This window comes from Hassallia byssoidea VB512170 (assembly GCF_000817785.2).
GTDB classification, from domain to species: domain Bacteria; phylum Cyanobacteriota; class Cyanobacteriia; order Cyanobacteriales; family Nostocaceae; genus Hassallia; species Hassallia carrinoi.
On the sequence record NZ_JTCM02000003.1, the window covers coordinates 1 to 57340 of the forward strand.

At 43.0% G+C, this 57340-nt stretch carries 60 protein-coding genes, 2 other RNA genes and 2 pseudogenes (1 of these 64 cut by a window edge); 32 read left to right on the forward strand and 32 right to left on the reverse strand.

All coding sequences use genetic code 11. The features are described from left to right. Positions 1-136: 136 nt before the first annotated feature. The 4 genes from PI95_RS02110 to PI95_RS02125 form a co-directional block, all read right to left on the reverse strand. Positions 137-844 carry a peptidoglycan-binding domain-containing protein gene (locus PI95_RS02110; RefSeq protein ID WP_052324731.1) on the reverse strand — a complete coding sequence of 236 codons (708 nt, stop codon included), beginning with the start codon at positions 842-844 and terminating at the stop codon, positions 137-139. Between the two features lie 222 nt (positions 845-1066). Continuing rightward, positions 1067-3076, reverse strand: a complete 2010-nt coding sequence (locus PI95_RS02115; protein ID WP_039738757.1) for a S8 family serine peptidase — start codon at positions 3074-3076, stop codon at positions 1067-1069. A gap of 209 nt (positions 3077-3285) precedes the next feature. Further along, complete coding sequence (locus PI95_RS02120) at positions 3286-3684, reverse strand: lysozyme inhibitor LprI family protein (RefSeq protein ID WP_039738759.1); 399 nt, start codon at positions 3682-3684, stop codon at positions 3286-3288. A gap of 135 nt (positions 3685-3819) precedes the next feature. Further along, positions 3820-4362, reverse strand: coding sequence for a 2'-5' RNA ligase family protein (locus PI95_RS02125; RefSeq protein WP_039738760.1), 543 nt, complete (start codon positions 4360-4362; stop codon positions 3820-3822). 272 nt (positions 4363-4634) lie between these two features. On the opposite strand from PI95_RS02125, the pseudogene PI95_RS02130 reads away from it, so the two are divergent. The 5 genes and pseudogenes from PI95_RS02130 (at position 4635) to queF (ending at position 6529) form a co-directional block, all read left to right on the forward strand. Further along, a pseudogene (locus tag PI95_RS02130) lies at positions 4635-4903 on the forward strand (YciI family protein). Positions 4904-4940: 37 nt separating this feature from the next. After that, an RNA gene (ffs, locus tag PI95_RS02135) (signal recognition particle sRNA small type) lies at positions 4941-5037 on the forward strand. Positions 5038-5062: 25 nt separating this feature from the next. Then, the gene (locus tag PI95_RS02140; protein ID WP_039738761.1) at positions 5063-5443 is read left to right on the forward strand and encodes a phasin family protein; all 381 of its coding nucleotides are present in this window, start codon (positions 5063-5065) and stop codon (positions 5441-5443) included. A gap of 115 nt (positions 5444-5558) precedes the next feature. Next, positions 5559-5981: a hypothetical protein gene (locus PI95_RS02145; RefSeq protein WP_039738764.1), complete on the forward strand. Its 423-nt coding sequence runs from the start codon at positions 5559-5561 to the stop codon at positions 5979-5981. 137 nt (positions 5982-6118) lie between these two features. Next, positions 6119-6529, forward strand: coding sequence for a preQ(1) synthase (gene queF / locus PI95_RS02150; RefSeq protein ID WP_039738766.1), 411 nt, complete (start codon positions 6119-6121; stop codon positions 6527-6529). A gap of 54 nt (positions 6530-6583) precedes the next feature. Here the strand turns inward: queF and PI95_RS02155 are convergent, their stop codons facing one another. Continuing rightward, positions 6584-6817: a Nif11-like leader peptide family natural product precursor gene (locus tag PI95_RS02155; RefSeq protein ID WP_039738769.1), complete on the reverse strand. Its 234-nt coding sequence runs from the start codon at positions 6815-6817 to the stop codon at positions 6584-6586. Positions 6818-7062: 245 nt separating this feature from the next. On the opposite strand from PI95_RS02155, the gene PI95_RS02160 reads away from it, so the two are divergent. After that, complete coding sequence (locus tag PI95_RS02160; RefSeq protein WP_039738771.1) at positions 7063-7887, forward strand: Uma2 family endonuclease; 825 nt, start codon at positions 7063-7065, stop codon at positions 7885-7887. A 27-nt stretch (positions 7888-7914) separates the two neighbouring features. Here the strand turns inward: PI95_RS02160 and PI95_RS02165 are convergent, their stop codons facing one another. The 9 genes from PI95_RS02165 to PI95_RS02200 all read right to left on the reverse strand — a co-directional run bounded on the left by PI95_RS02165 (position 7915) and on the right by PI95_RS02200 (position 17685). Then, positions 7915-9315 (reverse strand): cytochrome c biogenesis protein, encoded by a 1401-nt coding sequence (locus PI95_RS02165; protein WP_039738773.1) that lies wholly within the window; start codon positions 9313-9315, stop codon positions 7915-7917. Positions 9316-9318: 3 nt separating this feature from the next. After that, complete coding sequence (locus tag PI95_RS02170) at positions 9319-10059, reverse strand: cytochrome c biogenesis protein CcdA (protein ID WP_039738775.1); 741 nt, start codon at positions 10057-10059, stop codon at positions 9319-9321. A gap of 80 nt (positions 10060-10139) precedes the next feature. Then, complete coding sequence (locus tag PI95_RS02175; RefSeq protein ID WP_039738776.1) at positions 10140-10700, reverse strand: Uma2 family endonuclease; 561 nt, start codon at positions 10698-10700, stop codon at positions 10140-10142. A gap of 77 nt (positions 10701-10777) precedes the next feature. Then, positions 10778-11980: an FtsW/RodA/SpoVE family cell cycle protein gene (locus tag PI95_RS02180; RefSeq protein WP_039738777.1), complete on the reverse strand. Its 1203-nt coding sequence runs from the start codon at positions 11978-11980 to the stop codon at positions 10778-10780. A gap of 276 nt (positions 11981-12256) precedes the next feature. After that, a complete protein-coding gene (locus PI95_RS36620) occupies positions 12257-12358 on the reverse strand; it encodes a glycosyltransferase (RefSeq protein WP_268896632.1) in 102 nt (33 codons plus the stop codon). 47 nt (positions 12359-12405) lie between these two features. Beyond that, positions 12406-12597 (reverse strand): hypothetical protein, encoded by a 192-nt coding sequence (locus PI95_RS35510; protein WP_052324732.1) that lies wholly within the window; start codon positions 12595-12597, stop codon positions 12406-12408. Positions 12598-12666: 69 nt separating this feature from the next. After that, positions 12667-14076, reverse strand: coding sequence for an ATP-binding protein (locus PI95_RS02190; RefSeq protein WP_039738778.1), 1410 nt, complete (start codon positions 14074-14076; stop codon positions 12667-12669). 11 nt (positions 14077-14087) lie between these two features. After that, a complete protein-coding gene (locus tag PI95_RS02195; protein WP_039738779.1) occupies positions 14088-14639 on the reverse strand; it encodes a heme NO-binding domain-containing protein in 552 nt (183 codons plus the stop codon). A 418-nt stretch (positions 14640-15057) separates the two neighbouring features. Continuing rightward, positions 15058-17685 (reverse strand): sialidase family protein, encoded by a 2628-nt coding sequence (locus PI95_RS02200; RefSeq protein WP_052324733.1) that lies wholly within the window; start codon positions 17683-17685, stop codon positions 15058-15060. Positions 17686-17836: 151 nt separating this feature from the next. Here PI95_RS02200 and PI95_RS02205 point away from each other — a divergent pair, with 151 nt between their 5' ends. Continuing rightward, positions 17837-19087 (forward strand): nucleotide disphospho-sugar-binding domain-containing protein, encoded by a 1251-nt coding sequence (locus tag PI95_RS02205; RefSeq protein WP_039738780.1) that lies wholly within the window; start codon positions 17837-17839, stop codon positions 19085-19087. Between the two features lie 129 nt (positions 19088-19216). Here PI95_RS02205 and PI95_RS02210 read toward each other — a convergent pair whose 3' ends face one another. The 8 genes from PI95_RS02210 to PI95_RS02245 form a co-directional block, all read right to left on the reverse strand. Beyond that, complete coding sequence (locus PI95_RS02210; RefSeq protein ID WP_039738781.1) at positions 19217-19420, reverse strand: phycobilisome linker polypeptide; 204 nt, start codon at positions 19418-19420, stop codon at positions 19217-19219. A 246-nt stretch (positions 19421-19666) separates the two neighbouring features. Next, positions 19667-20152, reverse strand: a complete 486-nt coding sequence (apcB, locus tag PI95_RS02215; RefSeq protein WP_039738782.1) for an allophycocyanin subunit beta — start codon at positions 20150-20152, stop codon at positions 19667-19669. Positions 20153-20217: 65 nt separating this feature from the next. Further along, positions 20218-20703, reverse strand: coding sequence for an allophycocyanin subunit alpha (gene apcA, locus PI95_RS02220; protein WP_039738783.1), 486 nt, complete (start codon positions 20701-20703; stop codon positions 20218-20220). A 227-nt stretch (positions 20704-20930) separates the two neighbouring features. Continuing rightward, the gene (locus PI95_RS02225; protein ID WP_163518522.1) at positions 20931-21209 is read right to left on the reverse strand and encodes a hypothetical protein; all 279 of its coding nucleotides are present in this window, start codon (positions 21207-21209) and stop codon (positions 20931-20933) included. 25 nt (positions 21210-21234) lie between these two features. Beyond that, the gene (locus PI95_RS02230) at positions 21235-24633 is read right to left on the reverse strand and encodes a phycobilisome rod-core linker polypeptide (RefSeq protein WP_039738787.1); all 3399 of its coding nucleotides are present in this window, start codon (positions 24631-24633) and stop codon (positions 21235-21237) included. A 422-nt stretch (positions 24634-25055) separates the two neighbouring features. Further along, on the reverse strand, positions 25056-25505 hold the full coding sequence (locus PI95_RS02235) for an SUKH-3 domain-containing protein (RefSeq protein ID WP_039738789.1): 450 nt from the start codon (positions 25503-25505) through the stop codon (positions 25056-25058). A gap of 14 nt (positions 25506-25519) precedes the next feature. Continuing rightward, positions 25520-26215: a hypothetical protein gene (locus tag PI95_RS02240; protein ID WP_052324734.1), complete on the reverse strand. Its 696-nt coding sequence runs from the start codon at positions 26213-26215 to the stop codon at positions 25520-25522. A gap of 21 nt (positions 26216-26236) precedes the next feature. Then, positions 26237-27703: a papain fold toxin domain-containing protein gene (locus tag PI95_RS02245; protein WP_052324735.1), complete on the reverse strand. Its 1467-nt coding sequence runs from the start codon at positions 27701-27703 to the stop codon at positions 26237-26239. Between the two features lie 638 nt (positions 27704-28341). Between PI95_RS02245 and PI95_RS02250 the strand changes: the two genes are divergently transcribed. From PI95_RS02250 to ssrA, 16 genes are all read left to right on the forward strand, one after another. After that, on the forward strand, positions 28342-28653 hold the full coding sequence (locus tag PI95_RS02250) for a BrnT family toxin (RefSeq protein ID WP_039738790.1): 312 nt from the start codon (positions 28342-28344) through the stop codon (positions 28651-28653). Continuing rightward, a complete protein-coding gene (locus tag PI95_RS02255; protein ID WP_201280268.1) occupies positions 28643-28870 on the forward strand; it encodes a CopG family antitoxin in 228 nt (75 codons plus the stop codon). The genes PI95_RS02250 and PI95_RS02255 overlap by 11 nt, the downstream gene beginning before the upstream one ends. A gap of 779 nt (positions 28871-29649) precedes the next feature. Continuing rightward, a complete protein-coding gene (locus tag PI95_RS02260) occupies positions 29650-29910 on the forward strand; it encodes a DUF4160 domain-containing protein (protein WP_039738792.1) in 261 nt (86 codons plus the stop codon). A 6-nt stretch (positions 29911-29916) separates the two neighbouring features. Then, complete coding sequence (locus PI95_RS02265; protein ID WP_039738794.1) at positions 29917-30195, forward strand: DUF2442 domain-containing protein; 279 nt, start codon at positions 29917-29919, stop codon at positions 30193-30195. A 159-nt stretch (positions 30196-30354) separates the two neighbouring features. Then, entirely contained in the window at positions 30355-30885 is a 531-nt protein-coding gene (locus tag PI95_RS02270; protein ID WP_039738797.1) for a hypothetical protein, read from the forward strand. Between the two features lie 126 nt (positions 30886-31011). Further along, a complete protein-coding gene (locus PI95_RS02275) occupies positions 31012-32190 on the forward strand; it encodes a class I SAM-dependent methyltransferase (RefSeq protein ID WP_039738798.1) in 1179 nt (392 codons plus the stop codon). A 189-nt stretch (positions 32191-32379) separates the two neighbouring features. Continuing rightward, the gene (locus tag PI95_RS02280) at positions 32380-32823 is read left to right on the forward strand and encodes an ATP synthase subunit I (protein WP_039738800.1); all 444 of its coding nucleotides are present in this window, start codon (positions 32380-32382) and stop codon (positions 32821-32823) included. 60 nt (positions 32824-32883) lie between these two features. Then, positions 32884-33645: a F0F1 ATP synthase subunit A gene (atpB, locus tag PI95_RS02285; RefSeq protein WP_200819242.1), complete on the forward strand. Its 762-nt coding sequence runs from the start codon at positions 32884-32886 to the stop codon at positions 33643-33645. Between the two features lie 84 nt (positions 33646-33729). After that, positions 33730-33975 carry an ATP synthase F0 subunit C gene (atpE, locus tag PI95_RS02290; RefSeq protein WP_015112744.1) on the forward strand — a complete coding sequence of 82 codons (246 nt, stop codon included), beginning with the start codon at positions 33730-33732 and terminating at the stop codon, positions 33973-33975. A gap of 206 nt (positions 33976-34181) precedes the next feature. After that, on the forward strand, positions 34182-34616 hold the full coding sequence (locus tag PI95_RS02295; protein WP_039738803.1) for a F0F1 ATP synthase subunit B': 435 nt from the start codon (positions 34182-34184) through the stop codon (positions 34614-34616). A gap of 150 nt (positions 34617-34766) precedes the next feature. Next, the gene (locus tag PI95_RS02300) at positions 34767-35327 is read left to right on the forward strand and encodes a F0F1 ATP synthase subunit B (protein ID WP_039738804.1); all 561 of its coding nucleotides are present in this window, start codon (positions 34767-34769) and stop codon (positions 35325-35327) included. Positions 35328-35329: 2 nt separating this feature from the next. Further along, positions 35330-35881 carry an ATP synthase F1 subunit delta gene (gene atpH / locus PI95_RS02305; protein WP_039738805.1) on the forward strand — a complete coding sequence of 184 codons (552 nt, stop codon included), beginning with the start codon at positions 35330-35332 and terminating at the stop codon, positions 35879-35881. A gap of 227 nt (positions 35882-36108) precedes the next feature. After that, entirely contained in the window at positions 36109-37629 is a 1521-nt protein-coding gene (atpA, locus tag PI95_RS02310; protein WP_039738807.1) for a F0F1 ATP synthase subunit alpha, read from the forward strand. A 163-nt stretch (positions 37630-37792) separates the two neighbouring features. Further along, positions 37793-38740 carry a F0F1 ATP synthase subunit gamma gene (locus PI95_RS02315; RefSeq protein WP_039738809.1) on the forward strand — a complete coding sequence of 316 codons (948 nt, stop codon included), beginning with the start codon at positions 37793-37795 and terminating at the stop codon, positions 38738-38740. 10 nt (positions 38741-38750) lie between these two features. Beyond that, entirely contained in the window at positions 38751-38996 is a 246-nt protein-coding gene (locus PI95_RS02320; protein ID WP_163518523.1) for a hypothetical protein, read from the forward strand. A 9-nt stretch (positions 38997-39005) separates the two neighbouring features. Continuing rightward, positions 39006-39396: a transfer-messenger RNA gene (gene ssrA, locus PI95_RS02325) on the forward strand. Between the two features lie 61 nt (positions 39397-39457). On the opposite strand, the gene PI95_RS02330 is transcribed toward ssrA, so the two are convergent. Then, positions 39458-39730: a DUF1830 domain-containing protein gene (locus PI95_RS02330; RefSeq protein ID WP_039738811.1), complete on the reverse strand. Its 273-nt coding sequence runs from the start codon at positions 39728-39730 to the stop codon at positions 39458-39460. Positions 39731-40081: 351 nt separating this feature from the next. On the opposite strand from PI95_RS02330, the gene PI95_RS02335 reads away from it, so the two are divergent. Continuing rightward, the gene (locus PI95_RS02335; protein ID WP_039738812.1) at positions 40082-41470 is read left to right on the forward strand and encodes a hypothetical protein; all 1389 of its coding nucleotides are present in this window, start codon (positions 40082-40084) and stop codon (positions 41468-41470) included. A 238-nt stretch (positions 41471-41708) separates the two neighbouring features. Here PI95_RS02335 and ppsA read toward each other — a convergent pair whose 3' ends face one another. Then, positions 41709-44327: a phosphoenolpyruvate synthase gene (gene ppsA, locus PI95_RS02340; RefSeq protein WP_039738813.1), complete on the reverse strand. Its 2619-nt coding sequence runs from the start codon at positions 44325-44327 to the stop codon at positions 41709-41711. A 364-nt stretch (positions 44328-44691) separates the two neighbouring features. On the opposite strand from ppsA, the gene trpD reads away from it, so the two are divergent. Then, on the forward strand, positions 44692-45846 hold the full coding sequence (trpD, locus tag PI95_RS02345; protein WP_039738814.1) for an anthranilate phosphoribosyltransferase: 1155 nt from the start codon (positions 44692-44694) through the stop codon (positions 45844-45846). On the opposite strand, the gene PI95_RS02350 is transcribed toward trpD, so the two are convergent. Then, complete coding sequence (locus PI95_RS02350; RefSeq protein WP_039738816.1) at positions 45776-46849, reverse strand: retropepsin-like aspartic protease family protein; 1074 nt, start codon at positions 46847-46849, stop codon at positions 45776-45778. The genes trpD and PI95_RS02350 overlap by 71 nt on opposite strands. Positions 46850-47168: 319 nt before the next feature. Here PI95_RS02350 and carA point away from each other — a divergent pair, with 319 nt between their 5' ends. The 5 genes and pseudogenes from carA to PI95_RS02375 all read left to right on the forward strand — a co-directional run bounded on the left by carA (position 47169) and on the right by PI95_RS02375 (position 51630). Further along, positions 47169-48332: a glutamine-hydrolyzing carbamoyl-phosphate synthase small subunit gene (carA, locus tag PI95_RS02355; RefSeq protein WP_039738817.1), complete on the forward strand. Its 1164-nt coding sequence runs from the start codon at positions 47169-47171 to the stop codon at positions 48330-48332. Between the two features lie 195 nt (positions 48333-48527). Next, entirely contained in the window at positions 48528-48965 is a 438-nt protein-coding gene (locus tag PI95_RS02360; RefSeq protein WP_236116895.1) for an STAS domain-containing protein, read from the forward strand. A gap of 389 nt (positions 48966-49354) precedes the next feature. Further along, entirely contained in the window at positions 49355-49837 is a 483-nt protein-coding gene (locus tag PI95_RS02365) for a ribonuclease III domain-containing protein (RefSeq protein WP_039738819.1), read from the forward strand. A 576-nt stretch (positions 49838-50413) separates the two neighbouring features. Next, a pseudogene (gene rlmB, locus PI95_RS37395) lies at positions 50414-51253 on the forward strand (23S rRNA (guanosine(2251)-2'-O)-methyltransferase RlmB); the annotation flags it as partial. A gap of 74 nt (positions 51254-51327) precedes the next feature. Beyond that, positions 51328-51630 carry a DUF1816 domain-containing protein gene (locus PI95_RS02375; protein WP_039738824.1) on the forward strand — a complete coding sequence of 101 codons (303 nt, stop codon included), beginning with the start codon at positions 51328-51330 and terminating at the stop codon, positions 51628-51630. A gap of 29 nt (positions 51631-51659) precedes the next feature. Here PI95_RS02375 and PI95_RS02380 read toward each other — a convergent pair whose 3' ends face one another. From PI95_RS02380 to PI95_RS02410, 7 genes are all read right to left on the reverse strand, one after another. After that, complete coding sequence (locus tag PI95_RS02380) at positions 51660-52508, reverse strand: alpha/beta fold hydrolase (RefSeq protein WP_052324736.1); 849 nt, start codon at positions 52506-52508, stop codon at positions 51660-51662. Then, on the reverse strand, positions 52508-53203 hold the full coding sequence (locus tag PI95_RS02385; protein ID WP_039738829.1) for a CAP domain-containing protein: 696 nt from the start codon (positions 53201-53203) through the stop codon (positions 52508-52510). Before PI95_RS02385 ends, PI95_RS02380 begins: the two co-directional genes overlap by 1 nt. Before the next feature lie 111 nt (positions 53204-53314). After that, positions 53315-54028 (reverse strand): CAP domain-containing protein, encoded by a 714-nt coding sequence (locus tag PI95_RS02390; protein WP_236116896.1) that lies wholly within the window; start codon positions 54026-54028, stop codon positions 53315-53317. Positions 54029-54114: 86 nt separating this feature from the next. Then, entirely contained in the window at positions 54115-54828 is a 714-nt protein-coding gene (locus PI95_RS02395) for a CAP domain-containing protein (protein WP_039738832.1), read from the reverse strand. A gap of 181 nt (positions 54829-55009) precedes the next feature. After that, a complete protein-coding gene (locus PI95_RS02400) occupies positions 55010-55309 on the reverse strand; it encodes a type II toxin-antitoxin system PemK/MazF family toxin (RefSeq protein ID WP_336507018.1) in 300 nt (99 codons plus the stop codon). Positions 55310-55355: 46 nt separating this feature from the next. After that, positions 55356-55598, reverse strand: coding sequence for a toxin-antitoxin system protein (locus PI95_RS02405; RefSeq protein WP_039738834.1), 243 nt, complete (start codon positions 55596-55598; stop codon positions 55356-55358). A 73-nt stretch (positions 55599-55671) separates the two neighbouring features. After that, complete coding sequence (locus tag PI95_RS02410; protein WP_039738835.1) at positions 55672-56442, reverse strand: DsbA family protein; 771 nt, start codon at positions 56440-56442, stop codon at positions 55672-55674. Here PI95_RS02410 and PI95_RS36630 point away from each other — a divergent pair. Together PI95_RS36630 and PI95_RS02415 are read left to right on the forward strand one after the other, a co-directional pair. Continuing rightward, complete coding sequence (locus PI95_RS36630; protein ID WP_268896633.1) at positions 56433-56555, forward strand: hypothetical protein; 123 nt, start codon at positions 56433-56435, stop codon at positions 56553-56555. The genes PI95_RS02410 and PI95_RS36630 overlap by 10 nt on opposite strands. A 296-nt stretch (positions 56556-56851) precedes the next feature. After that, positions 56852-57340, forward strand: partial view of a COG1470 family protein gene (locus tag PI95_RS02415; RefSeq protein ID WP_163518525.1) — the 5' portion only. Its footprint extends 519 nt past the window's final position; 489 of the gene's 1008 nt are visible here — the first part of the coding sequence; it begins with the start codon at positions 56852-56854; its stop codon lies beyond the right edge, outside the window.

The following is a 57340-nucleotide window of genomic DNA, read 5'->3' on the forward strand; positions in this document are numbered from 1 at the left end:
TAAAGATCCGCGATGCCCAACGATACCCTCGGATGTTCGCGCTTCGCGTCTGGTGAAGGAGAAGCCTGTCCATTTTTGTCCAGGTTCATTCCAAGGGAGAGGTTTTTTATTACGGGTGATTTCAAAGAACCTGATATTACGCCTTCTTCCAAAGTTCAGTAAATCTCTTGTATACATCTGGAGAAATCTGACTTTGTAAGTAATTGAGCGCTCTGTCTTGATGCGTTTTGGCTACATAAGAATTGCACACATCCGTCAGCTTGACTATTGAAGGATTGACATCATTCGTTTGTCGCCACTGGTTGGTAAACTCAATTAAAATGTCTGAGCTTAACTGAGCTTGTAAATAATTTAGTGCTTCCAGATAATTAGGCTTTTTGGGATTCTGTTTGAATTGGATGCAAACATCTATCAGCCTAATATTATTCGCTGGTAAACTTGGTTGACTTAGAAGTGTACGCGCTTGCTTGTCAGCAATACCATTCACCGTCAAACCCTGCTTTTGCTCAAATCTCTTCACCGCTTCATAAGTGTTTGGTCCATAATACGGTTGAGTTGAGGGTATTTGAGCATCAGTGGCGAAACCGAGGCGCTTCAAGTTATTCTGAAGAGCGACGATTGTATCATGCAACACCTTCTTGGTTTGATCGCCAGCAAAGCCATCAGCTTTGAGGGGTGGGTAATCTTGCTGAAACTTTTTGATTGCGGTGACGGTGCGTTCATCTGTCAAAGGATTGTTATTCGTCTTCCAGGGAGGATTGCTACCAGGATTACTCTCAGGAGCGAGGTATCCGAATCCGATTAAGATGTTACGGATGGCTTCATTGCTGTAATTAGTTGCCATGCTTTTTGGTTCCTTGATTACTAAATTACTGATGCTGAAAGCTGGGAAGACCGTTTTAAAGTTTACACCTTCGTAGGCTTTGGCGATCGCACTGATTTCAACTTATGTACATAGATAAAGGTTGATATCACTTTTATTTATGTAGCGATCGCAAACAGAAAAATTGTTGTAAATCCTCTGAGCAAAAAGATTATTCCCAGGATTTACAACAATTCTTTTAACTCAAGAGATTCTCACAACTAATGCATAAGATTGTGGCTGAAGAATTCGGTTAGCACGCACCACAATTTCCAGCTTTCCTGGAGCAACATTAGTCCAAACAATTTGTTCAACATTATTTCGTCGGTCGAAATCTGTTGAGGATGGCGGCATATTCCCGTGTCGCTCCTCACCGTTTGCACGCACAATTAAATCCAAGTCATTTTGAAGAGCTTCACCGGGAAAATCAGTCCATACTAATGTCACCTTCAAAACAGAATTTGAATTGCTGATTTCTACTTCAGTTTTTTCCTCTTCTCCCGTATCAAGTTTTGTGGATTCGTCCTTGAAAGTAACCTGCTCATTATCGTTTCTCGGTCCTACCGTTGCGGCTAAATCAACTCGACCAAATCCTTCTGAGAGGTTGGGAATTTCTCCCGCTTCTGAGGGAACATATTGACCGGCGATGTCTTTAGCTCCATTGATTAACATTGCCTTAACTAGAGCCGCACTTGGTTGGTGATTCTGTTGCAAAAAATACTCTCTCACCACAGCAGCGCAGCCTGCAACTAGCGGTGTAGCCATGCTAGTACCAGCTAGAAAAGCATAAAGGGGGTCTGTGGAGTTACCAAAGAATGAATCAATTCTTGCGTCTCGCGAAAGAGTCGAGAGAATCGCAGTTCCGGGAGCAACAACATCTGGCTTGATTCGCTCATTTTGAGTAGGTCCTCGACTGCTAAAAGCCGCCATCCCATCTGGGTTGTTAGACCAGCCATCCGAGGCGATCGGCTCGGCGGTATAGCGACCCAAAACACTATATGGTTTTGATTGGTCTGGTCTGTTATTTTCAGAGGCTCCAACTGTAATACAATTCTTTGCTGTTCCGGGTGCGGCGATCGTTTTATTATCAATCACGCCGTTGCGATCTGTGTCAGAGCCTTCGTTACCCGCAGCAAAGCAGATAACCATGTCTCGATGTTCCCAAACAAATTGGTCTACTTGTTGAGAATCCACCGTATATTGTCCGCGTGTTGCCGCTCCCCAAGAGTTTGTATGAACGCGGGCTGCATCATTATCGTAAGGTTGTTTGAATAAGTTGTTCAGATCGTCCGGAAGTCCTCCCAAACCTCCTCTGGAATCGAGAACTGATTGCAGCACCAGCTTGGCTTTAGGAGCGGTTCCCTGAATCGGACCCCCCATTGTGTCAGATTTCCCATCGCCCAAAACCGAGCCAGCTACGTGCGTACCGTGTCCTTGAGGGTCATTAGCGGTTGACCGTCCTAAGGGGTAAAGCTTAACTACTCTGTCTGTAAAGGCAGGATGAACGTCTGTGGTTGAACCTTTGTCAAAGCCAGTGTCGGCTATAGCGACAACTTGACCTTCTCCTTGCAAATTGACTGTGCTGTGTGTCTGGTCTGCTTTGAGCACTTTGAGAGCTACATTATTGAAAAGTTGCCGTGGCACGTTTTCTTCAATGTGTCGCACCTCGTCTATTTTTGCCAACTCTTCGAGATATTGAGGTTGAACCGAGAGTTTTATTGAGTTGCTACTAAATTCTAGATCGCTCTTGTTTAATCTTGCAGCTGTAGCGATGCGATCGCGCAACTTCTCATCGATGGCAACATTATTATGAAACACCACTGTCACTTGTTTTGGCTGCCGCAACAGTGATATGTCAGCAGTTTTTATCGCTAACAGATTCGCTGTATCATTTTTGCCTCCTATTACCAACTGAGGCGCAATTTTGAAGCCTTCTAAATAAACATTCGCCCACTCAACAAAAGGCAAATCCCGAATTGCATCCAAATTAGAAGGATTGTAACGACAAATGTAAGTATTTTCTGGTACAAATTCCAGAATTTCTGCACCTAACTCTGATAGCTGACTTTTTTGCTCGCGGTTTAACGGTTGAGTCGATTGGATGAGAATATAATTTGATTTGGAACTGTCAGCACTAATTAGATTAGCAGAGATTATTGCATTTCTCTGAGCATCTGGATCGATTGATATACCGTTGATAGTTATCTTAGCCATAGTTTTCTTTGCCTCTTCATCTGAGATGGTTTATCCAAGCATTCTTATCTCTGCTTAGATTATCAGAATTAAATACTTCTTCAAGCCTCTCGATTCCTGAAACAGATTTGTGCAAACATGCGAAACACTCTTCTTCGTAGTGAGCGGTGAACCGCTCATATCTTCGCTTTTAAGGGCTGAAGCCCTTACTACAATTACTCTCAAATTAATTACCGAGAAGACAGATAATCTTGTAAATCTTTTGTACGTTGTTTTGTCAGCCTCTCCAAACATCCGTTACGAAAGATTTCATAACCTGTCCCACCACGAGAGCTATATACTTCAAAATTGCAGTTGTTATCGCGAAACTTAATCCATGACTGCTGTCCAGTAGTTAATAACTGCTTTGCCTCACTGCTTAAGTTGGAAACGACTTGCTGATAAACTTGATTGAGTTTTTTATCTGCGGCTTGGTAAGATTGTTGAGAACAAAATTTCAATTCTGGTGTTGATGTCGCCTTAGAGCAATTAATTGTTCGTGTTTGAGCAATACTCGGCAAAGAAATTACTAAAGTTGATAACGGTGCGATCGCCACCAAGACAAATGTGCTAATTAATCGTTTATACATAGAGCAGATTCCCATATAAAAGCTCGCTTTTACGGAAATTATGTTTATTACCAGCGATAATTATTTTCGTTCTCAGTATAAAGCCCTACATCTTTGTTAGAGAAAATTTCCAAAAGTCTTAAGATTTGCAGTTAGCTAAGACACAAAAGAAAACTCAGTTTTGACATTCCACCGCTTGCCATCGTGAAGCAGTAACGTCAAGCGATCGCACTTGAACTCAAAATGTAACTCTCGTTTCTCAAATTCTGTCCAAGCGATTTTAAAGTTTTGCTTTGTTAAGTCGCGAAAAGCTACCGTCATGTGGGGAGTAAATGAGCGGCTTTGAGAATTTTTATCAACAATTCCTAAGTTACTTTCTACATACGCCATTAAATCAGCTTGCAAATCCATCAATTCTGGAGTTTGCACAACATCAATATAAATGACGCGGGGAGCAAATGCCGCAAAGTTATGAAGTGTGACGGGTACTGACTCTCGCCTACTGGCAAATTTCTTAAGAGAATCTTCTAACAATGATACGTTGCTATCTGCCCATTCAAAAGGCGGTTGTAAGGTGATATGCGGTGGAGATTTTTGTGCCCCACTACTAGCATAGCGATCGGCGAAGTGCTGTTTAATTTCGTTGGCGCAGTCTTGAATGTGCTGCGGCGGTAACAAAGCCACAAAAAAACGACTCATACGATTTTAGGCGTTGCTGAATTGAAAAAGGTATCTTAAATTCTTACTCTTTGCGCCTTTGCGACGGCAGTTGCTTCAAGCCGGGAGACCCGTCCAACGCACTGCCTCGCCTTTGCGTGAGATAAATTCATATCTGGATTCAGCAACGCCTGATTTTAGATTATAGACTATAGCCGCCAATGATGATACTATCTACGCTTTTGGGATTTGAGATGATGAAAGTACTGCAACGCCTAAATATTAGAAACGAAAATTCCAGAGTAAGCAAGTAAATGCCTTGGTTTGTGAAGATTGAAGAAGGCAAAGTCGATAAAAACATCTTTGACCAATACGTACCCGCGATACATTGCTTATGTTCAAGATTTGATAGCCAAAGGACACAAAGCGCGATCGCTCATACTGGGCTTCTATGGGAGGCGGTATGCTGCTATTTGAAGCTGCTTCAATGGATGAGGCAAAAGCGATTGTCGCTCTCGAACCCTTGGTAGAAAACGGCTGCGTCAATTACCAGCTTTACGAATGGCGAATTGTAGTTGAATAACACACATCTACGAGATAAGTGTGTTATGATTGTTTGTGACCTGGATCTATGCGACTGCAACGCCCAAATCTTGTCAGAACCGGAAGGTAGCAGCAATACGGGATGCTTGTAGTAGGCGTAGTCTCCGGGTCGCCCCATTTTTAGGAGCGCGGCTCTGCAATGCCTGGTTTTGGAGATATTGTTCAAAAAGCTTTTTACCTCGGTGTCGGGTTAGCTTCTTACGCGGGTGAGAAAGCAGGGGGAAAATTAGCCGAACTGCGATCGCAAGTCCAAAAACTGGCTGATGAAATGGTTGCAAAAGGCGAAATGAATACAGAAGAAGCCCGCCGCTTTGTCGAAGACATGATGAAGCAAGCTCAACAGCAACCGGCATCTGATGCTACCGCCCCAGAAAAACCCGCCTCGGAACCGCGCCGCATCGAGATTCTAGAAGACGATGAGCCTACCGTCAAACAAGCATCAACTGACAATGTTGATGGCTTGCGCGATCAAGTGCTAGAACTGCAAGAAGAGTTAAGACGACTGCAACGCGATAAGTAGTTATCCGGAAACGTTGTAAATCATAAATTAATATATATTTCTCAGGGTGTATTATAGTGCTGATAGCCATTTAGCACGAAGCGTCCTGTAAAAAGCTAGTAAGGGCGTCAATTTTATGGAAAACTGGCAAAAAGATATCGCGGAAATGATGGAAACGGTTGCAGATGAAGTAGATCGCTTCTTCCTGGGGATGGGTGAAATGGTTGATGCTTTTTTTGAGCTAACCGAAGAAATTACCGACCAATTACAAAATACCATTGGCGTTGAGGTTGACCAGTATTTACAAGATTTGGCTGAACCAATTTTAGAAGTATATTGGGAACTCGAAGAAGTTGTTAGCGATGTAGATCCAGCTTTTCCTTATTCAGTTGAAGCCTCACCACAACAAAATCCCGCTTGTATTGGTTGTCGTAACTACCACGGTCAAGTTTATGGTGGTAACTTGCTGGTTTGTGCGATGCATCCTCAAGGATATGAAGATGAGACTTGCCCAGACTGGGAACAGCAAGATTTAGGATTTAGAGACGAGGATTTTTGAATCAGGGACGCTTGGATTAGTCCGTAGGGTGCGTTACACTACGTTAACGCACCACATAAAATTATGCGCCTAACGCAGCCGACATCAATTTAATGTTTACTTTATAAATGATTTTTTAAAGTTAAGCTATTTATTTTATGAGTAACTTTTTACCAGAAACTGCATCTGAGTCAAGCCAAGAAATGAAGTATGGGGAACGCGAGATTGCGTCAGGACAATTAATTACATTTCCTAATCCGCGTGTGGGCAGGCGATACAATATTAATATTTCTTTACCGGAATTTACTTGTAAATGTCCATTTTCCGGCTATCCTGATTTTGCGACGATTTATATTAGCTATGTGCCGGATGAGCGAGTGGTGGAATTAAAGGCGTTAAAGCTTTACATTAATAGTTACCGCGATCGCTATATTTCCCACGAAGAATCTGCAAATCAAATTTTAGATGACTTTGTTGCTGCTTGTGACCCGTTAGAAGTTAATGTCAAAGCAGATTTTACACCACGCGGTAACGTGCATACCGTCGTTGAAGTGCATCATCAGAAATAATAAAGGGCGGGGTAAAGAGCGCCCGCCCGTAGTAAGATAAATATTTTCTCTTCATTACCTAGGATTAATGTGATATCTAGGTGCTATACCTGGATTGACAATGGCAGCTAACTCTTCTTCAGACAATTTACTAATTTCAGTCTCCAGTTCTTCAACTGTAAAATTATAGCCATGCTCTTTAGCAATCTTAATGAAAGCTTCTGGGTTAGATGCTGCCTTGATTTTTTGCTTTAATGCTTGATCGAGTTTTACGGCTTTGAAAAGTTCCGCTGCGTTTTTCTGTGCCATAACAGTCTTTCCTGCTTAAAATCTGAGATTAAAATGTAGTTATTTAACTCTTACGGCGATCGCGCTCATCCGGCTAATAGAGTTATTAACTTAGGGTTACATATTTTTATCTTGAAGCAAACAAGAGAATGTATGATTGATTTTGACAAAAGTTTACCTATTTCAGTAAGAAGGCTCACACTGTCTGTCGTTGAAGTGCATCATCAAAAGTCGTAAGATAAACGCAGTCGCTTATAAATGCCGTTATGGTTTTACTAACCACACCCCAACAGCAAACTCCTCTAGTGACTTGGGAAAAACTCCCAGACGACTTTATTCTCCCCGACGATGCAGTGGAAAATATTCCACAGCCTCCCTTAGCAGCAGCGCTGACAGATGCTTTAGGTGCTGCAAATCGCATTCAAACGGAGATGCTGATAGCAGCGAATTTTGGTATTGTTGCCAATATTAATAAAAAAACAGTCGTCAAAGCACCAGATTGGTTATATGTACCGCGTGTATTATCCGTTGGTGCGGGGGTAATTCGTCGCAGCTACACACCGAATATTGAAGGTGAAGCTGTGGGTGTGGTGATGGAGTTTCTTTCAGACACCGATAACGGAGAATATTCGGTTCGTCCCACTTTTCCTTATGGGAAACTATACTTTTACGAGCGGATATTGCAAGTTCCCACTTATGTGATTTTTGATCCTTATGAAGCTACGCTTGAAGTGCGTCGTTTGGAAAATAATCAATATATTTTACAGGAACCTTCATCAGGAGGCTTTTGGATTCCTGAGTTGAAATTATTTTTGGGAATTTGGCGGGGAACTCGTTTAGGCTTAAATATTAATTGGCTGCGATGGTGGGATGAAGCGGGTAATTTGCTGTTGTGGAGTTCCGAACAAGCAGAAGCAGAACGTCAACGTGCTGAAGCAGAACGTCAACGTGCTGACGAAGAACGTCAACGTGCTGAAGAAGAACGTCAACGTGCAGATAATGCGATCGCTCAATTTGAAGCTGAACGTCAGCGTAAAGAAGTCCTCGCGGCAAAGTTGCGGGAATTAGGTATAGATCCAGATGCAGAGTAAGGTGAGCGATCGCTTCCTTGAGCTATTTTAGCTAATCTTTTCTGTGAGAATGCTAGGTTCCTCACTTGAAGTCGGTGAATTTAATTGATCTAAAATATCCAAAACCTCTTGTTCAAAAGCAACTTGAGCGCGATTAGTTTTACCACCCACATATAAGCGATCGTCTTTTTGCAAAGCCCAAATTTGTGAATGAGAAAAGTAACTCATCACCACACCCAGCATCAACAAAGCAAATCCAGCATAAACAATCGGAATACCTGGATCTGATTTAATTTGCAAGCCAGTGCTACCAATGACATCAAGAACTTTTAACGTCACGCCATTAACTTCCGCTGACATGCCGGCACGCATAGTATTAATTAGTTTACCAGTTGAATCGTAAATTAACAACGTTTTTTGCAAGTCTCTTGCTAGCAGCGAGACACCTGCACTTAAATCGGGTTTTGTGGGAATCCAAGTGCCCCAAATGCGTCCGCTATTCTTAGTGTTAAGTTGCGTCATTGGTAGCTCAAAAATCGGACTTTTGTTAATTCGGACGCGCACAGCAGCGATACCCCAATCAGTTTGGTAGAAAGTTATGCCACGATAACGCAGAGGTTGATTAACAAAAATCGTCTTGCGGTCAATTTCCTTTCCTTGACTGTCTAAAACAGACAAATCTGAGTAAAATTGGTCAATTCCACCTTTAGGAGTGTAATCAATCCAAAAACGATTGACTTTGACAGACCAATCTTTGGAAATTGACGCGGCTAAAGGTCCGGCATCTATAATATTTTGCACCTGAAATGTATCGCCACTAGCAACCATTTCTTGTGCCATCAAACCAGTCATTGTGCCCCAAATTGCACCCAAAAGAATAGTCACCATGCCAATATGAACTATAATCGGTCCGATGCGTCCGACTATGCCTTTACGGGCATAAAGAATATTATCTTTTTCTGGTTCGGAAAAAATCTTGTAGCGACGTTTCTGTAAAAGTGGAGTGAGGGAAGATAGGGAACCAGTTTCTAATTCAGCACTTAAAGCGAGTTTTTGAAATTGTCGCGGTTCTTCGTAAAATTTCCAACGACGGGCTGCTTTTAACGCTGGTAACTGACGGGTAAAAGTACAGGCAGTTAAGCTGGTACCAAATAAAATAAGTAATGAGAGAAACCACCAAGTACGATATACGTGGTCTAAACCGACTACCTGAATTACTTTCCAAGTTAGGAAACCAAATAAAGCCGGGTGTTCGGGGTAGTTTGCTTGGTAAAATGCGTGTGATTGACCTTGTTCTATGACTGTGCCGGTGATGCTAAAGAGTGCGATCGCTAGAAACATCACAATTGCCAATCGTAAATTTGTCAGCACAGGTAAAAATTCTTGCCGGAAAAACCGCCCAAATGCTGACCACGAATTTAATTGTTTAGAAGTATCATTTAAAGTCATTGATTAAAAGTTTCCTAGAGGAATTCGAGACATTAAAGAAAAGACACCAAATCCTACCAACAGCACTCCACTAACTGGATTAATCCAACCAGACCAGCGACGCACTTCTAGCAACTTCTTAATTGAAGCTGTAAAAGTACCCGCCAAAATCAAGGGTGCTACATAACCTGCTGTATATGCAAGCAGCAAAACCGCGCCTAAAACTAAGTCTTGCGTACTTGCAACCCAACCCAGCAAGCTACCTAAAACAGGTGTACTGCAAGGAGAAGCAACCACACCAAAAGTCAAGCCAATTAAATAAGAACGCAATCCTTGGGGTAATTCTTGAGAAATCCACTCTGTACCGCCAAAAGAGGGGAATTGCAGAGGTAATGCTTCGAGTAGGTTCAGCCCCATGAGAATTGCGATAATACTAACTATAATTGGTAAACCAATTCCCACTTGACCGTAGACTTTTCCTACCATAGCTGCTATAATACCCAGCCCAGCAAGTGTGGTTGCTAATCCGAGAGAAAACCAGGTAGACTGGGCAGCAGCTTGCAGACGGCTTTTTGCCTCATAACCGCCAATATAGCCGATAGTTATAGGCAGCATCGAAAGCATACAAGGTGTCAGGCTAGTCAGCAAGCCAGCAAGAAAAATTACACCGACGCTGAGTAAACTGAGGTGCGTTAGTTGGTTAGAAACGAGGGTGTTAGCGAATTGTTCTAGTTGGTAAAGTCGGGTTTGTAGGTTTTCAAGCATAAGGTAGATAGAGCGAAAAATGCTTACTCTGCTTGAATTTTAGCGTAATTATCCTATTTCAAACAGTGCCGCAGCAACCGTCAAGCTAATAGTTCATCAATAATTAGACTAAAGCCTGAAAGAACTTGGCTGCTAACAGTTTCTCCAAGAGTTAATAATAAATGTTTTTCCGAAGTGATAATGATAATCCATAACGTTTCCGGATAGATAAGCCAAACTTCTTGACAACCTGATTCTAAATATTCTTTTGCCTTCGCAAATAATTCTTCACCGCTATCATCAGGTGAAGCAATTTCGGCAATTAACGGAAAGCTTTGGGGTAGAGAAGTTGCATTAGCATATTGCGTCAAGAGTTCTGGAGTCAAGTAAGAAACATCAGGACGACGACCTTGTTTATTAGTTCGACAAAGCGCTTCGGTGTAGACTTCTCCACCTTGACCGCTGGAGAGTATATGATTTCTCCAGTAATAACTTAATCTAGCTTGAGTTTGACTGTGCCGTAATGTCATACCTGTTTTCTCAATAAGTTGACCATCAACCCATTCCATGTTTTCTAAAGGATGATTGAGAAAATCTTCTAAAGAAAAAACTTTCGGTTGTGGTGATGTCGTTTCTTGAATTTGTTCAGTAGAAGTTAGCATTGCTGTTTTCTCGCTTCAGATATTATTAATTATAAAAATTGTAGTAAGCGCTTTAGCGCTAAAACGCTTACTACGATTTAAACTTTTGTTTTCGTAAATAAACGACGCTTGCGCCGATTTTCAGATTGTTCTCCTCGCAGTGGTACAACTTCAGCTTCGTTACTTTCGCGTGCTACTCTAATTAATAATCCAGTTGCTAATAAACTAGCAATCATGGAATTACCACCATAACTAAACATCGGCAAGGGTAAACCGGTTGTAGGCAATGCACCAGTGGTTACACCAATATGCAGAAATGATTGTCCAACCATCAAAATTGTTACACCGATCGCTACTAATCGATGTACTGGATTTGTCGCTTTCAGGGCAATAATTAATCCCAGCGTGGCGAATATACCTAAAATTACTAGCAAAGTTATACCGCCAGCAAAGCCGAATTCTTCTGAGAATACTGCAAAAATAAAATCGGTGTCCTGAATTGGTAAATAAAACAGCTTTTGTTGTGAAAGCCCAAATCCAGTACCCCAAGTTCCTCCAGAACCCACTGCCAGCAAGCTTTGCACTAGTTGGTAGCCATCCCCGGTTGCATCCGCCCAAGGATTGAGAAAGGACATTACTCGCTTGCGCTGATACTCTTTGATGCTAATACTGAGAACTGCCAAAAGTATCCCACCAACTGCTGTTCCGCCCAAATATTTATAAGGTAAACCACCCGCTAAAGCAATTAACCAAATTGTCATACCGCAAAGTGCGGTTGTACTTAAGTTAGGCTGCGCTAAAATTCCGAGAATTACTAAACCAAAAATACCCAACCAGGTAAAGCGAACTCGCCAAGTTATTCGTTCCCACTGACCAAAAAGCCGCGCACTTTGCAGCACTAAAAAGGGTTTAATTAATTCAGAAGGTTGAATGGGAATTGGACCTAAAGCTAACCAGCGAGATGCGTCAAAAGCTTTTCTTCCTAATCCTGGTATCAGGGTGACGAAAATTAATACCAAAAACAAAAAGACAAACCAATGGGATATTCCTAATATCTTCCGCAAAGGTAAATTAACAATGATGTTTAATATTATTAATGCCACGAACACCCACATTAGCTGACGCTTAAAGTAGTACAGTCCATCATTATGACGAGCGTCGGCTACGGGATAGGATGCTGAGAACAGCATTATCAACCCGACAAACAGCCAAATCAATGTTAACCAGCGCAACAACCGCGCTTCTAAAGCCCAAGTGGAGACGGAGTTATCAAAAATTGGTATCAGACGGCGTAATTTCACGTTCGGTACAGGTATAAAGTTAGGAAAAACGGTAGAGACGTTTTGGTGCAACGTCTGTACAAAAGTTAGGAGTGAGAAATATAACTTTGCTCCTCAAAACTTATAACTCATAATGTGGTGTACTGCTTGCACAGCACCGTTGATATAAGATGGCAATGGCTTTTTTTCAGGTTCTATTCGGTCTAGAAGCATTTTAACGGTGTCTATAGCACTCTGAATATCTTGCACCCAGTAACATTTGCGCTTCTGTTTTGTCTTGGCGATCGCACAATCGCTCTAAGCGATCGCTACTAACGGTACACCCAAAGCTGCACACTCGTAAACGGTATTGTAACCTGCGCCGCCTACTACTACATCAGCTACGGCGATCGCATTCAATTCCCGGATGGTGAGATATCCACAAATCCTGACAATTAAGCGGACAATCAGCGGCTAAAATTCTGACTGCACCCCACCGGAAATTCTTGATGTAGTTTTAGGGCTATTTCTGCAAATAAAGGCAATTCTTCAGCTTGACCGGCACAACAAACGACGATAGTTTTTATAGTTTCGTTCACTTTCACTCCTATGCGATCGCCTGCTGCTTGATAAATGCGATTTTTTTGCTCTGGTGTCATCCTTCAAACATTCCTTCGCAAATAAAAAGAAGACGTTTCATTTAACATTAAAGCAGGTTATCAAGCATTCTAATTTATTGCGGAAGTTTTCAGTGCTTGGTCGATTGATAAGGGAATCTCTATACAAAATTCCGCTCCCTGTCCGGGTTGTGAGATGCATTTAAGTTTTCCCTTGTGTTTTTCAACTACAATTTGATAACTAATTGATAAACCTAAACCTGTACCTTTACCTACAGGCTTAGTTGTGAAAAATGGATCGAACAGTCGTTCTTTAACTGCCTCTGTTATTCCCAAACCATTATCAGCAATTCGGATAACCACATTTTTTTCTATAACTTCTGTAGTAATTGTAATTTTGAGTAAATTTACTTTAAGTTTTGAGAAATAGCGTTTATTATAATCTTCTAAGGCATCAATTGCATTACTGATAATATTCATAAATACTTGATTTAGTTGACCAGCATAGCAATCTACTAAAGGCACATTTCCGTAATTTTTAACGACCTCAATACCAGGAAAATCAACTTTTTGCTTAAACTGATTCTGTAAAATCAGCAAAGTACTATCAAGTCCTTCGTGAATATCAACTTTTTTCATCTCTGCCTCATCCAGACGAGAAAAGTTGCGTAAAGACAAGACAATTTCCGAGATTCGTTCGGCTCCTACTTTCATGGAATTTATAACTTTGGGCAAATCATCTATTAAAAAATCTAACTCAATTTTTTCAATATAATTTTCAATTGCTGGCACGGGATGGAAATAAAATTTTTGGTAAAGCTGCACAAGCTGCATTAGGTCATTAGTATAATCGTCAATATACTTTAAGTTCCCGTAAATAAAGTTGACTGGGTTATTAATTTCATGAGCCACTCCCGCAACTAATTGTCCTAAACTAGACATTTTCTCTGCTTGGATTAATTGAGCCTGGGTTTGCTGTAATTCCTTGAGAGATTGTTTCAATTTTTCAGCTTGTGCTTGAGCAATTTGAGTGAGTTCATTTTTTATTTGCAGCGCTTTTCGTAGTTCTGTTGTTAACTTTTCCGCATCAGCTAAAGCAGTATTTTTAGCTTGCAAAAGAAAGAGAAAATCAGCTATTGGATCGTGTATCGCAAAGTCTTTAAGTTTGATACCAAGAGGAGCGAGGCTAGCTGTATCAGTAATCCAGGGAGAACCTAGGAAAAATATTACCTCTTGCTCTTGTTCATACATCATTTGACCTTTGAGATGCATTTCGTTGTGGAGGAACTCTAATATGAAAAGCGAGCGAGAATGCTTTTGAATAGCATCAAAATCAAAGGTAATTTTGGGACGATTGATTTCAAAATGCTGCTCAATCAAATTACCAATTAATAATTTGGGACTTAAGCGTTGTAAAATATCACCAGCTTGGATGATTTCTCGATTGCGGTTAAATACAAAGTGGAAAGGAAAAGCTTTTGCAAACAACTCTGGTGAAAGACTTAGGTGAGGAGAAACCATGCACAAATCGCTCATTTTGGTTTATACTTGACTAAAAATTTGTCATCGTCATTCCCCTCATCCCGACTGTGGGTTTGAGTAACATCAACTTCTGTATCAAACCTGGTTCCTAATCCCTTGACTAAACCAATAATCATTGGAGTTAGCCCTTCTCTGGTCGAGCGATAGTGTAAGCTTAAAGAATCTTCCTCCATCTCACTACACTCAAAAGATGGAGGTGTAAGCTTGGGAAAGCTAATTCCTACACGAGCATGAAGATTATCAAGATTTTCTAAAAATTCTGGCAGTGTATCTCCACTCATATCCATCATTTCGCCATAGCCTTCTTCAGCGGTATACTGAACCCAGAATTCTCCAAAGGCTTGCATAATTTCTGAGGAAGATAAACCCAAAACAAGACTAGCAGCTTTTACCAATTTATGAGTGAGGTCATCAGGATAGCCTTCCATACTGATGAAAACTTCTTCTGCAACCTCAGCTTTTTGCTTAATTTCTTTCCAAGTCTCTTCCCCAAAGCGATCGCACACCATATCTTGAATCGCTTTGTTTACTAATCCATACATGAAAAACTCCTGTTGCTGTAGTCAATCTTCAACAATTTAATGCTTTACAGCATTTATTTAAATTGCAAAGTTTTATCTTGCAGGTTTGTCAAAGAAAAACAAACATACAAACTTGCTGCTATTCTAATGCTTTAAGTTAGGATGGATGCATCCGTATTTTCAACATTTCGCTTCATTTACAGCTAGCGATAGTTATTGGTTAATTATTTCTAGCAAATTTAATTATTAAGTTATATAATGTTCGCGCTGATTAAGAATAATAAAAACACCACAATTTTCGTAGAGACGTTCCACTGGAACGTCTCTACAATATACACCGAAGTCTGTACAATATGTGTGATTTGCCAGAAATAATAGAAGTAAAGACCGATGGTTTGTACTGGGTATAAAAGATGAAATTATTCATCCTTTAGATATATCACGTCGAATTACGCCTTGGTCTGACATTGGAGTTAAAACCCTCACCATACATAATGCCACGACCTAGCAAACCGGCATAAACGAGGTTAGGCGATCGCATATCACCTTCCAAATAAGTCAGTCCGGTAAATTGCTGCAAATTCGGGTTACTAATCGCAATCCAGCTTTTACCCATGTTTTCTGATTTGTACATTGTATCTTTGGTTGCGCCCTTTACCCGCCCAAATATGTAAATATACGGCTTCGCATCCGAGGAACCCTTACCAAAAGTCATGAACTCGCAGCTATCCACCGATGAAACAGCACTAAAAGTCTTACCGCCGTCTAAAGAGCGGTACAATTTGTTACCGTTGACATCTTCCTGATTGCGAGAAAAGCTCATCCAGACATCACCTTTCTTCGTGGGATTGGGAACGATCGCCGGACGAACTAGCCATGTAGGAAAGTTGTTAGATGCGCCTTTTCTCCAGTTTGCACCGCCGTCGTTACTGTAGTAAAATGTCCAGCCGTTGAAGTAATAAAATGTTTTACCTTGTGGATCTTGGCGATCGGCTGCCAAAATATACGCACTCAGCCAGGGAGAAATACTATTAGCCCAAGCCTTCGGTAACGCTTGATAGTGAATATGGTCGTTGTTATGCGGATCGTAAGGTTCTGGCTTGGGGTCATGGTCTAAAGAACGCGCTAACTGCCACGTTTTCCCGCCATCTATGGTATAATGCACCCAAGGTCCCCAAGTCGGTGCCCAAACCATGTTTTGCGGGTTTGTCGGCGACATGGCAATCTGACCACCCATTGCGGCGACTTCTTCGGTAGCAGATTTGTCAGCTTTCCATAAATTCTCTTTGGGTATAGACTCGAACGCCTTCCACGTCTTACCGTTATCGCTAGTCATACCGTGAATTGACCAGAAAGCCTGCCACTGATGAAAGCCAACAAAAGCAGCGTAATCGGGTTTTTTGTAAGCATAATCCATGCCTGTTGCCCCCGCTACGTGGGGAAAGGGCTGCGGGTAAACTTTCCAATCAGGGTTTGCCCATTTGTACCACGGGCTGACTTTAACGCCCTCTGGGTCAATTTTCGCAGTTGGTACTAAGTTGCGGTTTTCATGGCGAAAGCCGATCATATCTTGCACCGCACTCAATAAATCGGCACCTCCTTGTGCTTTCGGCTTCGGGGGAACGCGCAAAATATTTACGTCGAGTTCTTCCAAATTGTTCATCAGCCATTTATAAGCTGGGTTGGCAGCGGTAACATCATCTGTACGCGCTACACCCCAACCGTTTGTCCACCAGACTTGTTTGGGATTGCTGGGGTCGATGACTGCTACTGAAGCGCCGGTTCCAGCGTAGGACAGGTAGTAACCGGGTGCAGAAGAGTTAACTGGATCTTTGGGATTATTGGCATCATATGCACCCATGTACATAGTTTGCTTTTTCCAGTTTTTCCCACTGTCGGTAGACCGATATACGAACTTGTCGGAAATTGCCATCACCGTATTTGCTTGATTTGCTTGGACGGTGACGGCTGAATAAACTTTGTCTGTACCGTCAGGAGTGATGTCTGTCCAAGTTCCGTTTTTGTACTGACGAACGCCGCCGTTGGCTTTATTTCCGTTGTTAGCGGTGGTGCCGAAGCTAACATAAAGTGTACCATCAAAGGCGATCGCACTCCGCAATGGATCGTTACCGCCTGCTATGTTACTCCAAGATACACCGCCATTTGTACTGCGCCATACACCACTACCATGAACCCCAACATATATAATTTGGCTGGGATTGTTCAAACTACCGCTGTTTTTGTCAAAAGCGACAAATGTAAAACCGGGTATATCTTCATTGTCAGCTCCATCAGGGTTTTTATATGCTGGTAAGCTGCTAGGATCTGGCAGTCCACCCAACACGCGAGTCCACGCTTCTGTTTCTTTTTTCCACAAACCATCTCTGCGAGAAGCGTACAGAAGCAATCCAGATTTATTCGGATCGACTGCTAACCGTTCACCTGTATCGGAACGGTAAGCTTTGGCTGGACCGACGAAGATATTGTTTTTCCCTAAATTTGTGGATTTCCAACTTCCTCCCTGATTGTCGGAAACCATCACCTCGCCAGCATATTTGTATTGCATCCTACCATCACCAGCTTTAAAGCTAGAATTTCTATGGTTTACTACTATATAAATGCGCTTAGGTAGTGTAGGATCTATGGCGATGCTTTCTACTCCGATTCCCCCTTTAGCAAAGTTGGTGTCAAACATATCCAAGAGGGGAAGCCATTGATTTGTTTGCCGGATGAAGCGGTAAGCACCACCGATATCTGTGCGGATGTAGACATTATAAGGTGATTGGGGAGCGATCGCTAAACCGGTAACGTAGCCCATACCCTGAATATTGACACTCTTCCAGTTAAAGAACTGTCCGTTATTTGATTTTGCAGGCGATCGTGATTTCGTTTGCGTGATTTGATTTTGCAGTTGTGATTTAGCTTTCAGTTCTGATTGGGTCTGTACTATAGACTCTTGTCCGCAAGCATGTAAGGCTAACAGTAGCAGTGCCGTGCATACGACCAGCAGCAGAAAACTCAGTCTGCGTATTTGATGCGCTGAACGTAGTTGACGGAAAGCGTTCATAACTCAAATCCAAAATCTTAAGCTAACGTGCATTTTTATATTTATCTTTTCAAAGAGAGTAAAATCCGTCAATCATGTCTCAACCCCTCACCCCAAAAGTTAGTTTCTTATTTCAAGCACGCGCATTGCTTACTACGTAAGAGGTAAAATAGTGAGTCGAATAGTTGTAACCACAATCGGTTCTCTTGGCGATCTTCATCCGAAAATAGCGATCGCGCTCGAATTGCGGCAACGCGGTCATGATGTTGTGTTTGCAACCCACAAAGAATATCAAGCTAAAATTGAAGCTTTGGGATTTGAGTTTCACCGGATGCGTCCTGACAACACCGCGCTCAACGATCCTCAAGAAATGGCACGGGCAATGGATTTGCAAACAGGCTCAGAATATATCATCCGAAAATGGATTTGTCCGAGTTTGCGTGAAATGTATTCCGACTTGATGGACAGTGCAAAGAATGCAGATTTTATCTTTGCTGGTGAAGGAGTCATTGCAGCTCCATTAGTAGCAGAAAAATTAGGAATGCGATGGGCATCAAGTGCTATGGCACCGATCTCGTTTTTCTCCGTTTATGACCCGCCGGTGTTAGCTCCATTTCCATTTTTAGCTAAACTGCGTCGGTTTGGTGCGATCGCTAATCGGGGAGTCATCAATTTTGCCAAGCTTGTCAGCAATTCTTGGGCTGAACCGGTTCATCAACTTCGCCGTGAACTCGGATTATCGGCACTTAAGGGCAATCCCTTTATTGATGACAAGTTTTCACCCTATCTTGTTCTTGCTTTGTTTTCTCCTGTCTTGGCAAAACCCCAACTCGATTGGGTTGCAAACACAGTTACGTGCGGCTTCACATTCTATGATGGCAGCACAGAACTAACACCGGAACTGAAGCAATTTTTAGATGCAGGTGAACCACCGATTGTTTTCACCCTCGGTTCAGCCGCAGTGATGGACCCAGGTAACTTTTATCAAGAAAGTATTCAAGCCGCAAAACAGTTAAACCGTCGCGCTGTCCTGTTGATTGGTAAAAATACGCCGCCAGAGAATCTTTCAGAAGATATTCTAGCTGTTAGCTATGCTCCATACTCGCAAATTTTTCCTCACGCTTGTGCGATCGCCCATCAAGGAGGTATTGGTACGACAGCTCAAGCGTTACGGGCAGGTCGTCCCACCCTCGTAATGCCCTACAGCCACGACCAACCGGACAACGCAGCACGAGTCGAACGCTTGGGAACTTCCCGCACCATTTCCCGCAAGCAGTATTCAGCTTCACCGACTGCAAAAGAATTGCGTGAATTGTTAGATAATCCCAGCTATGCAGCAAAAGCAACGCAAATCAAACGCATTATCCAATTAGAGAATGGTGTTTGTGTAGCGTGCGATCAAATTGAAAAACAGCTTAAATAAGCCCCTGTCTCCAACGTAGTAAGCACTTTAGTGCTTAAAATAAGCACTAAAGTGCTTACTACATAAACAAAAAAGAGGTCATCATTGACCTCTTTGCAACTCCCTACAATAATTTTTGTTATATAGGAATTACAGTAACCCAGTATTGACGCCTTGCTTGCCAGTTGCTAGCTCCACCTTGACGATTTTGCCGCCCATTTTCATAATGCGCTGCTGTTCGCGAAACCAGTTGTCATAAGGAACCAACTTGGTGAAGTAGGTATTTTGCAGTTCGCGTTGAGTGCGAATGCGAGTTTGACTGGGAACGCAAGCGGTAATTTTAAACATCCGCATCGGGTTAAATCTCCTGTATCTTTGGTGAAAACTTTTTTATGTCTAAAAAATGGGAGTGTATTTTTTACGCAAATCTTTAAATTAATCACTCCAAGGCTGGAAATCAATCATCAATACTAGACAGTTAACACTCATCACTCCAAATATTTAAATTTAAAAAGACAAGCGAAATAACTTTCTAGCACTCACGATTGATTTCCAGACCTTAATCAAGCCGCACCTAAATCATTAAGTGCTGACTAGCTCTTAGCTCAAGCCAGAGGAGATATAGTCGAAGTAAACGCCCATTTCCTTACCGGCGTCAGGACCTACCAAGCTAGCAGTTACTTCCTTCATTGCTTGGATAGATTGCACGGTTGCACCAACGGGTACACCCAAGGAATTGTAGGTTTCTTTCAAGCCATTCAACACACGCTCATCGAGGATGGAAGGATCTCCAGCCAACATAGCGTAGGTGGAATAACGCAAGTAGTAGTCCAAATCGCGGATGCAAGCAGCATAGCGACGGGTGGTGTACATGTTGCCACCGGGACGGGTGATGTCAGAGTACAACAAGGACTTTGCTACAGCTTCCTTAACGATCGCCGAAGCATTAGCGCTGATGCTGGTAGCAGCACGAACGCGCAGTTCACCAGTTGAGAAGTAGCCTTTTAGTTTCTCTAAAGCAGAGGTATCGAGGTACTTACCTTGAACGTCTGAAGAGTTAATGACAGCGGTAATTGCGTCTTGCATGTTGTTAATTCCTTATTTCCAACCGTATTGCAATTGTTTTGTTTCCACAGAGAAACAAGTTCAACCTATTGCATTGCACCAACTAAGTAGTCGAAGTAAGCGCCAGCTTCACCAGCATCTTCACTTGACAACAAAGAGGCAGCTGCATTCTTCATTGCGGTTACGCCTGAAGCAACAGCGTCAATGGGAGTTCCCAAAGACTTGTACATTTCGCGAACACCGACAACACCGATTTCTTCGATGGGGGTTACATCACCAGAAACAACTCCGTAGGTGATCAGGCGGAGGTAGTAATCCAGGTCACGCAGGCAAGTAGCGGTCATTTCTTGACCGTAAGCGTTGCCACCGGGAGATACAACATCAGGACGCTTTTGGAACAGTTGGTCACCAGCTTGCTTAACAATCCGCTCGCGGTTGTCAGTCAAAACTTGAGCGATGCGAAGACGACGCTCACCACCTGTAACAAAGCTCTTGATCCGATCCAGTTCGCCAGGGCTAAGGTAGCGGGCTTCTGCATCAGCATTCACGATAGCTTTCGTGACGATACTCATGATTTGGATTCCTCCAGTACTAATGAAACCAGAATTTGATTAAACTGGTGCGACTTTTTGGATTGACTGAGTTTTTCTCGTTTTCTTAGACAAAACACTTGCAAAATTGTTTGTCTTGTGCTAGGAATTTCGAGTTGACTTGGGTAAATAGAACTACACAAGCCGTAAAACTCAGATACCTTCCGCAAAATATTTTCGGGCATTATGTTGAGCAATTATGACTGCTCTTAACACTTTGTAATATTTATTTTCAGATTTGCAGTCGCACAAACAATCTGAAAGCTTTGTTGCGAAAGGTTGGGAGGGGAGTGGAGAGGGGGGGATGGGGGGATGGGGGGAGGGGGGAGACAAGGAAGAGGGGGAGCCAGCGCGTTGCGGAGGTTCCCTCCGTTGTAGCGACTGGCGTGGAGACAAGGGAGAAATTTCTCCTTGTCCTCCTTGTCCTCCTTGTCCTCCTTGTCCTCCTTGTCCCCCTTGTCCCCCTTGTCCCCTTGTCCCCTTGTCAAGAAAGTCCCCCAGTCCCTCTAAGCGCTACCTAGCACGTCCGCCGGTTATAACAGACGGTGACAAGCTAGACCAGGATTGTTTCACCAAGTCAGCAGCCGCTTGCACGCTACCGAGGTAGTTACCCGCAGGTAAAGACGGGAAGCGTGGGTAAGGCACCACGTCTTCACCAAAGTAACGAGCGTACTCTGGACTTTCCACCATCGCCACTACAGCGGCTTTTAAACCGCCATCAGCCAGCAGCTTGTTATAAGTGCGTATTTCCGCCTGAGTAGCTGGTGCGCGTCCCAATAGGTGACGGAATAGGAATTCAATCACTTTGGTGTTGGGATAAGGCGTATAGAAGCGCTTACGATAGATTTCTGAACTAGCTAGATCGCGCACAAACTCGCGCACGGAGATTTCCCCGTTTCGCAGTTTGCTTTCCAAGTCAGAACGGCGGAAGTAACCAGGAACCTGACCGCTAAAGACATCCAATACCTGACAGTAAATGGAGTCCATCACCTGCTGCATTTCTGCTTGACCCGTTCCTACAGTCATGCGGTAAATACGGGATGGTTTGCGACGGGTTGTACCGACACCAACTTCCACCGACTGTCCGCGACCGTCGTTGAAGGAACGACCGAGTTCGATAAACAGCGGTTTGGTTTTGTCGATATCGCGAGTTCTCGCCGCCAAATCTGCGATCGCCTTGCCCAAAAGCGGCATTTTCGCCACATCCATACGCGGCTGCACTGTATCAAAGCTGGGCACAACCACATCATCGTTTTGCTTGGTGAGTTGGTTGTACAATTTCTGAGAGTTCGGATAATTCGCCGCCGGCAATGTTAAGAAGCGGTTGTAAGGCACTGTATCTTCACCAAAGGCTTGGAGATACTCAACACTGTTCACCATCGCTCCAATAAAGGCACGCAGCCCTTGACTTGCCAGTATCTGGTTATACTTGCGGATTTCCGCCTGGTCTAATGGCGCACGACCTAAGAAGTGCTTGGTTCCCAGTTCAATTACCTTGGTGTTCGGATAAGGCGCGTAGAATTCTTTTTGGTATAGACTGGAACAACCTAAACCTTCGATGAATTCCTTAACGTTAATTTCCCCGTTACCCAGTTTGCTTTCTAACGCCGTAAATTCGTTTTTCACGATGTATGGAGCAATATCGCGCTCGAAAATCTGACGGTAGGCAGCACCAATCGCTGTTTTCACAGCAACTTTATCGTTAAGACCTGCTACCAACTTGAAGACTTTCGTTTGTTCGCGCTTCTTGCTAACACCTTGGTTAATGCGGGACTGAATTTCTGGTTCTGAGCGAGTTTCGACAGCACCGAGTTCGACAAAGCGCGGCGCTTCTTCCTTGTCAACTCTGCTACCGACGTCTTCGCGAATGCTACCAACGCGCAGTTGTCGCAGGGAAACACCTTGAGGAGTCAGATAACGTTCGTAAGGAACTGTATCTTCACCAAACGCCTCGCTGTACTCCGGACTGTCAATAATCGCATCTACAAGCGCGTAGAAGCCCTTCTTAGAACAGATATCGAAGTACTTGTTGTTTTCTTGACGACCGTAGGTAGGACGACCCAACAAGCGACGGTGGATGTATTCGATCGCCTTACACACATAAAGCGAAGTCCAGTACATTTTCCGGAACAGATCCGACTTCGCCAAAGCACGGATAAATTCTCTTACAGAAATTTCACCGTTTTCTAGCTTAATTTCTGCTACTTTCAGCCGCTGACCTTCGTAAACATCGCGACCGAAAACTTGCAGGTAAGCACCTTTAATTAGTGCTTGGGTAGAGCTTTCCGAGTATTTTACACTGACACCGCTTGGTGACTTTTTGCCTCTTGTGCCGGGTAGCTGATCTAACCTAAACACTTTCGGACCCAGCGTACCGGGGAATTCACCACGCGCTTTCGGATTGCCATTTTGGTTAGAAATACCGGGACCATTGTGAATCAAAATCCGCTTGGTATCTTTACCAAAAGGCGCCGGACGAGTGCTTGGGTTGCGAGTTTCTTTCGGGAAAATCGCTCCAAATTGAATTTCCAGCGGATCGTTACCAGAACCGTAGGGATGTTGATCTGGTAGTGGCTGTTCGTAGTCAGCGAATGTCGTGATAAACTGAGGTACTTTGCGGAAAGGCGCACTGTAATTTAACAGGTCTTGCTGCGGTCCCCAGTTGCGACATTCTTGAGCTTCTTGACCCAGACCGCGCAGGTATGGTACTGTTTCTTCCCCAAAGTAGTCAGAATATTCCTGAGAATCTACCAAAGCATCGACTAAAGCAGATAGACCGCCATTGGAAATAATCGAGAAGTAATCTTGTACTTCTTCGCGACTACTCGGTCCGCGTCCGAGGAAGTGACGGAATGCCAATTCTAAAGCGCGGCTGTTGATAAAAGGCTGATAAAACTGTTTTTGGTAAAGCGGAGATTTGCCAAGGCGTCGGACAAACTCTTTCATCGAGATTGTACCGTTCTTCACCTGAGATTCCAGGTAAGATATCGACTGACTGTAAGCACGGGTAATATCGCGCTCAAAAATTTGCCGATAAGCCGCTTTGACTACTTCATTTTTTTCGCCTGCGCTTAATCCCGGCTTCATGACAAACTTGGGTCTACGCTCTGCCGCATTAAAGTAAATTTGGGGCAGTTCTAACCCTTGTTGGTCGCTAGAGGGACGTTGGCGCAGTTTATTTGATGGGGTGGGTGCTTTGAATTCGCCTAGCAAAACATCCATGTACTGAGTCACAATATCTGTTGCCTCAGCATCCCTACGGAAAAAGGAAAGCGATGCTAGTTTGATTTCTTGCAAAGCAACAATGGTCGCTTCACCGGAACAAGCGTTTTCAATTATTTCCCGCAGCCCCCGTGTATTCACGGATATGATGTTCGGGTCGCCTGCAACGATCGCATAAGTCGCGTAGCGCAGAAACCACGATAAGTCCCGCAAGCTCTTAGCCATATTGCTAGGACCATAACGGGAAATGTTGATTGGTCTAAAACCTGGAGGTGTCGCACCACCACCGCTAGGCGAAGAGTTAAAAATGGAACGTAAATTTTCCAGGAATCCGCCACGAGTTTCCACGTAGGTGACGGTTCCTAATTTCATTCCCTCTCTAACATCCATTCCCCCAGCAGCAACAGTCTCTAGTTCTGGTTCTTTGAGCTTTTCTAAGAAAGCCATTGGCGAACCACCGACAAAAATACGGTTGGCGGCTCGTGAGACAATAATCTCAGAATTGTCCGTGAGCGTCTGGGCAATTTCTAAACGCTTTGCACCAGATGCAAAATAGCTTTCGAGTTCCTTCAGTTCGCCGGTTCCCAAAAAGCGGTCTTGCTGTTCCGCTTGGGTAATTGTTGACAAAGCTAAAGTTTGATATAGTTGCGGACGCGCAACTGAGCTTCCACCACTTGCCTTAACACTCATCGGATTTCTAAAACTCCCATCATAATTATTTATGTGTTAAGTCTGGGTTCGTTTGCAGCTTGACACATCGGTGTGGTCATGCACTTCCGTGCCACCTTCAAAACTGCCAAAAAAATTTAACCCATTCAGCTTTTAGATTAGAACGTTTTGCGGCGTCTGAGCGTATTTATTAAGAAGTGTGTACAATCTGTAATCTTCAAGCGTCTGGTTCGCAAAGTGGATGGCAGGCGTCTGTGAGAGAAAGTCTAAGTTTTGTGTCGGGTTGGGGACTGGGTACTGAGTTATTCGTTTAGGGGCTTCAGCCAGTGGCTGAGATATTAGATGCTCCTCAGCTTAACCACTATTTTCGTCAACAAAATGCTGGCTACTTAACCAATATTTTCGTGTTTTTATCGATGCTTTTTCACGTCAAAGTTTTGGTATCAGGGTACTTCTGGCATATCCCGTCCGCTGCAAAGAGCTTCAATGGCATCAGTTCCAGAGTCGCCAACATGAATCAGCGTGTCGTCATAGCCTGCGTATACTTTACCATCTGGAGCCATTACGACAGTCATGTGATAGCTGAAAGCCTCACCGATTACGCAGAGCGGGGCACTTACCCGTTCACTATACTCTTCAACCCTTTCTGGATAGATGTGTGCAGCAGCAACAGTCGGATTGATGTAGAATTCGTCTTTTTCGTTTTTGACGCGGTAGTGTGGATATACTACTCGCAAACCCCCAAAACGTTTCAAAAAATCCAATACAACCTCATCAAGGGGATAACCTTCTAACTTCAAGCTTTTCTCATATTCGCTTGTATCCACACAGCGGTTTTCGCTCCATCCAGCCTGCTGTAGCCATGTTCTTGTTTCTGCTGAAAATGCTGTCATAAAATGCTTTTTGCTTAACCACTTTTTTCGTCAACTTCTGAATGATTGTTTCTATTTAGGTATTCTTCATACAGTTCAAAAAATCTTTGTAGGGCTTCATGCTCATCTATAGAGTAAAAGAGAATTATCTTAGACCATGACTGACCTGTCTTAATGCCATATTTTTCTTCAATCCATGATTGAAAACCTGAAAATTCGCTTTCTGGCTTAGTTGGGGGTACACCAACTTCTCTTCGACCCAGACTGTATCCTCGCAAAAGCATATCAAGCTTAGTAATTGAGCTAGTTCCTAAGAACATACCTGGTCTCTTCTTTATGCCCTTTAAAATCTCGTCATAAATATCAAAATCAGAAAACCTTGAATTGTTTTCAGTAGCACTATATTTTTCTTTACATTCTTGAATTTTGGAAATATCTTTCAGTTTTATAAATTCCTCAAATAGTTCAAAAAATCTATAGAAGGCGCTCCTCTCACTTCCACAGCCAAATATAATTATCCCAGACCATGATTGACATACTTGAGTTTTTGCTCTTTCTTGTATCCAATCTTGAAATCCTTCAAATCCAGAAATTTCTCGATCCAATCCCAGATATATTGGAGCATCTAAATACCCATTTAAGAATGAATGAAGACAAGTAATTGATGGCTTGTCTATGTACATGACTGGGTTATCTTTTATCTCTTGGAGAAGTCTAGATAGATTATTCATATTGATTACCTCCACTTGAATTTAAAACAAGTATCCTGATTTGTGAAAATCGTCCCCTCGATATAGCTTACCTATATATGTCAGATTATTCATCCACTGCTCTCTTGGCACTCCATCAGGATGGAGATTGTCAAAAACTTTTTCTTCTCCATTTATCCTAATCGCAATTCCTTCATGATGACCATTAGTTGAAATAATATAGTCTGGTGCAGCTTTTGGTGGGTTGCTATCATCATATATCAAGCTATCCTGGTCTACTTGTTTGACAGTATCAAGTTTAATCCGCTCTCCATGAATACCTTGCTCTTTCAAGTAAGCTTCAATTTCACCAGCGCATGGAACACACTGAAAATTCTCATGAGGACTTACGATATCACGAATATCTTGAAGAACTTCAGGAGTAACTTTTCCTGACTCATCGGGTAAACTACTTGCGAATGGAACATTAGGATTGTACGGCTGTGGGTCAGAAGAATCTGGTGTTCCGTCATTGTCATCATCTAGGTCAGATGCGTCAGGTATGCCGTCTTTATCAAAGTCAGGATTTCCAGGAAAAGTAAAGAATCCGTGTTCCTTCCTCAACAAACGCTCATCTGCTGGTGTATTAGGGTCGTCAGTCTCTTCCCCTGGAATTACAATTGTCGGAGCATTAATCTTATCTCCAGGATTTAATATCCCGGCTGATGGCATTGAATTAATCAAACCTTGCCAGTCAGAATCATTTAGTAATCTAACTGCTTCATCACGCTTTTCTTGCGACCAATCTTTCCACAGGTTTGGAGGTGTTTCGGGTTGTTCATCCTGTCTGGTAATCGAAGTAATAGTAATTCCTGTTATTTGTGCCCACTCATTAACAGGATATCCTCCTGTTCCTGTGTAATTCCATCCAAGACTCCCTGTTCTGATTCCATCATTGTTATATATTCCAATCAGGGGTGGAGACCAACCAGTTATCCAGTGATCAGCATCAGCTTCTGCATAGTTAATTGAACCTAGTGCCGTACCGCTATAAAAATAGTCATAGCTATAAGTACCATCAGTGCTATGAAGAGTTGCTTCAATGTTGTAAACTACATTTGCCTGGGCATCACAAACTAAATCAGTAGGATAGGCAGCACAATACTTTTCCTTAGCCTTTTCCTGAGCCTTTTCATTTTGAGACTGATTCCAATAGTATAAAATTCCTAAAGTACCAAGCCTCGCAGCAACAGAAATTTCCGCAACACCTTGCACAGAAGAAGTAGTAGCTCCAGCAGCAGTGGTAGTGCTAAGAGTTGAAGCACCAAACCCAGCACCTGTAGGAGCGGAAACAGCAGGAGCTAATTCAGAACTTACAGCAGCAGCGCATTCAGGGTTAGCAGCACAAGCGTCTAGGGATGACAAGAATGCATAAGCAGGTTTAGGAAAAATTCCTTTAAATATAAAAAGTAAAAGAAACGTCCAAATTCCTACTAATCTAGATACAGATTTCTTTGTTTTTGAGCGCATGAGTCTAACTTATAAAAATAGTGTTGTAACTATCTCTAATTTTTTCCTAGCAAAATTTTGGATTTAAAACTTATGCATCCATCACAAGGTCTAGGTAATTTTCAATAGTTATTGACTAAAATCATACTCAAGTTTTTATAAAGTTAATCTAAACAAAAGTGCTGTAAAATTTAAATTTTATAAGAAGAAATATACATATAAGCCTAAGTAGTAATTTGAAAAATTAAATCTCTTAACAATTCCGGGTTTTTTGTATTGTTATGATAAAGTTTCACAAAGCAAGTTTTCAGTCAAGGATAATGGTGTTTCTCCAAACCTGTGGAAAGAATACATATATATATAAAAGTTTTAGAACTTACCCACTGCCAACCCTCAACAGCCCTTAGTCACGCAACTGAGACTTTATTTAATTGAAAACTCCTGAAACGCTACCTAAGCGTCCTAACTTAATTACCTGATACTTTTTAGTCTCCCTTTATCGCGTCGTGTAGCGGGGGATTTTGCCGCGTGGACTGATACAGCATTTCTGATACTCGCTAAAAAATGATTGATATTTTGCCGCTTTGTTGAGGCAACGCAAAGAGCGATCGCCCCTGAAATGTATTGACATTTGTATATACAAATGTTATTTCTAATTTATGATAGAAGATATATCAGGGTATGACTGGGATGATGGAAATTATCAAAAGTGTCAAAAACATGGGGTTTCAATAGAAGAAATTGAGACTTTATTTTCTAGCAAAGTTTGGATTGGACCAGATATAAACCATTCTGAGCTTGAGCAAAGATTTCTTGCAATAGGTAAATCAACTAAAGGCAAATATATTTTTTTAGCCTTTACCATACGTGAGAAAAAAGAGGAAATATTTATTAGACCAATTAGCGCCCGGTATATGCACGAAAAAGAGGTTCAGAAATATGAAAAAAATCTTGCCAAAAATGACAACTGATGAAGAAGTAGAAAGCTTATTAGATGAAGATTTGTCAGACTATCTTCATTCAGATAATTTTAAGCTTGTCAATTTTGAATTTAAACCTAAAGACAAAACTGTCAACTTACGACTTTCTGAAGAGATGCTAAAAACAGTCAAAGCTGTTTCCAAGAAAGAGGGTATTCCATACCAACGATATATCCGAAGAGCAATAGAAAAGTCTTTGGGTGAATGATTAAGTTTGATTGGTGGTCTAATTAAAATTTTTCAGGATTTGGGTTTTATTTCAAGTAGGTAAATACGATTAAACCTCGACCTCGTAAGCTAGAGAAAACTGCACTATTTCTGAAATTAAAAACGGCTGAAAACATTGTAAAAAGTATGTTTCAGCCGCTTGATTAATTTATAATTAACGCACCAATCACCCCATAAGCCATAAGTTTGCCATTAGCGCGTGGATTCGTACAGCATTTGTGATACTCGCGAAAAAATGATTGATATTTTGCAGCTTTATTGAGGCAACGCAAAGCGCGATCGCCCAAAAATAAATTTCCCGGCTGATTGCGAAATAGAAGTGAGTGAAGCTGTATATATCAGCGTTGACTTATAAAAAACTTATATTTATGCGTAATAAATTTTACTTACTATTACATGCTGCTTTGTTCACTCTAGCCCTGATGTGGGCGAACACTTCTGCTGATGGCTTACCAAAACCAAACACGAATCTTGCCTTCAGGTTGACACAGAATATATCTGTTGTACAACCCTGAAATATCAAAATATTAGTCAGAAAGATGGATGTAATAAAGCGTAAAACCTCACCCCGTCTTTGACTACTGTCAAAGCCTCCCCTCTCCTTAACAAGGAGAGGGGTTAGGGGTGAGGTTGTATATTATTTAATGGCAGTGGCTCGGCTATAAAAACAAAGTCCGGCTTATATGTTTAAAATGTCGGGAGATATTGTTGATACAACATTAGTGTTATTTGTCAAAACTTTGAGTATAAAAAGAACTAATGCCTGAAATTAGCCGTTTTTTCGGAATTATCATCACAATGTACTATAACGACCACCCACCCCCACACTTTCACGTCAGATATAACCAACAAAAAGCCATAATCACTATTGAAACTTTAGAAATTCTCGAAGGTAAACTTAGCTCCAGAGCTTTTAAACTAGTATCAGAATGCGCAATTTTACATCAAAACGAATTAATGCAAAACTGGGAATTAGCTAGGGATAATCAAACTTTAAACGCAGTCTCACCACTGGAGTAGTGAAATATGTTACAAGATATCGTTGTAGTAGAACCAAGAGAAAATTACCAACTATATATTCGCTTTGAAGATGGTGTTGAGGGAATAGTTGATATTAGCAATCTAATCAAGTTTACTGGTGTTTTTGAGCCTTTGCAAGATGAAGAATACTTTGGAATGGTTGAATTAAATCATGAATTAGGCACAATCCAATGGCAATCAGGAGCCGACCTTGACCCTGATGTTCTTTATGCTCTGATTAGCAAACAACCTATTCCTAACTATCAATTAAGTCGTACAACTTGATATCGTTTCCTCTCTCTGTGAATTTGGAGATGGGTTAGGGGTGAGGTTGCATATTATTCAATTCTCGCTCCTAAAATTAATTGTGCGATCTACAACCACTGAGCGAACGAAACGCGATCGCCTAAACTATAATTCTTATCTACCATACTGAGAAAACCGATGTCTGCTTGTAAGAAATTTAACTTATTATCTACCGCTGCTTTATCCGTTTGTGCGATCGCTTTAAATGTTGCACCTGCAAACGCGCTACCAGGACAAAATATTAACACCGTCCTCAACTGGGCAAAAACCAGACCTCAACTATCAGCACTGAAATATAACAGCGAAGCAAATGGTTATGAAGGTCGTAAGGGAAATTTATACTTTTATGCGAATGCTACTTCCCAAAACGGGACTGTGACTAAAGAAGGAATAACAGTCAGCGGAGACCCTAGCATAAAATTTATCAATAATAATGCTAAGGGCATGAAACTGCTGCAAAATATTTATAATTCGGAAATTGCTAACGACTTTCGTAATTCTCGCTCTGTCACCAAAGTCGGTAGAGACACCTTTCATCGCGGACAAAAATTCGCCTACATCACTGCTGATGTTCAAGGTGGGACTAATTTGCAAATAATTTCTTTGAATAATTTGCAAGGTGAAATCAAAAACGCCAAATATTGCCAAACCCATCAATGTGACCTTTGATAAATGCCCCTCACCCTTCAGGGTGTCGGGCTTTTAACCTATTAGTCCGCGAAGGCGGACTTTGTTTGTGTAGCCGCGACTTCAGTCGTCCGGTATACTCAAAAATGCTGCCATACTGCTCCAAAAATGTCCGATCAAACCGTTAGCGCTGCTGTCGCCAAACTCTACAATACCTATCCCTTTCCCCCAGAACCGCTGCTAGATGAACCACCTCCAGGCTACAATTGGCGCTGGAATTGGTTAGCCGCATACAACTTCTGCACCGGACAAAAACCGCAAAAGCAAGATATCCGCATTTTAGATGCTGGCTGCGGTACTGGGGTGAGTACTGAATATTTGGTGCATCTCAACCCACAAGCGCAGGTTGTGGGAATTGACTTAAGTGCTGGTGCTTTGGATGTTGCAAAAGAACGGTGTAAACGTTCTGGAGCAAATAGAGTAGAATTTCATCACCTCAGTCTGTACGATGTGGAACAACTTCCGGGTGAGTTTGATTTAATTAACTGTGTGGGGGTACTGCATCATTTAAGCGACCCAATTCGCGGTATTCAAGCTTTGGCGAAGAAGTTAGCCCCAGGTGGTTTAATGCACATCTTCGTCTATGGCGAGTTGGGACGTTGGGAAATTCAACTTATGCAAAAGGCGATCGCACTTCTTCAAGGCGACAAGCGCGGCGATTATCGCGATGGCGTTCAAGTTGGACGACAATTATTTTCATCATTACCAGAAAACAATAGAATTGTCAAGTACGAGAAGCAACGTTGGGCACTGGAAAACCAGCGGGATGAATGCTTTGCCGATATGTATGTTCATCCCCAAGAGATTGACTACAACATTGAAACGCTGTTTGAATTAATTGATGCTTCGGGTTTGGAGTTTATTAACTTTTCAAATCCGGCATTTTGGCAGTTGCAGCGACTTTTGAGCAAAGCACCGGAATTGATCGAACGGGCACAAGGTTTGAGCGATCGCTCTTTGTACCGCTTGATAGAATTACTAGATCCAGAAGTTACCCATTACGAGTTTTTCCTCGGTCGTCCTCCCGTAGCTAAAGCAGATTGGTCAGTTGATGATGCTTTATTAACAGCGATTCCCGAACTTAACCCTTGTATTGATGGGTTTCCGAGTAAGTGTATTTTTAACTACGATTATCAAATTATCAACTTGTCAGACAGCGAGTTTGAGTTTTTGGAAAAGTGTGATAGAAAGGCAACGGTAAGAGAGATTTTAGGAAGTGTGGAGTTGGGAATAGAGGGGGTGCGATCGCTCCAGAAGCAGCAGGTGATATTGTTAACACCAAGCTAATGAGACAAGGAGGACAAGGAGGACAAGGGGGACAACTAACCACTAACTCCTAACTCCTAACTGCGCTCCTCCCAACTCCCAAACAAGAAGTTAATTGTTTTTTCCTAAAGTATTGTTACCCAACCGTGATATGATTCAGCTGACTGAATGTGCAGTCAACATAATTAGCTGTACTGGTTTCTCCTTCCCGTGAGCTTGTCAGACGAATCGATTAACCCCACGCCGACAACACGACAAGATGCTCAACCTGGTTTTGAGGATACAGAACCAGCCTCTTCTTCTATGGAAGAGTTTTATCAACTCTTTCAGAAGTTGTTGAAAATCACACTCGTGTTGACCGGGATTATTTTTATCTCAGTGTGGATTTTTTATTCCCTAAACATTGCCCTGAATTATTTGATAGGGGCGTGTGCGGGTGTGGTTTACTTAAAATTGCTGGCTAGAGACGTTGAGCGGCTAGGTAGCGAAAAAAAAAGTTTGAGCAAAGACCGTTTTGCTCTGTTTATTGGTTTGATGGTAGTTGCGACTCAATGGCGCGATTTACATGTCCTGCCAATATTCTTGGGATTTCTCACTTACAAAGCCACGCTCATCGTCTATACAGTGCAAACTGCGTTTATTCCTGATTCTTAAAAGTCAGGCTCACAAAGACAATATCTCCAATCCTCGCTTTTTGGGGAAAAATCTTGAAGAATGCACATGCTTAGTGTCTCAAACGCCTTTAATTCTTTTCCCCTCGCCGAATTGGAAGTAGGTCATCACCTCTACTGGCAATTGGGCAATCTGAAAATACACGGACAAGTTTTTCTCACCTCATGGTTTGTGATTGGCGTTCTTGTCATAGCTTCCATAGCTGCTACTACCAACGCCAAGAGAATTCCTAAAGGCATCCAAAATTTGATGGAATATGCCCTAGAATTTATTCGGGACTTGGCGAAAAACCAACTTGGTGAGAAAGACTACCGTCCTTGGGTGCCGTTTATTGGCACACTATTTTTGTTTATCTTCGTGTCGAATTGGTCGGGTGCTTTAATTCCCTGGAAGCTAATCAAACTGCCTTCGGGTGAATTAGCAGCACCGACAAATGATATCAATACGACTGTCGCATTGGCGTTGCTAACTTCTTTAGCGTATTTTTACGCCGGATTTAGCAAACGGGGTTTAGGCTACTTTAAGAAGTATATAGAGCCAACACCGATTTTATTGCCGATCGCTATTCTCGAAGACTTCACCAAGCCTCTGTCCCTAAGCTTCCGTCTATTTGGCAATATTTTGGCGGATGAATTGGTAGTAGGTGTGCTAGTTCTATTGGTTCCTCTGTTTATACCTTTGCCCGTTATGGCTTTAGGTCTATTTACCAGTGCCATTCAAGCCCTGGTATTTGCTACCTTAGCAGGAGCATACATTCACGAGGCAATAGCTGGTCACGGTGATGAAGGGCATGAGGAGCATTAAAGCTTCTCAGTTGATGTAATTTTAGATTTTGTTCAAAATCTAAAACCGAAAATTGTTCATTCTGTTCTCATAAGGAAAATCAAAATGGATCCATTAGTTTCTGCTGCTTCCGTTCTCGCTGCTGCTTTAGCAATTGGTCTAGCTGCAATTGGACCTGGTATCGGTCAAGGAAATGCTGCGGGTCAAGCAGTAGAAGGTATTGCGCGTCAACCAGAAGCAGAAGGAAAAATTCGCGGTACATTGCTGTTAACCTTAGCATTCATGGAATCCCTGACCATCTACGGTCTGGTTATTGCTCTAGTGCTACTGTTTGCTAACCCATTTGCCTAAGACCTAAAAATTGTTAGTGTAGAGACGCGAACGATGCCAGCGCAAGTTGCTAGACATCCAACCGTCTCTACAACTGACCTAATCGACTTTTCCACGTCGTTTCGATGTAAGTTGACCCTGGTTGGCTATGGGGTCTATAGAATATCAAAGGTTGGATGAATTAGCTAGCCATCAAAGAATGCTATTCCAGCCCGTAGAGGAGAGAAATGTTTGATTTCGATGCTACCTTGCCCTTGATGGCATTGCAATTTTTGCTGTTAGCAGCTTTGTTGAATGCAATTTTCTACAAGCCACTGACCAAGGTACTAGACGATCGCGATAATTATATCCGGACGAACAACCTTGAAGCTCGCGAACGCTTGGCAAAAGCCGAGCGCTTAACTAAAGAATACGAACAGCAGTTAGCCGATGCCCGCAGGCAATCGCAAGCTACTGTAGACGCAGCTCAAGCCGAAGCTAAGAAAATTACGGCACAGAAAATTGCTGAAGCGCAAAAAGAAGCTCAAGCTCAACGCGAACAAGCATCTGTGGAAATCGAGCAGCAAAAGCAAGAAGCTATGCAATCCTTAGAGCAACAAGTTGATGCCCTGAGCAGGCAGATTCTAGAAAAACTATTAGGACCAACAAGTCTGGTTAGATAGAGTAATATCTTCCAGATTATAACATTGGTTCTGTTGAAAGTATACGCGCATCTCAACGAAAGTCTAGGAAGGCGCTTAATTAAGTGTCGTTTGGCACTTTTTCTCATCGATAAAGTTCAAATTAATCAGCAAGCGATCGCGAGCGTGTAAATGGCTAACATGGGGACTTTCATATTACTTGCCGCAGAAGCCGCTGTTCATCACTCAGAAATGGCAGAAGGCGAAGGTGGTTTCGGTCTAAACCTAGACATTTTAGAAACCAATCTGATTAACTTAGCGCTTCTAATTGGCATACTATTTTACTTTGGACGTAAAGTTTTAACCAACATCCTGAATGAACGGCGGATAAATATTGAAACCGAAATTCAGGGAGCGGAAGCGCGTTTAAAAGAGGCACAAATTGCCCTTTCAAAAGCGCAAGAACAGTTAACTCAAGCGCAAGCAGAAGCACAACGCATCCGCAAAGCAGCCGAAGAAAATGCGGCATCTGCGCGAGAAGCAACATTGGCAAAGGCAGCGCAAGACGTAGAACGCTTGAAACAAACAGCCGCAGCTGATTTAAACACAGAAAGAGATCGAGCGATCGCCGAACTGCGGCAACGGGTAAGCGCTTTAGCATTGCAAAAAGTCGAATCCGGTTTGCGAAGTGGCATTGCCGACGACGTTCAACAAACATTAATTGACCGCAGCATCGCGCAGGTGGGAGGCTAGGTATGAAAAGCGACATAGCAACAGCCGAAATCGCCCAGCCTTATGCACAGGCATTAATGTCAGTAGCTGAGTCAAAAAACCAGACAGAAGAATTCGGCGAAGATGTACGTTCTTTGCTGAATTTATTGCAAAATTCTCCAGAATTGCAAAGTTTTGTCGGCAACCCCTTTATTGAGCCAGACAAAAAAAAGGCAGTCATCAACGAAGTAGTTGGTGACACTAACTCAAACTTCCGCAATTTCTTGATGCTGCTAGTAGATAGACGGCGCATTTTGTTGCTAGAACCAATTTGCGAGCAGTACATAACGCTTCTCAGACAGAAAAATCAAACTGTCTTAGCAGAAATAAGCTCTGCCGTTCCTCTTTCCCAAGAACAAGAACAAGCAATACGAGAAAAAGTCATCGCCATGACCAACGCTCGTCAAGTCGATCTAGAAACGAAAATAGACCGTGACTTGATTGGTGGTGTGATCATTAAAGTTGGCTCTCAAGTAATTGACGCCAGTTTGCGGAGTCAGTTACGCCGTCTTTCCTTACGCTTAAGTGGCTCGTAATAAATTGTTAGTTGTTGGTTGTTGGTTGATAGTTGATAGTTGATAGTTGTTAGTTGTTGGTGAGCCAGTGCGCTATCGCGGCTCTGCCGACTTGAAGCACAGCCGCGAGGAGCGAAGGGTTGTTGATTTTTCCACTAACTACTAACTACTAACTACTAACCACTAACCACTAACCACTAACCACTAACCACTAACTACTCCCTCAGTCTCCCAAAAAAGATAGACACATGGCTATTAACATCAGACCTGACGAAATCAGCAGCATTATTCAGAGACAAATCGAGCAATACGACCAAGATGTCAAAGTTGCTAACGTTGGTACCGTTTTGCAAGTAGGTGACGGTATTGCCCGGATCTATGGTCTAGAAAAGGCTATGGCTGGGGAACTACTAGAATTTGAAGATGGTACAATCGGCATCGCCCAGAACTTAGAAGAAGATAACGTCGGTGCGGTGCTAATGGGTGAAGGTCGCGAGATTCAAGAAGGTAGCTCCGTAACCGCCACTGGCAGAATTGCCCAGGTGCCAGTGGGTGAAGCGATGGTTGGACGAGTTATTGATGCTTTAGGTCGTCCGATTGATGGTAAGGGAGAAATCAAAACTACAGAAACTCGCTTGATTGAATCTCCCGCACCCGGTATTATTGCGCGTCGTTCCGTACACGAACCGATGCAAACCGGTATCACCGCGATTGATTCGATGATTCCCATCGGTCGGGGTCAGCGCGAATTAATTATCGGCGATCGCCAAACCGGAAAAACCGCGATCGCGATTGACACAATCATCAACCAAAAAGAAGAAGATGTAATTTGTGTTTATGTAGCGATCGGTCAAAAAGCTTCGACCGTCGCTAACGTGGTGCAAACATTGCAAGAAAAAGGCGCAATGGATTATACCATAGTTGTTGCCGCTAACGCCAGTGACCCAGCAACACTACAATACTTGGCTCCTTACACTGGGGCAACAATGGCTGAGTACTTCATGTACAACGGCAAAGCTACCCTAGTAATTTACGATGACTTGTCCAAACAGGCTCAAGCTTATCGTCAAATGTCCTTGCTGCTGCGTCGTCCACCCGGACGGGAAGCGTATCCTGGAGATGTATTCTACATCCACTCCCGCTTGTTGGAAAGAGCCGCTAAACTCAGCGATGAATTGGGCAAAGGCAGCATGACCGCTCTACCAATCATCGAAACCCAAGCTGGTGACGTATCCGCTTACATCCCCACCAACGTAATTTCGATTACCGACGGTCAGATATTCCTCTCTTCTGACTTGTTTAACTCAGGTATTCGTCCGGCTGTAAACCCCGGTATTTCCGTATCCCGCGTAGGTTCTGCCGCTCAAACCAAGGCAATGAAAAAAGTTGCCGGTAAAATCAAGTTGGAATTAGCGCAGTTTGACGACTTACAAGCCTTCGCGCAATTTGCTTCTGACTTAGATAAAACCACCCAAGACCAGTTAGCACGCGGTCAGCGCTTGCGCGAACTTCTCAAGCAGTCGCAAAACCAACCCCTATCGGTATACGAGCAAGTAGCAATTCTATACGCTGGTATTAACGGTTACTTGGATGAAATCCCAGTCAACCAAATTACAAACTTCACCAAAGGTCTGCGCGAGTACTTAAAGACCAGCAAACCTCAATACACTCAAGCAGTACAAACTCAGAAAGTACTCGGCGACGCTGAGGAAACTGCTTTGAAAGAAGCACTTACCGAATACAAGAAAACATTCTTGGCAACAGTGTAAAAATTTTGGATTTTGCGGAAAGTCTGAGCGGAGGCTTCCTCCGTTCGCCCTTGGCGTTGCCGCAGGCATCAGAACTTTCAAAGACGGATTTTGGATTTTGGATTAAATCTAGAATCCAAAACTCCAAATCTAAAATCTAAAATCTAAAATCTAAAATCGGATTATGGCTAATCTCAAAGCAATACGCGATCGCATTCAGTCGGTCAAAAATACCCAAAAAATTACAGAAGCGATGCGACTGGTAGCAGCAGCCAGAGTGCGTCGCGCTCAAGAACAGGTGATTGCTACTCGTCCTTTTGCCGATCGCTTGGCACAAGTATTATATGGCTTGCAAACTCGTTTGCGGTTTGAAGAAGCAAATTTACCACTTCTGAAAAAACGCGATGTCAAGTCTGTCGGGTTGCTGGTAATCTCAGGCGATCGGGGTTTGTGCGGTGGCTACAACACCAACGTCATTCGTCGCGCGGAAAATCGCGCTAAGGAACTGAAAGCAGAAGGCGTAAACTACAAATTTGTACTGGTAGGACGCAAAGCCATTCAGTACTTCCAACGCCGAGATCAGCCGATTGATGGAACCTACACAGGCTTAGAGCAAATTCCTGTCGCATCTGAGGCAAATCAAATTGCCGATCAACTGCTTTCTTTGTTCCTTTCAGAAAGCGTAGACCGGGTAGAGCTAGTCTACACCAGGTTCATCTCCCTGGTTAGTTCTCGCCCAGTGGTGCAAACTTTGCTTCCTTTTGACGTTCAAGGTTTAGAAGCCGGTGACGACGAAATTTTCCGCCTGACAACTCGTGGCGGTCAATTTGAAGTCCAACGCGAGAAAGTCACTACCCCAGTTCGCGCTTTTCCCCGCGATATGCTTTTTGAGCAAGATCCAGTGCAGATTCTCGATTCTCTGTTGCCATTGTACCTGAGTAACCAGCTATTGCGGGCGCTGCAAGAATCAGCCGCCAGCGAACTAGCCGCACGCATGACAGCAATGAACAACGCCAGCGACAACGCCGGCGAATTGATTAAATCTCTCTCTTTGTCATATAACAAAGCCCGCCAAGCCGCAATTACCCAAGAAATTCTAGAGGTTGTTGGCGGCGCCCAAGCGTTGACTTAGGGGTTAGGGATTGGGGGACAAGGGGACAAGGGGACAAGGAGACAAGGGGACAAGGAGGACAAGGAGGCAGGGGGCAGGGGGCAGGGAGCAGGGGGAGTTTGTCTTTCCATCCCCCCCTCTCCCTTGTCTCCCCCCTCCCCCTTGTCTCCCTTGTCTCCCCCATCCCCCCCTCTCCCCCTCTCCCCCTCCCCTTGTCCCCCCCTCTCCTCACTCCCCCAATTTGTTGCAAATTTCCAAATACTACACTATAATCTAAATATGACATGGGGCCGTAACGGTTTCGACGTGATGGCGAAAGCTGCTCTGTGATTCAGGTCGAGAGTGAGTCTGCTCTCGTAAATCAAAGGCTCGAAAAAAAAGTAAATGCGAACAACATCGTAAAATTTGCTCGTAAGGATGCTCTAGTAGCAGCCTAAAACACCTCTTTCAGGTTCGAGCGTCTCTAGTTTGACTCCGTTAAGGGCTAGAGACCAACCCCCAACGGATGCTCTAGCAAGCGTTCTCTGGTTGGCTTGCTAGCTAAGATTCAATCAGAGCATCCTACGTTCGGGATAATGAACGATTCCCGCCTTGAGGGTTAGAAAGGCTAAACCTGTGAACGAGTGGGGGGTTAATACCCATTGCGGACGGCAGTTCAATTCTGCCCGGTTCCACTAAAATAGTTAAAAAATCCACCTGACACTAATGTGTAGGTGGATTTTGCTTTTTGGATACGATTTAGCTACTAGTGAAAGAATGCGCGAGATCATTATCAAGATGTAAATCAGTACAGCAGATTTTATCAGCCAACGACGTACTTGTATGAATTTCTAATTCTGCCTCTGGTAAAGCTTCAAACAGAAGTATTTGTTCGGGAAAAACTACTCGCTCAAAATACCAATTGGGAATGTTGGAAATCCGAATAATTTGGATTTGAGAAGTGTGATTTGTATAACCACATAAAATTTGACGTTCCGAGTCAATATTTAGATAATCAAGAATTTGAGTCATATTTTTCCTTTTTGGGTGATAACTAATAAAGCAGAAAAATAAAAAGCGAACGTATTGATTGCTAGTGAAAAAGAGACAAAAATCTATATTGACGAATGTATCACTTTATTTTTCATACTTTATCTTTTAATTGACGTAAAGAGCTAGATTGATTTTTTATCTCAGGAATGAAATAATCATAAATTTATTGTACGGTACTCCTATCGCTTAACCGTGATTTGAGGATAAAACCTGGAAACTCTGGGTAAACAACTATAGGTAGTTTAGCTATCCCGTGCTTACAGGTTTGTAAACTACAGAAACTTTTGAGAAATTTCATCTGTCTGATTGTGTACATTCTGACAAAAGCTAATGTCTGTTTCTGCACAAGGCATTCCCGGAGTGCCAGATTTAACACATCCTGTTGAGCTAGTTCACTTGGGAAGCCAGATACTCAAAGCTTCAGTTTTATTAGTATTTCTGGTGATAGCTTTGGGAATAGCGATCGCGCTATTGAGTTTTTCTCTCCGTCGTTTGCCAAAAGAACAATCTCTATTTGTTAGCGAGTGGGCGCTTCGTTATTCTGAACTTTTGCGGGGATTCCAGCATCTAGCCCTGGTATTAGTTTTGCTGGTGGTGGGATTTTTTCTTTGTTCAACTCTTAGCAATCGCTATCATTACTGGGAACAGGCAAAAGTTGCTCAAGTTGCTCTGTTGGTCGCTGGAGATAAACTAGAACAATCAGCACCGCAAGTACGCTACATCGTTAAAGAGCCGTATACCACGACAACTCAAGTTAATGGCAAAATAGTCAAAATAAATGAAACGCGAGATGTCAACCGCTTTCTGACCGTAGCTGGCTCGCAAATTCAAGTAAAGCTTGACCAAACTCCAGATGTTCAAGGTCGTAGTGCAATTTATCGCGTAGATTACAGCGCTGACTACAAAGTTGTCAATCAACTTGAGAATATTAATAATTTTATCTTTGAAGTACCCCCACCCAACGGCTACTCGCTACTGCAAAGCTATAAAGTAGAGCGTGCTGGTACTAGACTACAACAAACAAATCCCGGTGATTATAGCTTTGCATTTAGCTTGCAACCGAGAGAAGAAACTAGCTTTCGCGTTACCTATAAAGCGCAAGGTGGACCACGTTGGGTTTATAGTGCCCAAGGGCAATTACTTTCTAACTTTCGCTTGATAGCGATCGCCAACTTCGCTGGAGCTAACTTTGCCAGCGGTATTATACCAAATGACATTAAAGTTGATAGAAAAAGCACCCAATTTACTTGGATATTTGATGATAATGTTTCCGTCAAAAATCCCTTTGGAGTATATACCAACACCGACCCGATTCGTAACACTGGCATCATGCCGCGTCTATTATTGCTAGCGCCGGCGTTATTTCTCTGGTGGATATTGTTGTTATATTTATCCATCCCAATGAGTTTGAAAAACGTAGCGCTGGCTGGCGGGATTTTCTTTGCTTGTCTATTGACTTTGACTTATTTAGCCCGTTTCATGAACGCTGAATTTGCTTGGACGTTGATTTCTTTCATCTTACTAGCTTTGTCATGGGGGTTAGGAGCAAATTTGCGTGCATCCCTGGCAGCCCTTATTTGTACCATTGCCGGCGCCGTATTACCCGTATTTGGGTTATTAGTATCATTTAGCGGTCTTACCCTCAGCCTTGCGGGTTTACTTTCGGCAGTTTGGCTGGCAGTTATTCACTTGTATGGGTGGTACAAATTGCAACCCTGAATCGGTTAATTAAGCTATGGTCTGAATTTTAGCCGCCAATGCTCCTAATATCCAAACATGATCTCTGCCACAGGACTTACGCAACTGTCACAAGCGATCGCCAGCCAGTTCTACACCGAGAACATGGGGATTGCTGGACGTTTAAGCTGTTGAATTAAATAGTCACAGAGCAATCCATGCTTAAGTTGATAAAAAGATTAATCCTCAATATTTAAAATCCAATTTTGTAATTTTCGCTTTAATATAGGATTTCTACATACCCTTCTGTTCCATGCACGCGAATTCGTTGCCTATCTTTTATCATTTTGGTAGCATTTTCTACTCCGACAACTGCTGGTAAGCCATATTCACGTGCGATAACTGCTCCGTGGGTCATCAGTCCACCAACTTCGGTGACTAGACCTTTTATGGATACAAACAATGGTGTCCAGCTAGGGTCAGTAAAGGAGGTGACTAATATATCTCCATCTTCTAGATTAGCATCTTCCATATTTAAGATGACACGTGCTCGTCCCTCTATAACTCCGGAAGAAACAGGTAGACCTACAATAGCTTCGGCTGGAAGATTTTCTCGTTTGTACTCACCTGCAATGATTTCACCATCAGACGTGATAACACGTGGGGGAGTTAGTTTTTCATATAATTTATACTCGTCTTTTCGTTTGCTGATGATCTGGTAATCCAGTTTATTTGTGCGTAAGACTTCGCGAAGTTCTTCAAAAGTAAGATAGTGTATATCTTCTTTTTCATGAATAACGTTGGCTTGTACGAGTTGTTCGGATTCTTTTAGTAAAGCCTGCTTATAAACGAAGTAGCGATTAATCATGCCGTATTTTGGATATTCACGATAACCGATGAAATTCCGGATCAGGGTGATCATTCGTTTTGTCTGTTTGGCTTTTCGTTTACCATCCGGTAATTGCTTCAATCGATCTAATAACTCTTGTTCTTTTTTCAAAGCTGACTGTCGCCCTTGCTCAAATTTCCGATTGCTAGCATTAGGCTCAAAGTTTTTGATGTTACTGAGAATCATGGGAACAAGTGTAGTTGGTTTTTCGCTCCAACGAGTTTTAGTAATATCGATTTCTCCGGCACATCGCATTCCGTATTTGCTGAGATAATCATAAATAGCGTCTTGGGTTTCCTGTCCACCATCAAACTTAATCAGTTCATCCAAAAAGTTATCATCTTTTACATGTTGTAAATAATCAATTACTTCTGGATAAGGACGAATCACATCTGCGACATCCAATAGCTCCAGACCCATTTCCGAAGTAATATTGTTGGGTACAGATTGAGAAAGCGTGTCTACTACGTTTTTTTCACCTAACCACTCCTTCATTTTTTCATTGATCCATGTTGAAGCATCAATAGCAGCCATAAACACACGCGAACTTTGTGGGTCAAATAAAATCTTCTTCAATTGCTGGATATCTTCCAGAATGAAATCAATCAGATCCGCTCCCGACTTCGTTCGGATGGTTTGTTTTAACTCTTCTATCGACGTTTGATTACTCTTAATCAAAGCAGAAACGATCGTCGGATCGTTTTCGATTTGCGCTAGAGAACCCGAAGGCGGCGCACTATTATTCCTGTCACCGAAACTCTGTTCTTGCTTATCATCCAGTAAAGATTTTATGAAATCTCCCCGCTCTATTATGGTCATGAGCGCGTCTTTTATGAGCGGATCGTGTTGTCCCATGACATTTAATAAGATTTCTCTGCTGACAGGTGAAGCCAGTTGTTGTGTGACATCAACAAACAACCTTCCACCAGCTTTATACATGGGTCGAGCAGCTGTTAACTGGAATAAAGACAATCCCAATGGTTTCATGGGGTCAGTCATCATTTGTTGATGACCGACAGATACATAGACATGATTTTCCTGATCATTCGCTTCAGGGATCGGGTATAAAGTAGTGATTGGCCGACTCTGGACAATATAAAATGTGTCATCAACCAAACACCATTCGATGTCCTGGGGGCGGTCGAAATGTTCTTCGATCTTCCTACTTATGCGCTCAAGCTGTAAAATCTGCTCATCCGTCAGCGCTTGCCGATTCTGCCGCTCAGGCTCAATCTCCTGTTCTTTCGTACCGCCATCTTTTAAGGCATAAATAGCCAGTTTCTTGGTGGATATCTTCTTATCGATAACCTTGCCGTTACGCACTTTATAGCTATCGGCATTCACCAGTCCGGAGACCAAAGCCTCACCAAGGCCGAAGCTGGCATCAATGGATAACACTTTCCTAGTAGAAGTGACGGGATCGGCAGTAAACAAAATTCCTGCCACCTGCGGAAAGACCATCTTCTGAACAACTACAGACAGGTGGACTTTACGGTGGTCGAAGCCGTTTTGAAGGCGGTAAATTACTGCCCTCTCGGTAAATAGCGATGCCCAGCACTTGCTGATGTGCTTTAGGATTGCCTCCTTTGCGATAATGTTCAAATATGTATCCTGCTGACCTGCAAAGGAGACCGTCGGTAAATCCTCTGCCGTTGCGCTGGATCGTACTGCATAGGCATTTTTTTCTCCAAGTGTGGAGAGAGAGCGGGTGATCTCTTCATTCATGTCTTCAGGGATGGCTATCCCTTCGATGACCCTGCGAATCTCACCGCAAAGTTCACCGATTTTATCCCGGTCTTCCACCTTTAGAAGCGATAACCGAGCGAGTAATTCGTTAATCGATGACGTTTCCCCAATAATTCTTTGAAAGGCTTCAGTAGAAATACAAAAGCCATCTGGTACGCGGATTCCTTCAATCTGGGAAAGTTCCCCCAGGTTCGCGCCTTTACCCCCAACAATCATGAGTTTTGTTTTGTCAATATCTTGAAAACAAAGCACAAATGAACTCATCAGTTTCCCTCCTTTGGCAATTCATACTTTGGTAATTTTTATGACATCCTATCCATAATAATCAGGACTTACGCAACTGGCACAAAGCGCGGGCAGGTAGACAAGGGCAAACACATCTGAACATGACTTGCGCTCTTGGTAGTGTGGGGGATTTGCGCTTCAAGGGATTCTGACAGATAGGCGATCGCCCTGTGCCAGTTGCGTAAGTCCTGTGCCACTAAAAAAGCGCGTTAGTGCGAGCATCTTGCTCGCGTCGTGAGCGAGACGCTCACACTACCAACCCGTCAAAATAAGTTTGACAGACTAGTGGGCACGAAGCGTGCCATATTAAGCGTTAAAACGCTTACTACGAAGAATCCAATCTATGACAAATTCCCCAATCTCCCCACCGGAATTTTCCTTCTTCTGGACACTACTGCAACAATTATTAGACCGCGAATCCTTGTCTCGCAACCAAGCTGCTGAATTGATGCAAGGATGGTTAAATGAAGCTATTCCCCCAGAAATATCAGGAGCAATTTTGACAGCACTGCACTTTAAAGGTGTTTCTGCCGACGAATTGGCAGGAATGGCTGAAGTCTTGCAAGCTCAGTCTTTAGGGAGACAAGGGGAGGGGGAGACAGGGGGACAAGGGGACAGGGAGACAAGGGGACAAGGGGGAGAACTCTTAACTCCTAACTCCTCACTCCTAACTCCCCCTCTCCCCATCTCCCCCACTCCCCTCATCGACACCTGTGGCACTGGCGGTGATGGTGCATCGACATTTAATATTTCCACAGCGGTGGCTTTTGTGGCTGCGGCATATGGTGTGAAAGTTGCCAAGCACGGCAATCGTTCGGCATCTAGTCGGGTGGGTAGTGCGGATGTTTTAGAAGCTTTGGGTGTGAATTTGGCTGTCTCTAGCGACAAGGTACAAGCAGCACTACAAGAGGTGGGAATTACTTTTTTGTTTGCCCCTGGTTGGCATCCAGCACTGAAGGCTGTTGCTTCATTGCGACGTACTTTGAAGGTGCGGACGGTGTTTAATTTACTTGGACCTTTAGTAAATCCGTTGCGTCCGACTGGGCAAGTTATCGGGATATTCGATCCGCACCTTTTGGCAACAATTGCTCAAGCTTTACAGCAATTGGGTACACAAAAAGCAATTATTTTGCACGGACGAGAAAGACTTGATGAAGCTGGCTTGGGAGATTTAACCGATTTGGCGGTGTTGTCTCTTGATGAAGTGCAGTTGACAAGTATTAATCCCCAAGAATTAAATTTAACACCTGCTCCCATTGGAGCGCTACGGGGTGGCGATGTTCAAGAAAATGCGGAGATTCTCAAAGCAGTACTGCAAGGTAAGGGAACTGCTGCACAAGAGGATGTAGTGGCATTAAATGCGGCTTTAGCGCTGCAAGTTGGGGGTGCAGTTGAGTTAATGAACCATGCCCAAGGTGTTAGTGCGGCTAAGGATATTCTACAGAGCGGCGCGGCTTGGGCGAAGTTGGAACAGTTAGTTGAGTTTCTGAGGAATTAGATTGTAAATCGTCATGAGGGCGAAATTCGACCACATCGCGTTTGATGGTGAGGTCGTAATTGCCAAAAAAGTCATGTCCGAGAAGTCCAGTTTCTAAATCTGAACCTGCGATCGCTACTGCTACTTTATTAACTGATACTCCACCTGCTTCGATGGTATCAACATAACCGATGGCAAATTCCACAGCTTTGGAACTAGCGGTGTTTGCTTTAGCTTTCCCCACAGACACGACTCCCAAAGAAGAAGCCATTTGCTGAGTGATGACTGTACCACTCGCTCCTGTATCGACAATCATCTCAAATTGTTGATTGCCATTGAAGGTAACTTCTATAATTGGTGTGCCGCCAATTCGCCGTTTGATGGGTACTGAAAATACTTCTTGCCGTTCTTTTTCTTTGGCTTGGTTGAGTGTTTGTGGCGGCGATGATACGGGAGGTGGTAGTTTTTTTACTTGTACGCGTACAGGTTGGGGCAAAGGTCGGAGGATGAACTTTGGTAATGGTGATGCTTCCGGAACAGCAACTACTATTTTCTGCGGTTCTGGTTCTGATGTCGTTAAAAGCGGGTTAACAGTCGCTTTTTCCTGAGCATATTTGGCTTGGAGTTGATATTCAGTAATTTTTCTTTGAGCTAGAGCAAAGTCCGGACTTTCTTGCTGAACTTGTTTCATCAGAGCGATCGCATCTTCATATTGACTTGCCACCAACTTCCAATCCGCGCTTGATTGAGCAGATTGACTGATACTTAAACCACCAGTGGCTTTATCTAACCCCAACTCAAAAGAAGTCGGTTCAATGTTGACTGGTGTCTGAGATTCTTTTTCTGGACTAGCTGCTGGTGCAGTTTCTCTTATGTCAGGTGCTGCCAGATTATTCATTTGAGCAGGTTGCTCATTGCCACCGAGCGCGGTATTTTGTTTGTCTTCACGACAGCCAAAACTCAACACCGCCAAAGTGCCTGATAGAAAAATTAGCGCTGAACGGGATAAATAAGAATGAAGCATAATTACTTGACATTTTACCTGCCCAAGGCTCTTGAAATCTACTTCTGCACCTCCTAAAATTTTATCTGTTTAATTATTAATTTTTAATTAATTTTACTTAAAACTCAAAATTGAACAACTCATGGGATAATTAACATTCGATTGGGGGAATTGGGCAATGGGCATGGGGCATTGGGCATAGGAATTGAATAAAAGGTTTTAAAGACGCTTCTTGTGATACCCGAATAAATACGATTCTTTCCATGCCCCATGCCCGATGCCCCATGCCCGATGCCCCATGCCCCCTGCAAGAGTGCCCCCTTTCCCCCTCTTTAAAAAAATGCCCCTGTCTGACGCAATACCTGCTTTACTTGTCCTGGCAGATGGAACTACTTATCGCGGTTGGTCTTTCGGTGCTACTGGCACTGCGATCGGGGAAGTGGTCTTTAATACTGGGATGACCGGATATCAAGAAGTGCTGACCGACCCGAGTTACTGCGGTCAGATAGTTATTTTTACTTATCCAGAATTAGGAAACACTGGAGTGAATCCAGAGGATGAGGAATCAAAAGGACCACAAGTACAAGGTGCGATCGCTCGCAATATTTGTCATCGACCGAGTAATTGGCGATCAACACAATCGTTACCAGACTACCTCAAACACCACCAAGTACCGGGTATCTACGGAATTGATACCCGCGCCCTCACCCGCAAAATTCGCATGTTTGGAGCAATGAACGGCGGCATATCCACCACAATTCTCGATGAGGCGGAATTGTTAGAAAAAGTACAAGCCGCTCCGAGCATGAAGGGATTAAATCTGGTTCGCGAAGTCACCACCCCAACGGTTTATGAATGGTCAGATCCCACCACTGCAACTTGGGAATTTAACCCAGTTGGTGTGGCAAATTCTGAAGAAACATACACCGTTGTCGCTCTTGATTTTGGCGTAAAACGCAATATTTTGCGCCGTCTAGCTGCTTACGGATGCCGAGTTATCGTTGTTCCCGCAGACACCCCACCAGAGGAAATTCTTAAACACAATCCAGATGGTATCTTTCTTTCCAATGGTCCTGGCGATCCCTCTACAGTCACTGAAGGAATTGAAACCGCCAAAGCGTTGCTTGGTGCGGAAAAACCCATCTTTGGCATTTGCATGGGACACCAGATTTTAGGTCATGCATTGGGGGCGGAAACCTTTAAACTCAAATTTGGGCATCGGGGTTTAAATCAGCCCGCAGGATTGCAAGAAAGGATAGAAATTACCAGTCAAAATCATAGTTTTGCCATTGACCCAGATTCTTTACCCGACACCCAGGTAGAAATCAGCCACCTGAACTTAAACGATCGCACCGTTGCTGGATTGCGTCATAAGTCTTTACCTGTGTTTTCAGTACAATATCACCCAGAAGCAAGTCCCGGACCTCACGATGCTGATTATTTGTTTGAACAGTTTGTCCAATCAATGCAAACAGCACGTCGCGCCGCCGCTGAAGTAAGCTAAAAATGTAGAAGTGGTTAGGGATTGGGCATTGGGCAATCGGCATTGGGCAATGGGCATTGGTAATTGGTAATTGGTAATTGGTAATTGTCCCGCTGCTCCCCCTTGTCTCCCTGCAAGAAAGCCCCCTGCAAGAGTGCCCCCTGCCCGATACCCGATGCCCGATGCCCGATGCCCGATGCCCCATGCCCTTAACTCATGAAGCCAGTTGTAGACAACTTGCTCAAAAATTATCTATACTTAAACGTTTACTTTAACGATGAGGAGGGAGTTATAGCTGAACCACTTAATCTAACCGTGAGCCTGAGAGGTACTCGCGAAGTCCGGGATAACTGTCAGCTATTCCGTCTCACAGGTCTGTTGGATGCCTTTTCGGAACCGACTTTTCGCAAGGTACTAGGCAGCAAGATTGATGAAGGTCCAAAGCACATAATTCTGGATCTCTCACAGATTGACTTTGTGGATAGCTCTGGCTTGGGTGCTCTAGTGCAGCTAGCCAAGCAGGCTCAAAACGCCGAAGGCACTTTGCAAATTGTGACTAACGCCCGCGTTACTCAAACAGTCAAGCTTGTTCGCTTAGAGAAGTTTCTCTCCCTGCAAACATCAGTTGATGCGGCTCTAGAAAACATTAAGTAGTCGAGAATTGCTTGACAAATATAATTAAGCTATCCGATGTTAAAATCAGGATAGCTTAATTTTTATTACTTTCCGACATAACAGATATTTCCCCTGATAAAAATAAAAGTGCGATCGCCCACTTTTTGCTATTGCGTATAAATGCCTAGTGGCGTACTAGCTAAAATAAAGAATAATAAACTCAAACTTGGGGATCGCAATTCCAGATACAAAAGCTTGGTAAAACCTGTTGGTAAAGTATAGACCAATCTGAAAATTGTCTAACTAAATGTAAATTTAAAACTAAAAAGATAAAATTAGTAATAATTTTGGTAGTGTTGATTATGCTAGGTATATCAGCACCATAATCTGTGGAAAAAATTAATGTAGCCGAAAGGAATGATTAACTTGTGGAATCAAAGGAGGAAGAGCTATTAGATGAATCAAATGCAGCAAACAAGCAAAATTCATCTTCGTGCCAATTAATTAAGGCAACCACAGAGCAATTACCTCAAGAGATTTCCGGCTCGGATGTGCGAAAGGTTTCTCCGGCAGCCCTGGCATATTTGGGGGATGCAGTTTATGAACTTCATATGAGGATGTTTTATCTGCTGCCACCGCAGCGAGTAGAAGCTTACCATCGTTTAGTTGTGGCGCAAGTGCGAGCAGAAACACAAGCGAAAATATTGCGATCGCTTACTCCTTATCTGAGGGACACAGAATTAGAAATTGTTCGGCGCGGTCGTAATGCCGCTACAAAAAGTCCCAAGCGCCTTGAAAGAGAAATTTATCAACAAGCAACTAGTCTCGAAACTTTAATTGGTTATTTGTATCTTACCGATTCTCAACGCTTAACCGAACTGCTGCAAAAACTCCAGCTAGAAAAACCGTGAGAAATATACCTCACTAAAAAAATAATAACTGAGAGTGCGTAAATCCAACTTGATTAAATCGGGATGCCTACCCATCCGTACCAAACACTTAATATGTCAAATCCAAGAAAAGTCAACTCGAATCGCGAACCGAATCGCGCACCATCCTTAAAAATTAAAGGCAAGCGTGTCATTTCTAGTTCGATTCGTCCCCGACCTCAAGATGGTGAAGGCTCAAAAGATGAACCACGCCCGCGTCGCAAGTTTTCTCATGCATCGCCATCTAAACCAAACGAAGGCGCTTTAGACGACTTCCGCCCACGTCGCAAGTTCTCTGATGCATCGCCATCTAAACCAAACGAAGGGGCAAAAGACGATTTACGCCCACGTCGCAAGTTCTCTGATGCATCTGCATCTAAACCAAACGAAGGGGCAAAAGACGATTTACGCCCGCGTCGCAAGTTCTCCGATGCATCGCCATATAAAGCAAGCGTTGGCGCAAACGACTCACGCCCACCACGTCGTGCATATAACAAGAGCGAAGGCGCAACAGACGACTCACGCCCACCACGTCGCAGTTTCTCCGATGCATCTTCATCTAAACCAACAGAAGATAGCGATTTAATCTACGGTCGCCATCCAGTGTTGACTGCATTAGAAAATCAGCGCGGTCTAAATCGAATCTGGATTACTTCTAAACTGCGCTACGATCCCCGCTTTCATAATTTGATTTTGCAAGCGAAAGACAACGGCACGGTGATTGATGAAGTTGAACCAAAGCGCTTAGACCAAATTACCTACCACGCAAATCATCAGGGAATAGCCGCACAAATTGCTCCCCACGCCTACATCGAGTTAGACGACTTAATTACCAAAGCTTTTGCTACTACCGATGCGCCAGTAATTGTCGTGGCTGACGGTATTACCGATCCGCACAACTTGGGAGCAATTATTCGCACAGCTGAAGCGATCGGCGCTCAAGGATTAGTAATTCCGCAACGCCGAGCTTCTGGAATCACTTCTACGGTGATGAAAGTCGCAGCCGGTGCGCTAGAAACCTTTCCGGTTGCAAGAGTAGTTAATCTCAACCGCGCAATGGATGCCTTAAAAGCCGCTAATTTTTGGATTTACGGCACCGCTGCCACTGGTAGCGTACCGCTGCATACCGTTGAATTCGTCAATCCCAAAGATGACAACAAAAAACCAATTCCGATTGTGTTGGTAGTTGGCTCGGAAGGCGAAGGCTTGAGTATGCTCACACAACGCTCTTGCGATGTTTTGGTGTCGATTCCCTTACAAGGCAGTACTCCAAGCCTGAATGCTTCTGTGGCGGCAGGTATGGCGCTTTATGAAATTTATCGCCAACGCTGGTTAAATACGTTGCATTTAGACAAATTACAAAAAACCGCTTGGAAAACGAATGATAACAGAGTATAAAGAAATGTAAATGAGAAAAAATCAGTAAGACACGTTTACCACCCAAAAATCACACTTATCAACTGGCGAAAACTATGAAAACCATTTGGTATAACCTCAAGGAAGCCTTAATTAATACGTTCGACACCTTTGGCTTGGCTTGGTGGGTTGAGATTGAGACACAAAAGCCCAATTGCACCTACTACTTTGGACCATTTCTCAGTTCTTCTGAAGCTAAAGCGGCAATTAAAGGCTATGTAGAAGATTTGGAAGTTGAAGGAGCGCAAGGAATTGCAGTAAATGTCAAACGCTGCAAACCCGGTACTTTAACAATTGCTGAAGATTTGGGGGAACGGATTGACCGCAAAGTAAAGCCTGCCTTTAGCGGTCAAATGTAATCGAATGGCTTATAGCTAATAGCTAATAGCTAATGGCTATTAGCTATTACTTGCGGATGCTGTTGCAGCCAAAAGTCAATATCGCTCAGTACTTGGTCAGGAATTTCCCACGGGAAGAGATGAGCGGTGTTGGGGTAGCTTTGCCACTGACAATTTATCAGGTGTTGAGCAGTTTCTAAACTGGAATTAACTGTGATGTGACGGTCTTCGGTACCAGCGAGTACCAGACTGGGACAAAAAATTTGCTCTAAGTCTGTAAGTCGATTGTAACCAGATTGAATCGCAGTAAAAAGGGCGCGAGTAGCAGCCGATGAAGTTTGCAAATAAGCCGGCACCGCTGATGAGGCTATGTAGCGGTAAGCAGTGGGTGTATGTTGTTGAATCAAATAACGAAAAAGCGATCGCTTGCCAAATGTCTCAATATTCCACCGCCAACCTGGTTTTACATAGTTTAAAAGAGCAGCAATCCCAGTATACAAATTATCCGGCAAACTAATCGGCGGATGATTTCCTCTAGGTTTAGCTGCCGTAGCAATCAAAATTAATCCAGTCACCCGCTGTGGTAGCATTAGTGCCAGTTCCATCGCCAAAATGCCACCGAGCGACCATCCCAACACTAAGCATTTTTCTATCCCTAAGCGGTCTAGAAGCGCTTCTAAGTCGGTCAAATGGTCGCGCATGTCGAAATCACCTTTAAAGCGACTTTTGCCGTATCCGCGCAAATCTGGGGCGATAGTTTGAAAACGTTTTGATAAGCGATCGGTAAATACAGAAAGGCTAGAACCAGAACCAGGATGACCGTGTAAGCATAAAATAGGGAATCCTTCGCCTTGGACTTGTACGTTGAGATTAACGGCTTTACGAGAAGGGTGGTACATTAAACGGATTTTTCTTGATATCCTCCAGCATAATCAATCACGCACATTTGCCTGTAAGTGGAGTGAATGCCAAAAGCAACTCCTGCGACTTTAAAAGCTGGGTTAAACATGTTTGTTCTATGACCGCGATCGCTCACTCCGTCATCTATAATTAACTGCATAACGATATCTTGAGCCGTGTGGGAACCATAGCTGATGTTTTCCCCAGCAGTTTTTTGCCAAGTTCCATAACGGTTGATGCGAATAAAGGGATCGCTTTTGTCGCTACCATCATGACCAATTGCACCTGTTTTTCCTTGGTCTTTCACATGATCTTTAGCGGCTAAAGACATACCCTTAGATGCAGTTAAAGTTCCCACCGGACGAACTGACTTGAGATAAGCGATCGCTTCATCGACTGCTTTGACTCCTTCAGTCGTTTGCAAATAGACAGTATCAGAGATTTTTACTCGTTTACCTGAAAAGCGCTTTTTATACTTTTCTAAGATAGCCGCATAAGCAGCAGGGTTTGTTCTCGCTTTATTCATTTCTACAATCACTTGTTTTTCCAATAGCGAGAGGCTATTTTCCCGTCTGGATAATTGCGAATCTTTTTGAGTAGTTTCCGGGACAGAAGAGTGAGATTCAAACACAGTATCACAGGATGTAACTAGTAGGGTAATAGGGATAAATACCCAAAATAGTATGCGACGCATCAATAACCTCAAAAGTAGAAAGCAACCAATCAATATATAACTAGATTAAAGAAGTGAGAATTGGTTTCCTTTCTTAGCCGCTTTGAAACAGAGACAAGATCGCAATTAAATTTATTGTTCCCGGTATCCTCCAGCATAGTCAATCACGCACATTCTTCTATATTTGGCGTGAATTCCGTAAGCGATTCCCACAACTTTGAAATCGGCGTTAAACATGTTTTTTCTATGACCCCGCGACGGTACACCGTCATCTATAATTAACTGCATGACAATATCCTGGGGGTTGTTTAAACCGTAGCTTATGCTTTCACCTGCGGTAATTAGCCAGGTTCCGTAGCGGTTCATTCGAGTAGAAGCGTCACTACCATCGCTACCATCGTGACCTATAGCACCTATTTTTCCAGTGTCTTTCACATGATCTTTCGCAGCTAAAGACATATTATTGCATGTAGTTAAAGTTTGCACGGGACGGACTGACTTGAGAAATGCGATCGCTTCATCGACTGCTTTGACTCCTTCAGTCGTCTGTAAAAATACACCTTCAGAAATTTTAACTCTGTTGCCTGAAAAGCGCTTTTTATACTTTTCTAACACAGCAACATAAGCAGCAGGATTTGTTCTCACCTGATTCATTTGGGCAATTACTTCTTGTTCGAGTGGCGAGAGACTATTTTCTTTCTGTGGAGATAATTCTCCATCTTTTTCAGGAGTTTCCAGCACAGAGGAGTTCGAGAAAATAGCTAATAATTTGAGTTGGTCAAATTTTAGAGATTGTATTCCACTCTTGGGTAATTTCATCATCAGGGAGTAAATAATAAACTTCATGTAACTTTACAAAGTTTACCAAATATTCAAGTTAATTACTTAAGGTAAATTACTGAATTAAATGTATAAAATTTTTTTTACAGTCCCTAATCCCTAGTTCCCAGTTTCTTGTCCTGATATCCCCCAGCATAGTTAATCACGCATATCGTTCTGTATGTGGCGTGAGTTCCATAAGCGACTCCTGCGACTTTAAAAGCAGGGTTAAAGATGTTTTTTCTATGACCGCGATCGCGCACCCCATCATCTATAATTAATTGCATGACGATATCTTGAGCAGTATTTGGACCATAGCTGATGTTTTCTCCAGCGGTTCTTAGCCAAGTTCCATAACGACTGATGCGAGTAGAAGGATTGCTACCATCAGCACCATAATGACCTGTTACACCTTTTGCACCTTGGTCTTTAACGTGATCCCTAGCGGCTAAAGACATCCCTTTAGATGCAGTCAAAGTTCCTACAGGACGAACTGACTTGAGAAATGCGATCGCTTCATCGACTGGTTTTACTCCTTCTTGCGTTAGTAAATAAGTATTGCCAGAAATTTTGACTCGTTTGCCTTGAAAGCGCTTTTTATAGCTTTCCATAATCGGGATATATGCCTTAGGATTTGTCCGCACTTTGTTCATTTCCACAATTACCTGTTCTTCTTCATGTGAAAGGTAATTTGAAGAAGCTAACAAAGTCGGATTAATTTGGACTACATTCGGCACAGAAGTAGATGTATTTGCTCTTGCTGGCTGATGAGAAAAGCTAGCTATCAACGCAATAGGGAAAACTACACACAATCCTAAGCGATGCATTTATTACCTCACGATTTATGTTTTCACTCTTTAACACTGAATTTGCCAAAACCAGGTTGTTTTTGGCAGAATGTATCAGTTGTATCCTTGAGAACATAAATCGCCAAGAGTAAGCTTACTGAGGTCGATAATATAAGCGATCGCCTCATTGATAATAAACGCTTTTGCGATCGCAGCAACTTTACAAACCCAAAAGAATCCGTAGCCTGTCTTCTACCATCATCATGGTAGTTGAAGAAATTACACCCCACAAATCAGAAAGTCTCTCTATGCTGATAGAGCGGACATCTTCACATTTAATATAACTTCGTTGTGTCAGTCCCCCTTCGGGAGGGTTAACTTCAACGTGGAAGGAAATCCCTTTGTTTTTAGATGTAATCGGTAGCACAACAGCTAATCCAGATGCCCCGGAATTGAATAAGTCTACCGATACAACTAAGCAAGGACGATTTCTGTGCCTGTTCGTGACCTCGTGTAGGATTCAAGTCAACAAGCCATATCTGTCAGGAGTGATAATTTTGTAATGGTCATTCTAAGGTGTCAGCTAAAGTGACATCCCAAACTTCTCTTTCTTCAAGTTCAGCCTGCCAAGCTTCTGAGTTGTTGCGTAAGGCAGCGTAAGCTTGGTTAGCTGACTCTAAAAACACTTGTCTGCGGTATTGCTCGATCGCTTGATCGAGGATTGCTTGCATCGACTCCCCAGAGCGTGCAGCCAGTTCTTTAAGGATATTGTGAGATGTATTGCTGATTCTGATGGTAGAACTTTGCATACTGTGATTTTGTATACAAATTTGTATACATCGATGATAGCTTAAGGCGGGGATACCCCGCCTTTAAAGATAATTACTGAGTAGCACGAGCTAAGACTTTTTCCATGTCTGATAGCTGCACAGCACCAGAGAAAGTTACACCATTCATGACAAAGAAAGGTGTACCAGTCAGCCCCAATTTTTGCGCTAGCTGCATATCTTTAACAATTGCATTATCGGCAAGAGCGCGATCGCTTTTAAACTTGTCTAAATCCAACTTGAGATTTGTGGCAGTATCCAAATACAAAGCCTCATTAAGTTCTTTTTGATGAGAAAATAGCGCATCACTATATTCCCAGAATTTGCCCTGCTGAAAAGCTGCCCAAGCAGCTTTTGCGGCTGGCACTGCTTGATTGTGAATTTGTATCAGGGGGAAATGCTTGTAAACTAACGTTACTTCATCTTGATGCTTTTCCATAAACTGTTTCAGAGTTTTGTTAGCTTCAGCACAATAAGGACACTCAAAGTCGGAAAATTCCACTAAGACAATCTTTGAATTAGGTGAACCAGTAACAGGAGAATTACCAATCACCGATTGGGGATTGACTTGTAAATCTTGCAAAAATGCCTGCTGTGATTGTCGTATTTGCTGTTGCTGTTGCTGCTGGTATGCTTGGACAGATTCTATAAGTACCTCTGGATGTTCGCGGATGATTTGTATAACTTGCTGTTCGAGTTTGGGACTGATGCGGGTGGCTGCTTGTGCGGGAAGTGACCAGCTTAAAATCAGACATAGCAAGCTTAGTATTGCCAAGCTACGTAGGTAATTAAGTAAATTTGTAGACCAATTGAAAAATGTACGCATGTTCAACACTCCCTATAGAGCAAAAAATTCATCTTAACTCAGTATCGCTGGAGACAGAAGAAAGCGATCGCAATATTGATGTTGGCTTTTTAGGTCGGGGATATAGATATTAGGGCACCGCTACGGGGGTTGTGTGGGTATGACTGCCCAAGATTTCGATTTGTAATAATATATTACCGAATTGTGTGTAACGCTTGGGAATTGCTCCTGATGCGATCGCCAAAATCTCCTTGCTACACGCGATGTCCGGCGGGGTCGTCAATTTGGTAGATAATTTTAGTTGTAGTGATTAGCGCTTGTATACATACTTTGTTGTCGTTGTGTATGGCGAATCTTGCCCTGAAAGTATGTTTGAAAAATCATTATATTTCGGAAAATATGACTTCCTGACTGCGGGAAGGGGCAGGTTTTGCGAGACCCTGGAGGAGTTCAGTTGAATCAACTCGCTCAAAATATTCGACCAGTGTTGGTTCAACCCAAGCTTGATGTCAATTTACCCACAGCCAATTTGCACCCAGTATTGCCCGGAACAACTACTGAACCGCTCAATATTAATAGTATCAGCAATGTCAACGCTCAGGTAAGTTTGCAACTGGAAGACCCCAACCAAAGCGGGATTCGCTTAATTCCACCCGATCGCCCAATTGACTTAGTTGCGAATAAATCAACAGTCATTCCGGTGCGTTTGCAGATACCAGCAGAGGCAAACAGAGGTGTTAATAACTTGCGCTTGGTTTTGACGACCGCAAACAATGCGATCGCACCAATGGCTATTGACTTACCTGTGACGATTAAGCCGACATTGCAATTTTCACCTACGAGGATAGATTTTAACTCAACAGAAGCAGGTAAAACTACTGAAACCCAAACTTTGGTAGTCAAGAGCGATATATCTGGA

What these genes read in the sequence shown, in the direction of transcription:
- PI95_RS02110 (WP_052324731.1), bottom strand. Translation starts at nt 844, where the DNA reads ATGGCAACTAATTACAGCAATGAAGCCATCCGTAACATCTTAATCGGA.
- PI95_RS02115 (WP_039738757.1), bottom strand. Translation starts at nt 3,076, where the DNA reads ATGGCTAAGATAACTATCAACGGTATATCAATCGATCCAGATGCTCAG.
- PI95_RS02120 (WP_039738759.1), bottom strand. Translation starts at nt 3,684, where the DNA reads ATGTATAAACGATTAATTAGCACATTTGTCTTGGTGGCGATCGCACCG.
- PI95_RS02125 (WP_039738760.1), bottom strand. Translation starts at nt 4,362, where the DNA reads ATGAGTCGTTTTTTTGTGGCTTTGTTACCGCCGCAGCACATTCAAGAC.
- PI95_RS02140 (WP_039738761.1), top strand. Translation starts at nt 5,063, where the DNA reads ATGCCTGGTTTTGGAGATATTGTTCAAAAAGCTTTTTACCTCGGTGTC.
- PI95_RS02145 (WP_039738764.1), top strand. Translation starts at nt 5,559, where the DNA reads ATGGAAAACTGGCAAAAAGATATCGCGGAAATGATGGAAACGGTTGCA.
- queF (WP_039738766.1), top strand. Translation starts at nt 6,119, where the DNA reads ATGAGTAACTTTTTACCAGAAACTGCATCTGAGTCAAGCCAAGAAATG.
- PI95_RS02155 (WP_039738769.1), bottom strand. Translation starts at nt 6,817, where the DNA reads ATGGCACAGAAAAACGCAGCGGAACTTTTCAAAGCCGTAAAACTCGAT.
- PI95_RS02160 (WP_039738771.1), top strand. Translation starts at nt 7,063, where the DNA reads ATGGTTTTACTAACCACACCCCAACAGCAAACTCCTCTAGTGACTTGG.
- PI95_RS02165 (WP_039738773.1), bottom strand. Translation starts at nt 9,315, where the DNA reads ATGACTTTAAATGATACTTCTAAACAATTAAATTCGTGGTCAGCATTT.
- PI95_RS02170 (WP_039738775.1), bottom strand. Translation starts at nt 10,059, where the DNA reads ATGCTTGAAAACCTACAAACCCGACTTTACCAACTAGAACAATTCGCT.
- PI95_RS02175 (WP_039738776.1), bottom strand. Translation starts at nt 10,700, where the DNA reads ATGCTAACTTCTACTGAACAAATTCAAGAAACGACATCACCACAACCG.
- PI95_RS35510 (WP_052324732.1), bottom strand. Translation starts at nt 12,597, where the DNA reads ATGACACCAGAGCAAAAAAATCGCATTTATCAAGCAGCAGGCGATCGC.
- PI95_RS02190 (WP_039738778.1), bottom strand. Translation starts at nt 14,076, where the DNA reads ATGGTTTCTCCTCACCTAAGTCTTTCACCAGAGTTGTTTGCAAAAGCT.
- PI95_RS02195 (WP_039738779.1), bottom strand. Translation starts at nt 14,639, where the DNA reads ATGTATGGATTAGTAAACAAAGCGATTCAAGATATGGTGTGCGATCGC.
- PI95_RS02200 (WP_052324733.1), bottom strand. Translation starts at nt 17,685, where the DNA reads ATGAACGCTTTCCGTCAACTACGTTCAGCGCATCAAATACGCAGACTG.
- PI95_RS02210 (WP_039738781.1), bottom strand. Translation starts at nt 19,420, where the DNA reads ATGCGGATGTTTAAAATTACCGCTTGCGTTCCCAGTCAAACTCGCATT.
- apcB (WP_039738782.1), bottom strand. Translation starts at nt 20,152, where the DNA reads ATGCAAGACGCAATTACCGCTGTCATTAACTCTTCAGACGTTCAAGGT.
- apcA (WP_039738783.1), bottom strand. Translation starts at nt 20,703, where the DNA reads ATGAGTATCGTCACGAAAGCTATCGTGAATGCTGATGCAGAAGCCCGC.
- PI95_RS02230 (WP_039738787.1), bottom strand. Translation starts at nt 24,633, where the DNA reads ATGAGTGTTAAGGCAAGTGGTGGAAGCTCAGTTGCGCGTCCGCAACTA.
- PI95_RS02235 (WP_039738789.1), bottom strand. Translation starts at nt 25,505, where the DNA reads ATGACAGCATTTTCAGCAGAAACAAGAACATGGCTACAGCAGGCTGGA.
- PI95_RS02240 (WP_052324734.1), bottom strand. Translation starts at nt 26,215, where the DNA reads ATGAATAATCTATCTAGACTTCTCCAAGAGATAAAAGATAACCCAGTC.
- PI95_RS02245 (WP_052324735.1), bottom strand. Translation starts at nt 27,703, where the DNA reads ATGCGCTCAAAAACAAAGAAATCTGTATCTAGATTAGTAGGAATTTGG.
- PI95_RS02250 (WP_039738790.1), top strand. Translation starts at nt 28,342, where the DNA reads ATGATAGAAGATATATCAGGGTATGACTGGGATGATGGAAATTATCAA.
- PI95_RS02255 (WP_201280268.1), top strand. Translation starts at nt 28,643, where the DNA reads ATGACAACTGATGAAGAAGTAGAAAGCTTATTAGATGAAGATTTGTCA.
- PI95_RS02260 (WP_039738792.1), top strand. Translation starts at nt 29,650, where the DNA reads ATGCCTGAAATTAGCCGTTTTTTCGGAATTATCATCACAATGTACTAT.
- PI95_RS02265 (WP_039738794.1), top strand. Translation starts at nt 29,917, where the DNA reads ATGTTACAAGATATCGTTGTAGTAGAACCAAGAGAAAATTACCAACTA.
- PI95_RS02270 (WP_039738797.1), top strand. Translation starts at nt 30,355, where the DNA reads ATGTCTGCTTGTAAGAAATTTAACTTATTATCTACCGCTGCTTTATCC.
- PI95_RS02275 (WP_039738798.1), top strand. Translation starts at nt 31,012, where the DNA reads ATGTCCGATCAAACCGTTAGCGCTGCTGTCGCCAAACTCTACAATACC.
- atpB (WP_200819242.1), top strand. Translation starts at nt 32,884, where the DNA reads ATGCACATGCTTAGTGTCTCAAACGCCTTTAATTCTTTTCCCCTCGCC.
- atpE (WP_015112744.1), top strand. Translation starts at nt 33,730, where the DNA reads ATGGATCCATTAGTTTCTGCTGCTTCCGTTCTCGCTGCTGCTTTAGCA.
- PI95_RS02295 (WP_039738803.1), top strand. Translation starts at nt 34,182, where the DNA reads ATGTTTGATTTCGATGCTACCTTGCCCTTGATGGCATTGCAATTTTTG.
- PI95_RS02300 (WP_039738804.1), top strand. Translation starts at nt 34,767, where the DNA reads ATGGCTAACATGGGGACTTTCATATTACTTGCCGCAGAAGCCGCTGTT.
- atpH (WP_039738805.1), top strand. Translation starts at nt 35,330, where the DNA reads ATGAAAAGCGACATAGCAACAGCCGAAATCGCCCAGCCTTATGCACAG.
- atpA (WP_039738807.1), top strand. Translation starts at nt 36,109, where the DNA reads ATGGCTATTAACATCAGACCTGACGAAATCAGCAGCATTATTCAGAGA.
- PI95_RS02315 (WP_039738809.1), top strand. Translation starts at nt 37,793, where the DNA reads ATGGCTAATCTCAAAGCAATACGCGATCGCATTCAGTCGGTCAAAAAT.
- PI95_RS02330 (WP_039738811.1), bottom strand. Translation starts at nt 39,730, where the DNA reads ATGACTCAAATTCTTGATTATCTAAATATTGACTCGGAACGTCAAATT.
- PI95_RS02335 (WP_039738812.1), top strand. Translation starts at nt 40,082, where the DNA reads ATGTCTGTTTCTGCACAAGGCATTCCCGGAGTGCCAGATTTAACACAT.
- ppsA (WP_039738813.1), bottom strand. Translation starts at nt 44,327, where the DNA reads ATGAGTTCATTTGTGCTTTGTTTTCAAGATATTGACAAAACAAAACTC.
- trpD (WP_039738814.1), top strand. Translation starts at nt 44,692, where the DNA reads ATGACAAATTCCCCAATCTCCCCACCGGAATTTTCCTTCTTCTGGACA.
- PI95_RS02350 (WP_039738816.1), bottom strand. Translation starts at nt 46,849, where the DNA reads ATGCTTCATTCTTATTTATCCCGTTCAGCGCTAATTTTTCTATCAGGC.
- carA (WP_039738817.1), top strand. Translation starts at nt 47,169, where the DNA reads ATGCCCCTGTCTGACGCAATACCTGCTTTACTTGTCCTGGCAGATGGA.
- PI95_RS02360 (WP_236116895.1), top strand. Translation starts at nt 48,528, where the DNA reads ATGAAGCCAGTTGTAGACAACTTGCTCAAAAATTATCTATACTTAAAC.
- PI95_RS02375 (WP_039738824.1), top strand. Translation starts at nt 51,328, where the DNA reads ATGAAAACCATTTGGTATAACCTCAAGGAAGCCTTAATTAATACGTTC.
- PI95_RS02380 (WP_052324736.1), bottom strand. Translation starts at nt 52,508, where the DNA reads ATGTACCACCCTTCTCGTAAAGCCGTTAATCTCAACGTACAAGTCCAA.
- PI95_RS02385 (WP_039738829.1), bottom strand. Translation starts at nt 53,203, where the DNA reads ATGCGTCGCATACTATTTTGGGTATTTATCCCTATTACCCTACTAGTT.
- PI95_RS02390 (WP_236116896.1), bottom strand. Translation starts at nt 54,028, where the DNA reads ATGAAGTTTATTATTTACTCCCTGATGATGAAATTACCCAAGAGTGGA.
- PI95_RS02395 (WP_039738832.1), bottom strand. Translation starts at nt 54,828, where the DNA reads ATGCATCGCTTAGGATTGTGTGTAGTTTTCCCTATTGCGTTGATAGCT.
- PI95_RS02405 (WP_039738834.1), bottom strand. Translation starts at nt 55,598, where the DNA reads ATGCAAAGTTCTACCATCAGAATCAGCAATACATCTCACAATATCCTT.
- PI95_RS36630 (WP_268896633.1), top strand. Translation starts at nt 56,433, where the DNA reads ATGTACGCATGTTCAACACTCCCTATAGAGCAAAAAATTCATCTTAAC.
- PI95_RS02410 (WP_039738835.1), bottom strand. Translation starts at nt 56,442, where the DNA reads ATGCGTACATTTTTCAATTGGTCTACAAATTTACTTAATTACCTACGT.